Raw genomic sequence first — 57,671 nt, forward strand, 5'->3', positions numbered from 1 at the left:
CTGGTGGCCAACCGCGGCGAGATCGCGATTCGCGCATTCCGTGCCGGCTACGAGCTGGGTGCCAAGACCGTCGCCGTGTTTCCGCACGAGGATCGCAACTCGATTCACCGCCAGAAGGCCGATGAGGCGTATCTGATCGGCGAAGAGGGACACCCGGTCCGGGCCTACCTCGACGTCGACGAGGTGGTGCGCGTGGCCAAGGAAGCCGGAGCGGACGCCATTTACCCCGGGTACGGCTTCCTCTCCGAGAACCCGCGCCTCGCGCGGGCCGCTAAGGAGGCCGGCATCACGTTCGTCGGCCCGCCGGCGGAGGTCCTGGAACTGGCCGGCAATAAAGTCGCAGCCCTCGAGGCCGCCCGCAACGCCGGAGTGCCGGTGCTCAAGTCCAGCGCGCCCTCGAAAGACCTGGACGAACTGATCGCCGCCGCGGATGAGATCGGCTTCCCGATCTTCGCCAAGGCCGTCGCCGGCGGCGGCGGGCGTGGCATGCGCCGCGTGGACACCCGCGAGGCGCTTCCGGAAGCGTTGCAGTCCGCCATGCGCGAAGCGGACGCCGCATTCGGCGATCCCACCATGTTCCTTGAGCAGGCGGTCCTGCGCCCCCGGCACATCGAGGTCCAGATCCTGGCCGACGCCGAGGGCAACATCATGCACCTCTTCGAGCGCGACTGCTCCATCCAGCGCCGGCACCAAAAGGTGGTTGAGATCGCGCCGGCCCCGAACCTGGACGACAGCATCCGCCAGGCCCTCTACCGTGACGCCGTGAAATTCGCGCGGGCACTGAACTATGTCAACGCAGGAACGGTCGAATTCCTGGTCGACACGGTAGGGGAGCGCGCCGGGCAGCACGTGTTCATCGAGATGAACCCGCGCATCCAGGTCGAGCACACGGTCACGGAGGAAGTTACCGACGTCGACCTCGTCCAGGCGCAACTGCGCATCGCCTCCGGCGAGACCCTCGCTGACCTGGGCCTCTCGCAGGAGAGCGTCCAGCTCAAGGGCGCTGCCCTGCAGTGCCGCATCACCACGGAAGACCCGGCCAACGGCTTCCGGCCCGACGTCGGCAAGATCACCGGCTACCGCTCTGCCGGCGGTGCCGGTGTCCGGCTCGACGGCGGCACCGTCTACTCGGGCGCGGAGATCAGCCCGCACTTCGACTCCATGCTGGTCAAGCTGACCTGCCGCGGCCGCGACTATCCGACCGCGGTGGCCCGTGCCCGCCGTTCGCTCGCCGAATTCCGTATCCGCGGCGTGTCCACCAACATCTCCTTCCTGCAGGCCGTCCTGGACGATCCGGACTTCGTCGCGGGGGATGTGGCCACCTCGTTCATCGACGAACGGCCCCAGCTGCTGAAGGCACGGGTCTCCGCGGACCGCGGCACCAAGCTGCTGACCTGGCTCGCCGACGTCACGGTGAACAAGCCCAACGGCGAACTGACGGTCCACACGGACCCGGCGGACAAGCTGCCGGCTCTCCCTGACGCCGCGGCGCGGCCGGGGTCCCGCCAGCGGCTCCTGGAACTGGGTCCGGAGGGCTTCGCCCAGGCGCTGCGGGCCCAGGACGCCGTGGCCGTCACGGACACCACCTTCCGCGACGCGCACCAGTCCCTGCTTGCCACCCGTGTCCGCACCCGCGACCTGGTCGCGGCCGGACCGGCTGTGTCCAAGCTGCTCCCGGAGCTGCTGTCGGTCGAGGCCTGGGGCGGAGCGACCTACGACGTCGCCCTGCGCTTCCTCGGCGAAGACCCGTGGGACCGGCTCGCGGCCCTGCGCAAGGCCATGCCGAACCTGTGCCTGCAGATGCTGCTCCGCGGCCGCAACACCGTGGGCTACACGCCGTACCCTGAAGAGGTCACGGTGGCGTTCGTCAACGAGGCCGCGGCCACGGGCATCGACATCTTCCGCATCTTTGACGCACTCAACGACGTCAACCAGATGGCCCCGGCCATCCGCGCCGTCCGCGAGACCGGCAGCGCCGTCGCCGAGGTCGCCCTCTGCTACACCGCGGACATGCTGGATCCTGAGGAAACCCTCTACACCCTGGAGTACTACCTGGAGCTGGCGCAGAAGATCGTCGACGCCGGCGCCCACATCCTGGCGATCAAGGACATGGCCGGGCTCCTGCGCCCTGCTGCCGCCGCACGGCTCGTGACCGCCCTGCGGGAGCGGTTCGACCTGCCCGTCCACCTGCACACCCACGACACTGCGGGCGGCCAGCTGGCCACGCTCCTGGCGGCCGTCGATGCCGGCGTCGACGCGGTGGACGTGGCCTCGGCTTCCCTGGCCGGCACCACCAGCCAGGTCTCGGCCTCCGCCCTCGTCGCCGCGCTCGCCCACACGCCGCGCGACACCGGGCTCAACCTGGCCAGCGTGTGTTCCCTCGAGCCGTACTGGGAAGCCGTCCGCCGGGTCTACGCCCCCTTCGAGTCCGGCCTGCCGGGCCCCACCGGCCGTGTCTACCAGCATGAGATCCCCGGCGGGCAGCTGTCCAACCTGCGCCAGCAGGCCATGGCGCTGGGCCTGGGCGAGCGTTTCGAGGCGATCGAGGACATGTACACCGCGGCGGACCGCATCCTCGGCCGCCTGGTCAAGGTGACGCCGTCGTCCAAGGTGGTGGGCGACCTGGCCCTGCACCTGGTGGGTCTGAACGCCGATCCCGCGGACTTCAACGAGAACCCGCAGAAATACGACGTTCCGGACTCCGTGATCGGCTTCCTTTCCGGCGAACTCGGCGACCCGCCCGGCGGCTGGCCCGAGCCCTTCCGCACCAAAGCCCTGCAGGGCCGCACCGTGAAGTTCCGCGACGCGGAGCTCAGCGCCGAGGACAGCGCCGCGCTGCAGGGGGACTCCAAGACCCGCCAGCGCACGCTCAACCGGCTGCTGTTCGCCGGCCCCACCAAGGACTACCAGAAGAGCGTCGAGTCCTACGGCAACCTTTCGGTGCTCGACACCCGCGACTACCTCTTCGGGTTGCAGCGCGGGGCGGAGCACGAGATCGAGCTCGAGAAGGGCGTGCGGCTGATCGCCTCGCTCGAGGCGGTGTCCGAACCGGACGAGAAGGGCATGCGCACCGTCATGTGCACGCTCAACGGCCAGTCCCGGCCGGTGGTGGTCCGCGACCGTTCCGTGGTGAGCAACGTCAAGGCCGCCGAACGCGCCGATGCCTCCCAGCCGGGCCAGGTGGCCGCGCCGTTCGCCGGTGCCGTCACGCTGACCGTCAAGGTCGGGGACACCGTCAAGGCCGGCGACACCGTTGCCACCATCGAGGCCATGAAGATGGAAGCGTCCATCACGACGCCGGTGGCCGGCACCGTGGGCCGCCTCGCCGTCGGCGCGGTGGAACAGGTCCAGGGCGGGGACCTGCTGCTCGTGGTGGACCAGTAGACACAGTCGAGTAGACACAGGGCAGTAGACACCTCCCAAACCACGAAGGGCTCCTCCGGCTGCGGCCGGAGGAGCCCTTCGTTGGTTCAGGCGGGGTGCGTTAGGCGTGAGTGGGGCGCTTGGCGCTGTACATCTCCTCGATCACGGCGTCGAAGTCCTTGAGCACCTGGGCCCGCTTCACCTTCATGGAGGGGGTCAGATGGCCGGAGGCCTCGGTAAAGTCGGCCGGCACGATCCGGAAGGACTTGATCGCCTCGGCCTGGGAGACGGACTGGTTGGCGCGGTTGATGATCTCCTGGACCGCGGCCTTGACAGCGGGGTTCGTGGCGGCGTCGGTGAGCGACATCGACGCCGGGAGCCCGTGGCGCCCCAGCCAGCCGGGGAGGGCTTCTTCGTCGAGTGTCACCAGGGCGCCGATGAACGCGCGGTTGTCTCCCACCACCAGGACCTGCGAGACCAGCGCATCGGCCCGGATCTGGTCCTCCAAAAGGGCCGGCACCACGTTCTTGCCGCCGGCCGTGACGATAATTTCCTTCTTGCGCCCGGTGATGGTCAGGAACCCCTGCTCATCCAGCTGGCCAATGTCGCCGGTCCGGAACCAGCCGTCGTCGAAGGCCTCGGCGGAGAGGTCGTCGCGTCTGAAGTAGCCCCGCATCACGCAGACGCCCTTGGTGAGGATTTCGCCGTCGTCGGCGATCCGAACGGCGTTGCCGGGAATCGGGGCGCCCACGGTGCCGATCCTGATCAGGTCCGGGGTGTTGACGGAAACCGGTGCCGTGGTCTCGGTCAGCCCATAGCCTTCCAGGATTTGCAGCCCGATGCCCTGGAAGAAGTGCCCCAGCCGCTCACCGAGCGGGCCGCCGCCGGACACTGCATGCGAGACGTTCCCGCCCATCGCGTTCCGGAGCTTGCTGTACACAAGCTTGTCGAACACGGAGTGCTTGAGCTTCAGGACCAGCCCCACCTTGCCGGACTGCCGCGCCCGGGAGTATTCGATCGCGGTGTCCGCGGCGCGGTGGAAGATGGCGCCCTTGCCGCCGTCCTCGGCCTTGGTCAAGGCGGAGTTGTAGACCTTCTCGAAGACCCGCGGGACGGCGAGGATGAAGGTCGGCCGGTAACTCTGCAGATCCGGCAGCAGATTCTTGACGTCCGGGGTGTGCGCGACGGTGACGCCCGCGGCGACCGCCAACACGGAGATAAATCGGGCAAAGACGTGAGCCAGGGGCAGGAACATGATGGTTTTGGCCTGGTCGTGGACCACCCTGCCCAGCGAGGTGGCCAGGGCGTTCTCGGACAATTCCACGAAGTTCCCGTGGGTCAGTTCGCAGCCCTTGGGCCGGCCCGTGGTGCCCGAGGTGTAGATGATCGTGGCGATGTCGCCCAGGGAGGCGTGGCTGCGCCGTGCCTCGAGTTCGGCGTCGCTGATGCCGGTTCCCGCCGCACGGACCTCGTCCAGGCCCGTGCCCTCGAGTTGCCACACGTTCCGCAAGGCCGTGAGACCTTCGGAGGTGGCCGCCTGCCGGATCACGTCTTCGTGATGGGCGGATTCGCCGAACGCGGCCACGGCGCCGGAGTCTCCGAGGTTCCAGGCCACCTGCGACGGCGAGGAGGTCTCGTAGATCGGAACGGACACGGCGCCGGCAAACCAGATGGCGAAGTCGATCAGGGCCCATTCGTAACGGGTGCGGGACATGATGCCCACGCGGTCGCCGGCGGCTACGCCGTTGGCCATGAGGCCCTTGGCGAGGGCGTGGACGTCCGCCAGGAAATCCTTGGCCCGGACATCCTGCCACTGGCCTGCGGCGTCAAGCCGGGAGAACAGGGCAGGGTTGGCGGGCCTTGCCGCCTGGCGCACCACGAAGTCGGTGACGTTGGTGTCCGGATCAACCTTCACCAGGGGCGGGACAATGATTTCTCGCACGATAGCTCCTTTGGTATCCATAGGCACTCAACGGGGTAGGGCTAAGCCTAGTCTGCCGTTCCCTATGGTGTGTCCCGCGACACCTACTGGTCAGTAACATTACGGTCGGGCCCGCCGTTCCGCCAGTCGCTGCACCAGACTGCGGCACCGCGGATGCCCCGGTGGGGCGCTGCGGTCATCCCGCGTCGCGTCCGGACTGGCGGACAGGGGCGCGTGAATAGAATGGGGGATCATGCAGACACCAACACCCGGACGGCAGCCCGGCCTGCGCGCCCGCACCGCGGCCTGGCGCAGCAGGACCGTGGCCGGAGCGGCTGCCAACGCGGCCGGCCACGATTTCCGCTCGCACCTGAGGCTGGGCCGCAAGGGCCTGGCGATCGGCGTCGATATCGGCGGTACGAAGGTGGCTGCCGGCGTCGTCGATGCTGAGGGGCGGATCCTCAGCCAGGCGAAGCGCTCCACCCCGGGCAACGACCCGCGCGCCGTGGAACAGGTCATCGTCGAACTGGTCGAGGAACTGGGTGCCGGTCACCGGATCTGGTCCGTGGGCATCGGCGCCGCCGGCTGGATGGACCTGGACGGCGCGACTGTCCTCTTCAGTCCGCACCTCGCGTGGCGCAATGAACCGCTGCGTGAAAACCTGCAGCGGCTGCTGCGCCGCCCCGTTTTGCTGACCAACGACGCCGATGCCGCCGCTTGGGCTGAATGGCGCTTCGGCGCCGGCCAGGGTCAGAGCCGGCTGGTCTGCATCACCTTGGGCACCGGGATCGGCGGCGCCATGGTGATGGACGGGCGCCTGGAACGCGGCCGCTTTGGTGTGGCGGGGGAGTTCGGGCACCAGATCATCATGCCCGGCGGCCACCGTTGCGAGTGCGGCAACCGGGGCTGCTGGGAGCAGTACGCCTCCGGCAACGCGCTTGGCCGCGAGGCGCGGGAGCTCGCCGCCGCCAATTCCCCGGTAGCCCAGGAGCTGCTGCGGGCCGTGGACGGAGACGTAGGTCGCATCACGGGCGTGACCGTGACTGAGCTGGCCGAAGCCGGCGACCCGACATCGCGCGAGCTTATCGAGGACGTCGGGGAGTGGCTCGGCCTCGGACTGGCAAACCTTGCAGCCGCCCTGGATCCCGGGAAGTTCGTGATCGGCGGCGGACTGTGCGACGCCGGCGAGCTCCTCGTCGCGCCGGCCCGGAAAGCGTTCTCGCGGAACCTCACCGGCCGCGGCTTCCGGCCGGCGGCGGAAATTGCCCTGGCGGCCCTTGGCCCCAACGCCGGCCTGATCGGCGCCGCCGACCTCTCCCGGGTCAGCAGCCGCATGCACACGTAAAAAGCGCTCAACGGAACAGCGGACGAACCAGCCGCGTGGAAACCAGGCAGCCTAGACGCGGGCACCGTCGTCGTACTCGTCCTTCTCGCCCGGCAGCTTCATGATCAGGAAAACCACCGAGGCCGCGAATACGGTCACGATGCCAAGGATCGCGAGCAGCGGAGCCGAGCGCCAGAACATTGCCGAGAGCACGAGCGCCACGGGCCCGCCCACGGCGCCAATCCAGGCGAGGACGGTCAGCGGATCTGCTCCCGCCAGGCTGGGCGGCTCCTCCGGGACAAACGCGCCGTCGTCGTCCTCAGGCTCGTAATCGCGCGGGCCAGAGGCCGGGTCCGGTTCCTCGTCCCCACCCACGGCAGCAGGGTCGCCGCCTGCTTGCCGCAGCCGTTCCGCGGCGGAGAGCTCCTTGGGCGCCGCGCCCGCGAGACCCAGCGGGTCAAAGTCACGGAACGTCCTGGCCGTTGAAGCGGTCCCGCCGGCCCTGCCGCCGGCGCCGGTGCTGCCTTTGCCGGTGCTGTCTTTTTCGCTGCCCGCGGGGCCGTGTTCGTCCGGCCAGCCGGGGCCGGCGGTCCCGCCGTCCCCGACGCCTTGAAGCCTGGCGACGAGATCCAGCCAGACGGCGTCGTCGTCGGTTGCGCCGTCACTGCCTGGGTGGGCGCCGGAAGCCATGTCCGGGGAGCGCGCGTCTGCTGGATCCGGGTCCGGAGTTTCCGGATCCGGGACGTCGGGGTCCGGCTTAGTCATTGGCCGTGTCCTTCCGGGGAGCGCGGGCGGAGCCCGAGTCCAAACTAAGGGAGCGTGCCACGGACCGGACGAATTCGGCCGTGCCGCGGAAGATTTCGGGCGCGTCGTTGTCCATGGTAGCCACGTGATAGCTGTTTTCCAGCCGGAGCACCTCGAGCGGGGCGTTGGTCAACCCACGCTTCAGCGCCCTCATGCTGGACTCGGAAACCACGTGGTCCACTGTGGAACGGTAGACCCGGACGGGCGCCGTTACGCGAGGCAGCAGTCGCACGGTGTCCTTGAACATCCTGTTGAGCTCGTGCGCTGCCGCCACGGGTGTCCGCGGATAGGCGCATTCATCCGTGTCGGGTTTGAGAATGTCATTGGCGATTGCGGGCGTGCTCTTAAGGATGAACCTCAAGTAACCCGCCATCGGGGCGCGGCGGTCATCGATGACCAGCCCGGGGTTGACTGCGACAACCCCCGCAACGGCGCGGGTGGCGGCAATCCGAAGCGCCAGTGCCCCGCCCATGGACAGCCCTGCCATCACCACGACGTCGCAGTCTTCGGCCAACTCACAGTAGGCCGCGTCCACTGCGCCGTGCCAGTCCTGCCAGCGGGTCCTGGCCAGATCCTGCCAGCTCGTTCCGTGTCCGGGCAGCAGGGGCAGCCGGACGGCGAATCCGGCGGCCGCCAGGGACTGTGCCCAGTCCCGCACGCCATGCGGGCTGCCGGTGAAGCCGTGGCATACCACGACGCCGGCCCGGGGGCCGGTGCCAGTGAACGCACTGCTGAACGGCGAATGGTCCGGGACGATGTTCATGGGTTCTCCGAGGGGGCTGCGGGCGGCGTGGAGCGGGCGTGCTGAAGGAAGAAGCGGGCTGATTCCTCAAAGAGTAGCGGCGCATCAACATCGAGGGTCGCAACATGGCCGCTGCCCGGGAGGCGGACCACCCTGAGGTCCCGGGACCCCAGGCGCCTGCGCAGCAGTTCGACGGACGACGGCGGGACCACGGCGTCGGTATCGGACTTGAAGACCAGGACAGGGCACCGGACGGCCGGAAGCTGGCGGAGCGTCGCGGAGAACAGCCGGCTCAACTGGTGGACGGCCGCCAGCGGGGTCACGGAGTAATCGCCGTCGTCGGTGGCAGACGCCGTGGAATTTTCCTCCTGGAGCGGCGTAGTGGTGCGTTGGAAGTACTTGAGCAGTCCCACAATCCGGACCCTGCGGTCGTAGAAGCTCAGTCCGGGGTTGACCGCGGCCACTCCGGCGACCGTGTGGCGGGCTGCGGTACGCAGGGCGATCGTGCCGCCCATGGAGAGCCCGGCGACGTAGCATTCGCTGGTGCGGGCGGCCAGGTCCAGGTAGGCCGTTTCGAACGCCGCGTACCAGTCCTGCCAGTTCTGCCGGGCCAGGTCCCGCCAGTGGGTGCCGTGCCCGGGCAGCAGCGGGACGGACACCGCGAACCCCTCGGCGGCGAGGTGCTCGGCCCATGGCAGGATGCTGTGGGGGCTGCCGGTAAAGCCGTGGCAGATGGCCACTCCGATCCGGGCGTTGGGGCCGTGGCCGGGGTAGCTGAAAGCGGCCGGCGCCGGGGACATGCTGCTTTCAGTCATGAGCCCATCGTGTCACCCTTGGCGGCAAAACTCACTAGAGTAAGGTGTCCATTGAAGTCCTGGCCGGACCCGATTCGGGCGGCCGGCCAGACGCCTTCCGGAGAGGTCGCCAAGTGTTCTATTGGTTCGTGAAGACATTTGTCCTTGGCCCAATCCTTAGGCTGCTGTTCCGGCCCTGGGTCAAGGGCCTCGACAACGTTCCGGCCGAAGGGCCCGCCATCCTGGCCTCGAACCACCTCTCCTTCTCGGATTCCATCTTCATGCCCGTCATGGTGCCGCGGCCGGTCGTGTTCCTGGCGAAGGCCGAATACTTCACCGGCACCGGGATCAAAGGCAAGCTGACCGCGGCTTTCTTTCGGCTCACCAACCAGCTCCCCATGGACAGGTCCGGGGGTGCCGCGTCCGCGCTGTCCCTCAACGCCGGCATGGACGTCCTCAGGAACGGTTCCCTCCTGGGCATCTATCCCGAGGGCACCCGCAGCCCCGACGGGCACCTTTACCGGGGCAAGGTCGGCGTTGCCCGCCTCGCGCTGCAGGCCCGGGTCCCCGTCATTCCCGTGGCGATGATCGGAACTGACAAGGTCCAGCCGATCGGCAAGCGCGTGCCCAACATCCGGCGGATCGGCATGATCTTCGGCGAACCGCTCGACTTCAGCCGCTATTACGGGAGGGAAGACGACCGGATCATCCAGCGTTCGGTGACCGACGAGATCATGTACGAACTCATGCGGCTGTCCGGGCAGGAATACGTGGACGAGTACGCCGCCGTCGTGAAGCTCCGTCTGGCCGGTAAAACGCAGGATGCAACTCCGGAAGCAGCCGCAGCTCCTGAAACGGCAGTGGAACCCTCCCCGGACCACGGCCCGACGGTGGCCGGAGAGGACGGGCCGGAGGTTCCCGGCACGGCGTGAGCTTTGCCAGCTGCCGCGCGGGCAGGCATGCGGGCTGCCTGATTCGCGTCATGTGACGGTACCGCGGCTGTCAATGACAGGCCGGGCCGCCGAACACCGGCGGGACAACTATCCTTAGAGGGTGACCGAGCTATCTGAGAAACCAGTTTCCCCGCTGACCAGCACCGCCCAGAGTGGAGCCGCCAACTATCCCGGACTGGACAACTGGCGGGATCTGCCGGCCTCGCAGCAGCCCACATGGTCGGACCCGGCTGTTTTCAAGGCGTCTGTCAAGGAACTCTCCGCCCTCCCGCCCCTCGTGTTTGCCGGCGAAGTGGACATCCTCCGCGAACGGCTTGCCGCCGCCGCACAGGGCAAAGCCTTCCTGCTCCAGGGCGGGGACTGCGCCGAGACCTTCGAGGCGGCCACGGCGGACAGGATCAGTGCCCGCGTCCGGACCATCCTGCAGATGGCCGTTGTGCTCACGTACGGGGCGGCCATGCCGGTCATCAAGATGGGCCGCATGGCGGGCCAGTTCGCCAAGCCCCGCTCCTCCAACGACGAAACCCGCGACGGCGTCACCCTTCCGGCCTACCGCGGCGACATCGTCAACGGCTACGACTTCACCCCCGAGTCCCGCGCCCATGATGCGGCCCGAATGCTCAAGGCATACCACACCTCCGCCTCCACGCTGAACCTGATCCGTGCATTCACGCAGGGCGGTTTCGCGGACTTGCGCCTGGTGCACCAGTGGAACAAGGGCTTCACCGAGAACCCCGCCCACGCCCGCTACGAGTCGCTGGCCCGGGACATCGACCGCGCCATCAAGTTCATGGACTCCTGCGGCGCCGACTTTGAAGCGCTCAAGCGCGTGGAGTTTTACGCGAGCCACGAGGCCCTGCTGCTCGATTACGAGCGCGCCCTGACCCGCATCGACTCGCGCACCGGTCTGCCCTACGACACGTCGTCACACTTCCTGTGGATCGGGGAGCGCACCCGCGAGCTGGATCACGCGCACGTTGACTTCCTCGCCCGCGTGCGCAATCCCATCGGCGTCAAGCTTGGCCCGACGACGAGCGGCGACGACGCCCTGCGCCTGATCGACAAGCTGGATCCGGAGCGGGAGCCGGGCCGGCTGACCTTCATCACGCGCATGGGCGCAGGCAACATCCGCGAAAAGCTCCCGGCGGTTGTCGAGCGCGTCACCGCCTCCGGCGCGCAGGTCCTCTGGGTCACCGACCCCATGCACGGCAATACGGTCACCTCGCCCAACGGTTACAAGACCCGCAATTTCGATGACGTCATCGACGAAGTGCGCGGATTCTTTGAGGTCCACCACGCGCTCGGCACCGTTCCCGGCGGCCTGCACGTGGAGATGACGGGTGACGACGTCGCCGAGTGCCTCGGTGGGGCCGACCCGGTCGATCAGGAAGCGTTCCTTGACCGCTACGAGTCAGTCTGCGATCCGCGCCTGAACCACATGCAGTCCCTCGAGATGGCGTTCCTCGTGGCCGGCGCGCTCGCCAAGCGCTGACGCGCCGACAACGCCACTGACAAGTTGCTCCGCCGGCTGGACCAGCCGGCGGAGCTTCTTTATGCGATGAGCCTGGTCGGACCGAGGAGGCGGCGGCCGTCAGACGACGGTCAGCGTGATGGTCGAGCCTTCCGGGACCTTAGTGTTCACCGGATCCTGGGCGCGGACGGTGCCGAAGAATCCGCCCAGGATTTCATTGATCTGGACCTTGAATCCGAGCTTTTGCAGAGCATCTTGCGCTTCTAGGGCCTGCTTCCCGATGAAGCTCGGGACGTCCACGAGCTTGGGGCCGTCGGAAATGGTCAGCGTCACGGAGCCGCCCTTGGTCAGGTTGCCCGAGGCCGGGTCCTGCGCCACGACTGCACCCTTGGGGACGTTCCGGTCATTGACGGGCGCCGGGGCGACGACGGCCTTCAGTCCGGCGGCTTCGATGGCACTCACGGCGGCGTCCTGCGCCTGGCCCCGGACATCCGGTACCGGGATGGGCTGCGGACCCTTCGAGACCGTCAGCCCTACTGGGGTCCCGTGCCTGACCGGGTTGCCGCTGCGCGGCGCCTGGGCCAGGACAGTCCCGGCAGGCGCCTTCTCGTCAAACGTTTCAGTAACAGGGCCAAGGGCCATTTGGGCGCGGTTAAGGGCGGTCTTGGCCTCGTCCAGGGATTTGCCGGTGAGGTCTGCCAGCGGGAACAGTTCCGGGCCCTTGGAGACGGCCAGCAACACGGGCTCGAATTTCCGAATGACCTTCCCGGCAGTCGGGTCGGAGCGGACCACAATACCCGGGGAGACGTCGTCGTCGAAGACATCCCTGACGGTGGACTGGAACCCCGCGGTGCGGAGCAGGGCCTGGGCTTCGGCAACGGTCTTGTTCGCCACCGGGGGAACCGTCCCCGGCGAACCGGGACCCATACCGAAGAACCAGCCGGCGACGGCGGCGAGCAGCGCCGCGACCACCAGCAGGACAATCCACAGCAGCCCGCGGCGTCGGGCGTTCCCTTCGTGGAGGGTCTTGGTGGGCGTGGCCGCCGCGCGCTGCCGTGCCTTGACGTCGTCCCGCTCCAACTTGCGCTGGACGCGTTTGCTGGGCGCAGGTGCGGCGTCCCCCGGCTCGCCATAGCCGGGGGCGTCCTGGTACGCCGGCTCGTCCGGAGGAGACAGCGGCCCATATGCGGGACGCCGCGGGGCGTTGCCCATCACGGTGGTCGGGTTGCCGCTGTTGCGGGAGATCATCTCGGTGGGCTGCTGGAGGCCGCCGTAGACCTCGGTTGGCATCCCGGCGGCGGGCTGCAGGTAGGCAGTCTCCTGCGCATCCGGCCCCGGAGCGGTGCCGCCGGGCCGTCTGGCGGGCGGGGCGGCCGGCGGCAGCACGCTGCGCACGGCCGCCGGCGGCTGGAGGTCGAGCTCGGCGTCGCTGAGGTTTGTCCTGATGTGACGGAGTTCGGATAACAGAGCCGCGCCGTCGACGGGGCGCTTGTCCGGGTCCCTGTCGGTGCACCACTGGACGAGCTCGTCGATCTCCGCGGCCAGCCCGGGCACGTGGGCGGACGGAGGCCCCACGGTGGAGTTGACGTGCTGGTAGGCGACCTGGATGGGCACCTCACCGTCGAACGGCTGCCGGCCGGTGATCATTTCGTAGAGCATGATCCCCACCGAGTAGATGTCGCTGCGCGCGTCTGCCTGCTTGCCCAGGACAAGCTCGGGGGAGAGGTAGGCGACAGTCCCGATCAGGGCCCCGGTGCTCGTGGACGTCGAGATTGCGCGCGCCAGGCCGAAGTCGCCGAGCTTGATCCGGCCGTCGTCGGCGATCAGGACGTTTTCCGGCTTGATGTCGCGGTGAATCATTCCGGCGGCATGTGCGGCACCGAGCCCCTCGACGACGGGATCGATCAGGGCCAGGGCCAGCCTCGGTGACAGGGCGCCCTTCTCTTTGAGGACGTCGCGCAGCGTGTGGCCCTTGATGAACTCCATGACGAGGTAGGCGAGCCGGCCATCCTCACCCTGGTCCAGGACGCCCACCACGTGGGGGTGGGAGAGCCTGGCGGCAGCTTTGGCTTCCCGTCCCAGACGATGCAGGAACTGAGGGTCGTCCGCCAGGTGGGGGTGCAGCACTTTCAGTGCCACATCGCGCTCCAGGCGCTGGTCCGTTGCGAGGTACACGGTGGACATGCCGCCGCGGGCAAGCCTGGATTGAACCTGGTAGCGGTTATCCACCAGGTTCCCGACGAGAGTGTCCGACACGTATTCTTGCACCCTACAATCGTAGTCGTTGGACAGAAGCGGGCCCGGATCAACATGCGATCCGGGCCCGTAGGGTCAAACGCTGTGGTCAAGCGCGAGTGCCTACCTGAACAGCGTCCGGTTGGCCTTGATGGCGGCGACGTACGCCTTGGTGTCCTCGAACATGCCGTTTTGGCTGACCGAGTACTGGCCCTGGTAGTAGCCCGCGACCGCGGTGTCCAGATCAGCGCTCGAATTGACCAGCTGGCGGATGATGGCGACTCCTGCCGTGGCGTTGTCGTACGGATCCAGCAGGTTCAGGTTCCGCCCGACCAGGTCAGAGGCCCACCGGCCGGAGGACGGGATGACCTGCATGGTGCCGATCGCGTTGGCCGGGGACACGGCTCGCTGGTTGAAGCCCGATTCCTGGTACGCGAAGGCGAGGGCCAGGCTGGCGTCCACGCCCATGCGCCGCGCGGTGTCCGCCACGATCGATTTCATCTGTTCGCGGCTGGGGACCGGAGCGGCGTTGAGCAGCGCCTTGTTCTGGTTCGCCGAGCTCACCACGGCGGCCGGATAGGTGAATCCGAGGAACGTGCTGGGCACCAGCGGTGTAGTCGCGGCGGGCTTGCTCGAAGCCGGTGCGATCGTGGACGCACCGGGAATAACGAGCTTCTGGCCCGGGTAGATAATGCTCGACATCGTCAGCCGGTTGGCGGACAGGACGTCAGAGAGTCGAACGCCGTTCCGCGCGGCAATGCCGGAGAGCGTGTCGCCGGCCTTGATCGTGTAGGAACCGGAGCTGGCCGGTGTTTTGGCGGGTGCCGGCCGCGTTGCGGTGGGCGCCGACTGGGCGGTAGCGGAAGGGGCAGCGGGAGTGGAACCGCCGCCGAGCTTGATCTTCTGTCCGGGGTAGATGATGGAGCCCATGCCGAGCCCGTTCCACTTGAAGACCTGGGAAAGGCCGACGCCGTGGCGGGCAGCGATGGCGCTGAGGGTGTCGCCGGCCTTGACGATGTAAACGCTGCCGGTGCCCGACGCGGCAGTGGCTGTCTTGACCGTGGCAGAGGCGGATGCCGTGGCTGCCGGCGCCGCCTTCGAACCCGTCAGCTTGATCTTCTGCCCGGGGTAGATGATCGTATTCGCCTGCAGATTGTTCAGCTTGAGCACGGCGTGGGTGTCCAGGCCATAGCGGCCGGCAACGGCGCTGATGGTGTCACCGCGGGCAATGGTGTACTGGGCCGGAGGCGCGGCCTTGGCCGGGCGCAGGGCGTTGGGCAGGGCTGCCGGGACGGAAGCGGCGGGGATCAGCGAACCCTTGAGAGCCGTGGTCACGTCCGCCTTTGCCTGGGCACGCATCGCGGCCGCCAGGGTGGCCGGGACGGCACGGGCACGGGGCTCCGCAGCGGCAGGCTGGGCGACCGCCAGGGAGGAAAGCACGACGGCGGGCAGCGCCGCCGTCGTCGCCGCGATCAGCGGCAGGCTGGGCCTCGGGTGGTGCTGTGACGCACGTGAGGTTGTCATTGAAAGATCCTCTTCTCAGCGGCAACGCTGTGGTCAGGCCGGTACAAGTGTTGTTACCAGTGTGACAAAAGTTATTGCTGTTACAAATGTGATCTATGTGAATCTCTCATGAATTTGCGGTTAGCACAAGAACCCGGCGATATTCCGAAAGTCGGGAGCCGACGGAGTGTCGGCCCCGACTAGGCGACCGGGCACCGGCCGTGGCAATCTTTATCCGTGAGTAATGTAGAAAACCTCGTGGGCGAATGGCTGCCCCTGCCCGATGTCGCACAGGCTCTTAATGTGTCTATTACCAAGGTCCACGCACTTCTGGACGAGCGTGCGCTGGCGGCCATAAGAATCGGTGACCGGCGCATCCGCTCGGTACCGGCGGCATTCATCCAGGACGGTCACGCAGTGGAAAGCCTGAAAGGCACCATTGTGGTCCTCGCGGACGCCGGCTTTTCGGACGAGGAACTGATCAACTGGCTCTTCACTCCGGACGAGTCGCTGCGTGGGCGGCCAATCGACGCCCTCCGCGAAGGCCGCAAGACCGAAATCCGCCGCCGGGCCCAGTCCCTGGCCTGGTAGGAGCGCTGCGGCAAAGGATAGAAACAGGATTTAAAATCGTGCGGCGGGCCGGGTGCAGCGAATATTGCTGCGCCCGGCCCGCGGCGTTCCTCCTTGTGTGCAGGAGCGGGAGCCCGTGGCAGCCCGGATCAGGAAGCCCGGCTGACGGCTGCTTCCGCAAGCTTGCGGAGCGCGGTCTTGGGAAGCTCCTCCAGCGGCAGGAGGTCCAAGGAGGTGAAGGCGGCCTTGCCGAACTCTTCAATGAGCAGCTCGGTGGCCTGGAGCGCGCCGGAGTCCACAATGATCCGCCGGATCTCCGTGATGTCCGCGTCGCTGAGGCGTGGGTCGCCGAGCCTGGCGTCGATGAACTCCGATTCGGCCGCGGAGGCCTGGTCCAGGGCAAAAGCCACCAGCACCGTCCGCTTGCCCTCGCGGAGATCGTCCCCGGCCGGTTTGCCGGTCGTGACAGGGTCGCCGAAGACGCCAAGGACGTCGTCCCGCATCTGGAACGCCTCGCCCAGCGGCAGGGCGAACGCCGAGTAGCCGCGCAGCAACTCGTCGCCTGCTCCGGCCAACGCACCGCCGAGCGCGAGCGGGTGTTCGGTGGAGTATTTGGCCGACTTGAACCGGATGATGGACTGGGCCCGGCTGACGGCACCGGCGCGGTCACGCCGCGGCCCTGCGACCTCCTCCAGGATGTCCAGGTACTGTCCGGCCATCACTTCAGCTCGCATGAGGTTGAAAATCAGCCGTGCCGGGCTGCCGGACGCGGCGCGGTGTCCGATTTCCGTAAAAGATTCCTCGCTGAAGGACAGGCAAAGGTCGCCGGTGAGGATGGCGGCCGCGTGGCCGAACCGTTCGCGGTCCAGCGCCCAGCCCTGCTTTTCGTGCAGTTCGCTGAAGCGGCGATGGACGCTGGGGCCGCCCCGGCGGGTGTCCGAGCGGTCAATGATGTCGTCGTGGATCAGGGCCGCAGCCTGGAAGAGTTCCAGGGCTGAGCCTGCGGTGACCACCTCGGCCGCGTTGGCCTCGCCGCCGGCCCCGCGCCAGCCCCAGTAGCACATCAGTGCCCGGAGGCGCTTCCCTCCCGTGACCAGGTTGGAGATCGAGCCCATCAGCGGGTCGATGTCCTGCGAGATCGAGGACATGACAGCCTGGCGGCTGGTCAGGAAATCCGTGAGCTTGCCGGCGACGGCGGCCACGAAGGCCGTCTGCTCGAGCCGGAGCTGTTCGGTGACGCTCACTTGACGGATCCGGCAGCGACGTTAGCGCCAATCGTGAAGGTGGATACGCCACGGGACTCCATGACGGAGATGTTCACGGTCTCGCTGTCGCCGCGAAGGAAGTCCTTGGAGGGCAGTGCGCCCACGGTTTCTCCCGGAACGGCCTTGAAGCCCTGGGCCTGGAGCCCCTTGGTGTAAAAGGTCAGGACATCGGCTGCAGGGGCGCTGATGCCGCCGACGAGGGCCACCGTTGCCGGCACGGTGGTCTTGTCCAAGCTGCTGGAAACCACCTTGGCCCCGGGCATGAGCGGCAGCAGCCTCTGCGGGAATCCGGGAACCAGGGCGCCAACCGTGGCCGAGGTGCCGGGCTCCGCGGACGGGCTTGGGGGAGCGGTCGTGGAGGACTGCTGTGAAGCGGCCGGGCTCGACGTCGGCGAGGCCGCCGTGGCCCCGGTGCCGGCAGGCGTGCAGGCGGCCAAGGCCAGTGACATGCCCGCCGCCGCGAGGGCCGCTGTGGCACGTTTGCGCTGTCCAAATACCTTCACAGGGATTTTCCTCCTGGTGTTGACGCGTGGGGTTGACGCGGAATCAGCCTCCAGTTTAGTCAGTCCCCAGGCATAGGATTGAAGGCGTGGGGCCGGACGCAGACAATCACTCAGACAATCACCGCGACAATCACTCAGACATTGCAAACAATCACCAGCGACGGCTGAAAGATGCACCCGCCGGAGGCCAGCCTCCCGGCCGCTTCAGTGAGGACACGTTGCGGGAACTGCGGCGCAGCAGCATCATGCACGTTGACATGGACGCATTCTTTGTCTCGGTGGAGCTGCGCAGCCGTCCCGAGCTGAAGGGAAGGCCCGTGATCGTCGGCTATCCGGCGGACCGGTCCGTTGTGCTTTCCGCATCCTACGAAGCCCGGGCATTCGGCGTCAGGTCAGCGATGCCTATGGCGGTTGCGGCCCGCATGTGTCCCTCGGCAGTGGTCATCGAGCCCCGGCACAAGCTCTACTACGAAGTGTCCGGCCAGATCATGGCCATCTTTGGTTCCATCACCGACCTCGTGGAGCCGCTCAGTGTGGATGAGGCGTTCCTGGACGTCGGGGGAGCCATCCGGAGGCTGGGTCCGCCCCGGGAGATTGGCGAACTGATCCGCGCCCGCGTCGCCCGGGAACTGGGGATTACGGCGTCGGTCGGCATAGCCGCGAGCAAGTTCGTGGCCAAAATCGCTTCCACCCGCTGCAAACCGGACGGCCTGCTGCTGATCACGCCGGAGGAAACCGTTCCGTACCTCCACAGCCTTCCCGTCGGCGCACTCTGGGGGGTCGGGGGGAAGACGGTTGAGGTGCTCGCCCGGCGGGGCATCCGGACGGTGGCCGACGTTGCCGCGTCGCCGTTGCCCTCGCTGCGGAAACTGCTGGGCGCCTCGGGGGAGCACGTCTACCGTCTCGCCTGGGGCATCGACCCGCGGCTGGTGACGCCGGTGCGGCTGGAAAAGAGCATCGGAGCAGAAGAGACCTTTGCCACAGACACAGCGGATGACGCCCTGCTCCACCGCGAGCTGCTGCGGCTCTCGCACCGGACTGCCGAGCGCCTGCGCGGCGCGGGAATGCATGCCCGCACCGTGGCGCTGAAGCTGCGCTACGCGGACTTTTCCACCATCACCCGCAGCCGCACGGTGAGCACCCCGATCGATAGTGCGCAACTGCTCTACGCCGTGGCACTCCAGCTCCTGGAGTCGGTGGGCGAAAGGCCCATGACCGTCCGGCTCGTGGGCATCCGTGCGGAGCAGCTGGAAGAGGCTGCTCGCGCCCCCCTGCAACTCAGCCTGGACCGCCGGGACGACAACTGGAGGGCTGCAGAACAAGCGCTCGACGCCGTCACTCGAAAGTTCGGCAACAAGTCGGTTCTGCCGGCACGGCTCCTCGACCCAGCGAGCAACGAACCCGAAAACAACGATCGAGCGCACAACGAGCCGGCAAACAACGATCGTGCACACAACGACCCAGCGAAAAGCCACCCCGCTAACATTGACCCCGCAAACGGCCGGCGAATCGCCGACCAGGGAAGCGCCGGCCGGGGGAGCCCCGGCGGCTGAGCCTCTGGCTGTGTGAGGGCTGCCGGGCCGTCCCCTTTCAGGCCTGCCAGCGCGGGACCGGGCCTTAAGACTGTCTTTCAGAACAGGCCGCGACAATCTATCCTTATTAATACCTAGGTTTAGGACGACTAGATCGACCGTTCGGCAACGACCTGGCCTGCTGAAGACCGGCACGGGACTACGGAATTGCCCCTTTCGCCAAGGGCGGTGAACGGGAACCACTTCCGAATCCCGGGCGTTAGGGGTTTAAGCCAAAGGCCGCGTCAAGTCCCGACGTTGGCAGACTTGAGGAGGTCGCAATGCCGCTCTCGGAGCACGAACAGAAGTTGCTGGAGCAACTTGAGAAGCAGCTGCATGAGGACGATCCCAAGTTCGCAAGCTCGATGGGATCGGTCCCCGGGCGCTCGTGGTCCACCCGCCACCTTGTCATCGGGGTGCTCGCAACACTCGCTGGAGTCCTGCTGTTGCTGGTCGGCGTATCCATCCAGAACATTTTCGTTGGCGTTTTGGGCTTCGTTGTGATGGGCGCCGGTGTGTACTTTGCCACGATGCGCAGCTCGGCCGTCGGCAAAGGCCGGGGTGCGAGGGGCCGCAAGCAGGGCAAGCCGCGCAGTTCCTTCATGAGCAATCTCGAGCAGCGCTGGGACGAACGGCACCGGGGAGAACCCTGAACCGCCGGCGAGGGCTTCCTGGGCCCTCCACTTTCCGCCACCGGCCCGCCGGGGGACGGTGAAAGACCCGCTTCGGCGGGTCTTTCGCCATTTAAGCGGCAATGTCGGGTGTGTAAAGGCTGCCACTGGGGGTGTCCCGGAGCTGATGCGGCGTCGCATGGGTCCTCACGGCCCAAACCGTGGAGGTGGGGCAAAGCAACCACCAAAAAACGCTCCACTTTCCACCACAGACCCAATTCCTTGCAGATGCTGGCAACCGCGGGGACAAATCACCGCAAATTTGTCTCAACATCCCGGGCGTGTCGTTGACTGTGGAGCGATGTGGAGTAATGTGGAGGACGTAAGAGGGTAGTGGCAGCACAGGGGACGTTGGACTTCCTAGAAAAGACAGGCGGTGGGCCGTGTTTCTCGGCACCCATTCGCCGCGTCTGGACGAAAAAGGTCGAATTATCCTCCCAGCGAAGTTCCGTGAGGAGCTTGCCAGCGGGCTGGTTCTCACACGGGGCCAGGAGCGTTGCATCTACGTCTTCAGTGAGGCGGAATTCGGCCGGGTTCACGAGCAGATGCGGGAGGCTCCAATTTCCTCCAAGCAAGCACGTGACTACATCCGTGTTTTCCTCTCTGGAGCCTCGGACGAGGTACCTGACAAGCAGGGGCGCGTGACGATTCCGCCGGCGCTCCGGGAGTACGCAGGTCTCGGCCGGGAACTCGCCGTCATCGGCGCAGGATCCCGCGCAGAGATTTGGGACGCCCAGGCTTGGAGCGAGTACTTGGCTGAAAAGGAAACCGCCTTTTCGGAAACGGACGACGCCATACCGGGGATTCTCTGAATCCCAACTGTTCCACCAGCACACAACGTTCCTTGATCGAGATCTCCAGCCGCCCATCAGGCTGCTGTCCTGGCTCACTTCCCCGGAGCCAGGCCGGCGCAGGATAGGCGCGGATGGGGACCTGGACCAAGGAATGTTGCTTAAGAGCACCCACCAGCAACGAGCAACGCGCAGCCGAACCTAGCCAACGAAAGGACCAAGGCATGACGGACCCCGACCAGGCGAAGCCCACGTCCGAACGCCATGTACCGGTCCTCAAGGACCGGTGCATCAATTTGTTGGCCCCGGGCTTCGAGGCTGCCAGGGGCCGCGGCGAGACACCTGTGGTGATCGACGCGACGCTCGGCATGGGCGGCCACTCCGAGGCCCTCCTCCAGCGCTTTCCAGATCTCCACCTGATCGGCATCGACCGCGATGAGGAAGCCTTGGCACTTGCGGGGGAGCGGCTGGCACCCTTCGCCGCCCGCACCGACCTGGTCCACGCCGTCTACGACGAAATCCCGGACGTCCTCGAAGACCTTGGGTTCACCGAAGTCCACGGCGTCCTCATGGATCTTGGTGTCTCCTCGCTGCAACTGGACGAGCGGGAGCGCGGTTTTGCCTACTCCTTCGACGCGCCCCTGGACATGCGGATGGACACCAGCCGCGGCCAGACGGCGGCCGACGTCGTCAACACCTACAGCGAAGAAGACCTCGTCCGGATCATCCGGAAATGGGGAGAAGAAAAGTTCGCCGGCCGCATCGCGAACAGGATTGTGGCTGCGCGCGCCGAGAAGCCGTTCACCACTACCGGCGAACTCGTCGAACAGATCCGTTCCGTGGTGCCGTCCGGGGCCGCCAAGACCGGCGGGCACCCGGCGAAGCGCACCTTCCAGGCGCTCCGGATCGAGGTTAACGAGGAACTGGACGTCCTGGAGCGTGCCATCCCGGCAGCCATCGAAGCCATCGCCCCGGGCGGCCGTGTAGTGGTCATGTCCTACCACTCCCTCGAGGACAAGATCGTCAAGGGCTTCTTCCAAGCCGGATCGAAGTCCTCGGCCCCGGTCGGCTTCCCCGTCGAACTCGAAGAACACAAAGCCGAACTCAAGACCCTGACAAAGGGCACCGAGGTGCCCACAGCCGCTGAAATCGCCGAAAACCCCCGCGCAGCTTCCGCCCGGCTGCGCGCCGTCGAACGCATCAAAGCCAGGAGAGCAGCATGAGCAACGCCGCCGTCAACAGCTACCCCGTTGTCCAGGGCGCTACTGCGCGTGCCCTGCCAGGCATCCGCCCGGTCACCGGTCCGGCCCGGAAGTCGCGCACTCCGCTGTCGCTGGTCCGTTCGGCACCCCGCAAGCGCCGCGCGCCGTTCGTCGTCCTCTGCTTCGGCATGCTGGCCATTGCCCTCATGGCCGTGCTGGTGCTGAACATCTCGGTCTCCTCGGCCCAGTACCAGCTGGTCCAGCTGCGCAGCGAGCAGACCACCCTGGCCAAGCAGAACCAGGACCTCACCCAACAGGTCCAGAACTTCGACGCCCCGCAGAACCTCGCGGCCAAGGCCACGGAACTGGGCATGGTGGCTTCGGTCGGCAAGGGCCAGATCGACCTCTCCACCCTGAGCGTCACCGGCAAGGCCAAGCCGGCCGTCAAGGGCGACGCGCCGGGTGCCGTCATCGCCGCACCTGCTGTCGCCGGACAGATCACCGTGGTTCCGCCGGTTTCGGAGAATGAACCGCTCGCGCAGCGCCAAACGGCTTACACCCAGCCTGCTGACACCCAGCCGGCCGACACCAAGCCGGTTGACACGAAACCGGCCGACACCAAGCCGGTTGACACGAAACCGGCCAACACCAAGCCCGCCGCCCCGCCTGCGGAACTCCACGGCGGATCGGTGCCGGCCCCCGCGCAGAAACTTCCGGGGCAGTAACGTCCGGACCGGTAACGTCCAGGGCAATAGCGTTCTCAGACCACCAGCAAGGCAAGCAGCAAGGACTCACAGTGGCGCGGAACTCCGGCAAGGCCAGCAAGGCGAAAGCCCCAAACGCCACCCGGCGGCTCCGCGTCGGGCTCGGCCTGATGCTGACCCTGCTGCTGGTGGTTGGCGGCAAGCTGTTCCTGGTCCAGGGGCTGGACATCGGGGGCATGGCAGAGGCGGCCCTCAATAACCGGCTCACGCCCATCGTGCTGCCAGCGGAACGCGGCAGCATCCTCGATTCATCGGGCACGGTTCTGGCCAGCAGTGTTATTCGCTACAACGTCGTGGTGGACCAGACGGTCAACACCAAGACCGAGTCCTTCCGCAGGCTCGAGACCATCAATGGCAAGGATGAACTGGTCAAGGTCACCCGCGACCAAGGCATATCCGAACTGGCCGCGGTACTCGGGATGGACCGCGGTGACCTGCGCGATGCCCTGACCGGCACCCAGCGCTATTACATCGTGGCCAAGGATCTCAAGCCCGACGTCGAGGACCGGGTATCCAAGCTTCAGATACCGGGCATTGTCACCGAAGGCACCAGCAAGCGCGTCTATCCCAACGGCTCGGTAGCCGGCGGGATTGTCGGATTCCTCCACGACGGCACCACCGGGCAGGCCGGGCTCGAACAAACCCAGGATGAGATCCTCAAAGGCACCCCCGGCAAGCGGGTCTTCGAAATCGGTGCCGACGGGCTGCGCATCCCCGTGGGCGTGGACCAGCTGACGCCCGCGGTGAACGGCAAGGACATCAAGCTCACGCTGAACTCAGACCTGCAGTACTTTTCCCAGCAGGCCATCCAAAGCCAAAAAGACAAACTCGGCGCCGAGTGGGGCGTGATCGTGGTCTCTGACATCAAGACGGGCAACATCATTGCCATGGCGGACACCGACGCGCCGGATCCCAACGACCCGGGCAAGGTTGCCGCGGAGGACCGCGGAGTCAGGGCCGTCACCGCCGCCTACGAGCCGGGATCCGTGGAAAAGATGATCACCGCTGCGGCAGTTATCCAAGAGGGCAAGTCCAGTCCGCTGGATACCTTCACCATTCCGCCGACCTACACCCTGGACGGGCAGACGTTCAGTGACGCGTTCGAACACGGCACCGAGCAACGTACCCTGGCCGGCATCGTCGGCTACTCCATGAATACCGGAACGGTCATGGTGGGCCAGCGCCTCAGCAAGCAACAGCGCTATGACTGGCTGAAGAAGTTTGGCATCGGCGAGGCGCCCGACATTGGCCTCCCGGCGGAATCCAAGGGAATCCTCACCCCGGCGGACCAATGGGACGGCCGCCAGCAGTACACCGTCCTCTTCGGCCAGGGCGTGGCCCAGTCAACCCTGCAGACGGTCCGGGCCTACCAAAGCATCGCCAACGACGGCGTGATGCTCCAGCCGCGGCTCATCGACAGCTACATCAGCCCGGACGGGACCGAGGAAAAAGTCCCAGCCAAGGATCCGCGGCAGGTCGTCTCCAAAGAGACCGCGAAACAGGTGCGCGACATCCTGGAAAGCGCCGTGACCGAGGGGGAGATCAAGGAAGCCGCCATAGACGGATACCGTGTGGGCGCCAAGACGGGCACGTCCGAGTCGCCCTGCGACGACGGCAAAAGCGGGTTCTGCGGCTACACCGCCTCCATGGTGGGGATGGCGCCCATGGACGATCCGCGGTTTATTGTTGAGGTGGTCCTGCAACGGCCCAAGGGAAGCATCTACGGAATCACCAACGGACCGGTGTTCCGTTCGGTCATGAGCCAGACGCTGCGCACATTCAACGTCGAGCCCTCCACCGGGCAACCCGTCCGGCTGCCGCAGTACGCCAAGTAGCGCTTGTTCCACCCTCCACCCGGAAGTCACCATCCGGCGCGTCACCACAGTGCCTGCGCGCCGGGGCCTGCCCCGCGCGCAGTCCACGATTAAGCAGTGCACGACCAAATTTGGGCCGGATCCGCTAAGACCCGACCCACTAGCACCACAACGGAGATATACGTGTCAGAACCCACCGCCCCAGACGATTCCGCGCCGGCCGGCAACGACTCCGGCCCGGGCTTCCGGCCCGCCGCGGTTGCTGCAGTGCCGCTGTCCGCCATCGGTGAGTCTATCGGCGTCGCCGTTCCTGGGGCGTCCCACTCGGTCCCGGTCACGGGGATCTCGTTGAACTCCCGGGAGATCCGCCCGGGAGACCTCTACGTCGCCCTTCCCGGCGCCACGCGGCACGGGGCCGACTTCGTGTCCCAGGCCGTCGACGCCGGTGCTGTCGCGGTGCTGACCGACGACGCCGGGGCCCGCATGCTGGCTCTCTCCAACGACATCCCCGTTCCCGTGCTGCTTGCCGACGAGCCGCGCAGCGTTGTCGGCCGGCTGTCGGCGCTGATCTACCAGAGCCGCCCGGAGGGGACAGCGGGGCCGGCGCTCTTCGGCGTGACCGGCACCAACGGCAAAACGACCACGACCTACTTCATCAACGCTCTCCTGCAGGCGCTGGGCAAACGGACCGGACTGATCGGGACGATCGAAATCCTTGCCGGCGGCGAGCCGATCCCCAGCCTGCTCACCACCCCCGAATCCACGGACGTGCACGCCCTGCTGGCCCTCATGCGTGAACGCGGGCTCGACGCCGCTTCCATGGAGGTTTCCTCGCACGCCGTGTCCTTCCACCGCGTGGACGGGGTGGTGTTCGATGTCACGGGCTTCACGAACCTCACCCAGGACCATCTGGACCTGCACGGGACGATGGAAGAGTACTTCCAGACCAAGGCCCGGCTGTTCACCCCGGCACGCGCCCGGGCTGCCGTCGTGACCGTGGACGATGCCTGGGGCCGCAGGCTCGCCGCTGCGGCCGAAATCCCCGTCACAACACTCGCCACTGCCGGCCAGGATGGGCGCGGACACGACGGAGGCCTGAGCGCTGACTGGACCGTGGTCCGGACTGCCCCGCGGGGACTCGGCACCGACTTTGTCCTCCGGCACCGCGACGGCGCGGAACTGCGCGTGCACACCGGCTTGCCGGGCAGCTTCAACGTCGCCAACGCCGCCCTGGCCACCGTCATGGTGCTCGCCGGCGGCCACGACCCAGCCGCCGTGCAGGCCGCCCTCGACGCCGGCGACCCCTTCACCGTTGCCGTGCCCGGCAGGATGCAGCTCGTGTCCACGGCGCCGGCCGCCGTGGTGGATTTCGCCCACAACCCCGATGCCCTCCAGCGGGCCCTTGAGGCCGTCCGGTCGCCGGAACCCGGGTCCAAGGTGATCATCGTTTTTGGCGCCACCGGGCAGCGCGACCAAAGCAAGCGCCCCGCCATGGGGGCCATTGCGGCCCGGCTGGCGGATACCGTGATTGTCAGCGACGATGACCCCCACGACGAGGACGCGGCGGCTATCCGTGCGGACGTCCTGGCCGGCGCCCAGGCAGCCAAAGCCAGCGAGGGCCTGGACTGCACCGTCCTGGAGGTCTTCCCGCGGGAGGCCGCCATTCTGAAGGCCGTGGAGCTGGCCAGGACCGGGGACACCATCCTTGTGGCCGGCCGGGGCCACGAGGTGTGGCAGGAGGTCAAGGGAGTCAATCTCGCCCTGGATGACCGGGTGGAGCTCCGGAACGCCTTGACAGAACGGGGATTCACCGTTCTCGAAGACCACCGGATAGAGTCCTAAACCGAGATGATTGCACTAACAGCGGCGGAAATCGCCGACATAACCAACGGCCGGCTGGCCGCGGAGCCGGGCATTACCCCAAACTCCGTGGTGACCGACTCCCGCGAGGCCACGGCGGGTTCCCTCTATGTGGCCAAGCCCGGGGAAAGCGCCGACGGCCACGACTTCGTGGGCGCCGCGTTTGACCGGGGCGCCGTTCTCGCGCTCGTCGAGCGCGATGTCGCCGACGACGCCGGGGTGAACTACCCGGCGGTCGTCGTTGAGGACGCCGTCCTCGCCATGGGCGCACTTGCCGCTGAAGCTGTCCGCCGGATCCGCGCCCGCCGCGCGTCCGCCGGTGCCGCGTTCACCGTCGTCGGTATCACCGGCTCCGCCGGCAAGACCACCACAAAGGACCTGCTGGCCGGAATCTTCGCCGCCACCGACGCCGAAGGCGCCACCGTCGCGCCGCAGGGGTCCTACAACGGCGAGGTCGGCGTCCCGCTGACCGTCTTCAGGGCCGACTACGACACCCGCTACCTCGTCATCGAGATGGGCGCCACGGGCATCGGCCACATCCGGTACCTCGCCGACATGGTTCGGCCGGAGATCGGTGTGGTCCTCGGCGTCGGTTCCGCGCACGCCGGAGAATTCGGCGGCATCGAGAACATCGCCGTCGCCAAGGGTGAACTCGTGGAGGCGCTCCCGGCCGAGGGCACAGCCGTGCTGAACCTGGACGACGCCCGCGTCGCCGCCATGGCCGCGCGGACCAGCGCCCGCGTGCTCGGCTGCACCTCCCGGGCCGCCGCCCAGGGCGAGGCGGACATGGCCCAGCCCGATGTGGTCAGGGCCGCCGGCGTCGAACTGAACCCCGCCGGCCATCCCGAATTTGAGCTCCAGCTGCCCGGCGGCAGCACACACGACGTCTCCGCCAAACTGATCGGAGCCCATCACATCGCCAACCTGCTCGCGGCCGCCGCCGCGGCGCACGCGGCCGGCATCCCTGGCGCCCAAATCGCGGCCTCGCTCAGCGCCCAGACCGCCGCCAGCCGCTGGCGGATGGAGCGCACGGAGCGCCCAGACGGCGTGACCATCATCAACGATGCCTACAACGCCAACCCGGAATCCATGCGGGCCGCGCTGCGGACGCTGGCCGAGCTGGGCCGTGGGCGCCGCACCTGGGCGGTTCTGGGCGCCATGCTCGAGCTGGGCCAGGACTCCATCCGTGAGCACATGGCCGTCGGCACCCAGGTGGTGCGGCTCAACATCTCGCGGCTCGTAGTCGTCGGCCGGGAGGCCCGCTCACTGTACGTCTCCGCCGTCAACGAGGGTTCTTGGGGCGATGAATGCATCTTCGCCGAGACCGCGGACGAGGCCTATGACCTCCTCCAAGCCGAGCTCCTGCCCGGTGACCTGGTCCTGTTCAAGTCATCGAACGGCATCGGGCTGCGCCATCTGGGCGATCGGATAGCATTGCCCCCACAAGCTCCGGGGGACACTCCCGAGCGATCTGCTGAGGGACCTGCCGCAACCGCCACCGAAGGGAGTACACAGCTGTGATTGCACTGCTGCTGGGCGCCGGAATGGCGCTGCTCCTCTCGTTCGCGGGCACCCCGCTCTTTATCCGCTTCCTGGTCCGCAAGGGCTACGGACAGTTCATCCGAGACGACGGGCCCACCTCCCACCACACCAAGCGCGGCACGCCCACCATGGGCGGCACCGTTGTGGTCCTGGCGGTCGTCGTCAGTTACCTGCTCACGCATCTGATCATGTGGCTGATGAACCCCGGCTCCCCGGGTCCGACCGCTTCGGGGCTTCTTTTGCTGTTCCTCATGGTGGGCATGGGGCTGGTGGGCTTCCTGGACGACTTCATCAAGATTTCCGCGCAGCGGAGCCTGGGGCTGAACGCCAAGGCCAAGCTGATCCTTCAGGCCGCCGTCGGCATCATTTTTGCCGTGCTGGCGCTGAACTTCCCGAATTCCGCCGGGCTGACACCGGCGTCGACCCAGATTTCGCTGGTGCGCGACATTCCGTGGCTCAACCTGGCCTTCGCCGGAACCGTGCTGGGCGCCATCCTGTTTGTCCTGTGGTCCAATCTGATCGTCACGGCGGCGACCAACGGCGTGAACCTCACCGACGGCCTCGACGGCCTGGCAGCCGGTGCTTCCGTCATGGTGTTCGGGGCGTACACGCTCATGGGCATCTGGCAAAACAACCAGGCCTGCGGGTCCCCGCGGCAGGCCGGCGGCGGCTGCTACTCGGTCCGCGACCCCCTGGACCTGGCCCTGCTCGCCGCCATCCTCAGCGCCGCCCTGGTCGGGTTCCTGTGGTGGAACACCTCCCCGGCCAAGATCTTCATGGGGGACACCGGGTCCCTGGCCATCGGTGGCGCAGTCGCAGCCTTCGCCATCCTGTCCCGCACGGAACTGCTGCTGGCCTTCATTGGCGGTCTTTTCGTTCTCATCACGCTCTCGGTCATCATCCAGGTGGGCTACTTTAAACTCACCAAGGGCAAACGGTTCTTCAAGATGGCGCCGCTGCAGCACCACTTCGAACTCAAAGGCTGGGCCGAGGTCACGGTGGTGGTCCGGTTCTGGATCCTGTGCGGATTGTTTGTCGCGGCGGGCCTAAGCATCTTCTACGCAGAATGGGTGGTGCTCCTGTGACCAGTCCAATTCCCGCCCCGCTCGCCACTTCGCCGCGGCTCCAGGGCCTCACCACATGGGATTCCGACTGGTCGGGCCTGCGCGTCGTGGTCACCGGCATCGGCGTCTCCGGCTTCGCCGCGGCCGACACCCTGATCGAACTCGGCGCCCGGGTGGTGGTGGTGGACGCCGCCACCAGCGCCAAGGCGCTGGCCCAGGCGGACACCCTCCGCATCGTCGGCGCTGCCGATGTCCTGCTGGGCGAAGCAGCGGTGGAGTCCGTTCCGAAGGTCGACGGGCAGAAACCGGATCTCGTGGTCACCTCGCCGGGGTGGCGTCCGGATCAGGCCCTGTTGGCCGCTGCCGCGCGGGCGCACATTCCGGTGTGGGGCGACGTCGAACTGGCCTGGCGGCTGCGCGAACGCAAGGGCCGCAAGACCGCCGACTGGCTCACCATCACCGGCACCAACGGCAAGACGACCACGGTGGGCCTCACCGAGTCCATGCTCCAGGCCGCCGGCCTCAAGGCCATTGCCGTCGGAAACGTCGGAACGCCCATCCTGGACGCGCTCCGGGACCCCGTGGACTACGACGCTTTCGCGGTGGAGCTCTCCAGCTTCCAACTGCACTGGAGCCACTCGGTGTCACCGCTGGCCAGCGTGTGCCTCAACGTCGCTGAAGACCACGTGGACTGGCACGGGTCCTACGCCTCCTACCTTGCAGACAAGGCCAAGATCTACGCGAACACGCAGAAGGCGTGCATCTACAACGCCGAGCAAATCGAGACCGAACGCATGGTCGAAGACGCGGACGTCGTCGAAGGCTGCCGCGCGGTGGGCTTCACCACCTTGACGCCGGCCATCAGCATGCTCGGCGTCGTGGAAGGGCTGCTGGTGGACCGCGCGTTCATCGCCGAACGCAAGGACAGCGCAGCCGAACTCGCCTCCATGGCTGACCTGGGGGCTGGGGCGCCGCGTCACATGGTGGCGAACGCGCTGGCGGCGGCCGCCCTGGTCCGGGCCTACGGTGTAGAGCCCTCGGCGGTCCGCAAGGGCCTGCAGGACTACCTTCCGGGCGACCACCGCATCCAGGCCGTGGCCCGCCACGAGGGGGTGCTCTGGGTCAACGACTCCAAGGCCACCAACCCGCACGCCGCCGCTGCCTCGCTGGCTGCCTTTTCCAAGGTGGTGTGGATCGCCGGCGGACTGTCCAAGGGCGTGAACTACGACTCGCTGGTTCAGGACCATGCCAAGCGGCTCAAGGCCGTGGTCCTGATCGGGGCGGACTCCAGCGATCTGCAGGCCGCCCTGCAGCGACACGCGCCCAATGTCCCCGTGATCGGGGCGGCAAAGGGCGAGACTGAAGATGTGCAGACTGCCGGAACGGCCACAGCCGGCGCAGGCCCTTCGCCGATCTTCGGCGAGACTGTGATGGCCCAGGCCGTTGCCTCGGCGGCCCAGCTGGCCTCCTCAGGGGACACTGTGCTGCTGGCACCGGCCGCTGCTTCCATGGATCAGTTCTCTTCCTACGCTCACCGTGGCGATGCCTTCATCGACGCTGTCCGCGAGCTCGTGGAAGGGCAGGCTCAGACCGGCGAGGAGTAACAATGGTCAGCACGCCCACACGTACGACGGCGGCACCCACCGCCCGGGGCGGAAGTCTCGGTCGAACTGCCGGCCGGACGGCCGGCAGCAGCCCCGTACCGGCCCCTCCGAGTACCAGGACCGCCGGTCCTCCCGCAGTGCGGGTGCGTGCCTGGTACCGCAGATTCTGGTCCGCGCTGGAAGGCACCGGCAAGTCCCGCAACGGATCGACCTATTACCTGATCCTGGGTTCCACCCTGGCCCTGACGGCAATCGGCATCATGATGGTTCTCTCCGCCTCCAGCGTGGAAGCAATCGCGGCGGGGGAGTCGCCGTACTCGGCTGCCCTCAAGCAGGGCGGATTCGCCGCGATTGGCATCTTTGGCATGTTCGTCCTCTCGCGGGTCAACGTCGTGTGGCTCAGGCGCATCGCCTGGGGGGTCATGATCTTGGCCGTCGCGCTGCTCGGACTGGTCCTTCTCGTGGGACGCAGCGCCCTGGGCAACCAGAACTGGATCGACGTCGGCCCCTTCACCTTCCAGCCCTCCGAGGCCGCCAAGCTGGCGCTGGCGCTGTGGATGGCCACGGTACTGGACCGTAAAGCGAAGCTCCTGCACGAGTGGCGGCACGCGCTCGTTCCCGTCGTGGCGCCGGGAGCCGCTGTGGTCCTGGGACTCATTCTCGCCGGTAACGACCTCGGCACAGCCATGATCGTGATGATCATCGTGGCGGCTGCGCTGTTCTTTGCCGGCGTCCGGCTGTACTTTTTCGCGTTCGCCGGGGGGCTCCTGGCCATCGGCACCACGATCCTCGCCGTCACGAACCCGAACCGGATGTGCCGCATCCTGTCCTGGACCGGCCAGACCTGCGCCGACGGTTCCGACCTGAACTACCAGTCCACCAACGGCCTGTACGGGCTCGCCTCCGGTGGCTGGTTCGGCGTCGGGCTCGGCCAGAGCCGGCAAAAGTACAGCTGGATCCCCGAGGCCCACAACGACTTCATCTTCGCAATCATCGGCGAGGAACTGGGCCTGGTCGGAACGCTCGTGGTCCTGGTCCTTTTCGCCATCCTCGGCACCGCCATCTACCGCGTCGTCGTTGCGCAGCACGACGTCTTCCACCGTGTCCTGGCCGGCGCCATCATGGTCTGGCTGCTGGGGCAGGCCAGCGTCAACATGGCGGTGGTCACCGGACTGGCACCCGTGATCGGCGTTCCCTTGCCCTTCATCTCCTATGGCGGCTCGGCCCTGCTGATGTCGCTGTGTGCCATCGGCGTCGTCCTGTCCCTGGCCCGGGCCCAGATGGATCCGGGCATGCAGCCGAAGAAGATGCTGAAGTTCGGGCCGGCAGCGTTCGCGAATTCGGTACGACGGGCGCGCGCCGCCCGCGCGGCCGCGGCGCGGAACGAGGCCAAGAATCGACCGGCCAAGAATCCGGCGGCCAGGAACCCAGCAGCCAAGAACCCCGCTACCAAGAATCCCGCAGCCAAGAGCGCTGCTCCCAAGAACCGCACGAAAGCGTAACAGCCCTTTATGAACACCGAGTCGCCTTTGTCCGTGGTCCTTGCCGGCGGCGGAACCGCCGGCCACATCAGCCCGCTGCTGGCCATTGCCGGTGCCCTCCGGCAGACCCGGCCGGCGGTGAAGCTGGTGGCGGTCGGTACGCCCGGCGGGATGGAAACGCGCCTGGTCCCGGCGGCCGGGCTGGACCTGGTCACCATCAGCCGGGTCCCGCTGCCGCGCAAGCCGTCCGCAGACCTGCTCCGCCTCCCCGGGCGCCTGGCCGGGGCAGTGAAGCAGGCGGGCGTCATCCTGGAGGGTGCCGGGGCCGATGTCCTGGTGGGGGTCGGCGGATATGTCTGCACGCCGATGTACCTGGCAGCCCGCCGCCGGAAAATACCGATCGTGGTCCACGAGGCCAACACCCGCCCCGGCCTGGCGAACCGTGTCGGGGCCTTCCTGGGCGCCCACGTGGCCGTCGCCTTCGCCGCGACCAAGCTGGGCCGCGCGCAGCACGTGGGCATGCCCATGCGTCCGGAGATTTCCGGCCTGGACCGGGCCGCTGCCCGCGCGGGGGCGCGGCAGTCGCTGGGACTCGATCAGGACAAACCGACCCTGGTGGTCACCGGCGGGTCCTCGGGCGCCCAAAGCATCAACCGCTCACTCGCCGCGGCAGTCGGGGCCCTCGCCGACTCCGGCGTCCAGACCCTGCACATCACCGGCCGCGGCAAGTCCGTGCACGACGCCGACGGCACGCCGCTCGCCGCACCGGGCTACCGGCAGGTCGAATACGTCGACGGCATGGAGACCGTGTACGCCGCGGCTGACCTGCTGCTGGCCCGTGCCGGCGCGGCCACCGTCTGCGAGGTGGCCGCGGTGGGCGTGCCCGCCGTCTTCGTCCCCCTGCCCATCGGCAACGGGGAGCAGGCGCTGAACGCCGCGGGCCTTGTGGCCGCGGGCGGCGCCTTGTTGGTGGACGACAAGGAATTTTCCGCCGACTGGATCAGCCAGCACATCATCCCGGCCCTGCTGGACAAGGACAGGCTCGCAGAGATGGCCGCCAGCTCCCGGCACCTGGGCATCCGGGATGCGGACCGGCGCATGGCCGATCTCATCCTCGACGTCGCGTCTTCAGCCCAGCACAGCAGGTCCCAGCACGTCAGGAAGCAGTAGAGCAATGACCCAGCCCCAGCACGGCACGCGTTCTTTGGAATCCCTCGGCCGCGTGCACTTCATCGGCATCGGCGGCGTCGGCATGTCCGCCGTCGCCCGCATCATGGTTGCACGCGGCGTTCCGGTCAGTGGCTCGGACGCGAAGGCGTTGCCCGTCATGACTGACCTTGCAGCCGCCGGAGCCCGCATCGCGGTGGGCTATGGCCCCGGGAACCTCGGCGACGCAGAAACCGTGGTGGCCGGCTCCGCAATCCGGCCGGACAACCCTGAGCTCGCGGCGGCCCGCGCCGCCGGGCTGCCGGTGCTGCACCGCTCCGAAGCCCTCGCGGCCACCATGGCGGATGACACCGTCGTGGCTGTCGCCGGAACCCACGGCAAGTCCACCACAACTTCCATGATCACGGTGCTGCTGCAGGGCGCCGGGCTGGATCCGTCCTTCGCCATCGGTGCCAACGTTCCGGCGCTCGGCGTCAACGCGGCGAACGGCGCCTCCGGGATCTTTGTGGCCGAGGCCGACGAGTCGGACGGTTCCTTCCTGAACTACCGGCCAACGATCGCCGTGGTGACCAACGTCGAGCCGGATCACCTCGACTTCTACGGCACCGCCGAAGCCGTCTACGCCTCCTTCGACAGCTTCACCTCCCTGCTGCCCGCCGACGGTGTCCTGGTGGCCTGCGCGGACGACCCGGGAGCCAGGGCACTGGCCCAGCGCACCCTGGAACGCGGCAACACCCGGGTGGTCCTCTACGGGACGTCGGCGGACGCCGCCGTCCGGCTGGACGATGCCCCGGTCCGGCCGGACGATGCCGGCCCGGGCCGGATCGGGATCTCGACGACGGCGGGCACCTTCGGCGTCGAGCTCCAGGTCCCGGGCCGGCACAACGCGCTGAACGCGGCCGCCGCGTTCGCCGCTGCGATCGAACTCGGCGTGGACCCGGAGAAGGCGGCAGGGGCACTGGCGCACTTCTCCGGCGCCTCGCGCCGCTTCGAGTTCAAGGGCGAAGGGCGCGGCATCCGCGTCTACGATGACTACGCCCACCACCCCACGGAAGTCCGCGCCGCCTTGTCTGCCGCGCGCTCCGTGGCCGGGCAGCACAAAGTGCACGTTCTCTTCCAGCCCCACCTGTTTTCCCGAACCCGGGAATTTGCCCGTGAATTCGCCGACGCCCTCAACACGGCGGACACGGCCCTGGTTCTGGACATCTATCCGGCGCGGGAAGATCCCATTCCGGGCGTCACCAGCGGGTTGATTGCCGACCACCTGGGGCCCGGCGGCAGCCGTGTGGGCCCCGGCGCGGAGGCGGTCCAGGCGCTGCTCGCGGCCGCCGGGCCGGGGGACATTGTGCTCACCGCCGGCGCCGGCGACGTCACGGCCTACGGGCCGCAGATCGTCGATGCCCTGACTGTGGAGGCCGCCGGTGGCTAGCACCCGGCGCCCGACGTACCGGGGCGGATCCAAGGCGGGCTCCGGTCCGTCTTCCGGCGGCACCGGCACGGACGTTATTTCGGCGTCCAAGAACGCCGGTGACACCGGGAGCGGTCGGGGCCGCACCCCGCTGTCGGCTCCGGAGCATGGTTCGGGGCAGGTGCTGTCCTTCCCCGAGCCGAAACGCAAGCGCCGCCGGCGCATCCTGCTCAGCACCATCGGCATTGTTGCCGTGCTGATGGCGGCCATCGTCGCGGCCGCCGTCTACTCGCCCGTGTTGGCCTTGCGGACAGTCACGGTGCAGGGCACCAAGCTGCTGGGCGCCGAGCGGGTCCAGGCCGCCCTCGCGCCCCTGCAGGGCAAACCGCTTCCGCAGATCAGCGAAGCGGACGTCACCGCCCTGCTGAAGCCGCTGGTCCAGATCAAAGAGGTTCGGGTGAGGGCGCTGCCGCCCTCCACCCTGCACGTGGACGTCACGGAGCGGATCCCGGTCGCCCTGGTCAAGCAGCGCGATACGTACCAGCTGGTGGATGTCGACGGGGTGCAGCTCAGCACCACCAAGGACGCCGCTTCGGTCCCGCTGCCGGTGATCGATGGTGGCGGCGGGACACTTCCCAAGGACCTGTTCCGGGCCATCACCGCGGTGCTGGGAGCGTTGCCTGCGGACGTGCTGTCGAGGCTCTCCAACGCTTCCGCCGGATCTGCCGACGCCGTTGAACTCAAGCTCGTGGACGGGCAGACGATCGTTTGGGGCAACGCGGGGGAGAAGGAATTGAAGGCCCGCGTCCTCGCGGCCCTCCTGAAGGCACCGGCAGATCCGAAGAATCCGGTAAAGGTCTACGATGTCAGCGTGCCCAGGCACCCCGTCACCCGGTAGCCATTTGGCCGGTATTCGCGCGACACGCGGCGCCGGTCATTGAATGTCCCCGGCGGAGCAAATACCGTCACAGACATGAGTTACTTGACATAACTATAACCTTCAAGTCGAAGGTTAAGGTTCAAAGCTTCAAGCACTGCTCGATCAGTTTTCGCATTAGTACACGAACAAGGGACACGTAACGTGGCAGCTCCGCAGAATTACTTGGCCGTCATCAAGGTCGTCGGCATCGGCGGCGGTGGCGTGAACGCAGTCAACCGCATGATCGAGGTCGGTCTTCGCGGCGTCGAATTCATCGCCATCAACACAGATGCCCAGGCGCTGCTGATGAGTGATGCCGACGTCAAGCTCGACGTCGGGCGTGAGCTGACCCGTGGACTCGGAGCTGGCGCGAACCCTGAGGTCGGCCGGCAGGCCGCCGAGGATCACGCCGATGAAATCGAAGAGGTCATCCGGGGCGCAGACATGGTCTTCGTCACCGCCGGCGAGGGCGGCGGCACCGGCACCGGCGGCGCGCCCGTCGTGGCCCGGATTGCACGCTCCCTTGGCGCCCTGACCATCGGCGTGGTAACGCGCCCCTTCACCTTCGAAGGCCGCCGGCGTGCCGGCTCCGCCGAAGCCGGCATCGACGCCCTCCGGGACGAAGTCGACACGCTGATTGTGATCCCGAACGACCGCCTGCTTTCCATCAGCGACCGCAACGTCTCGGTCCTGGACGCGTTCCGTTCCGCCGACCAGGTCCTGCTGTCCGGTGTCCAGGGCATCACGGACCTCATCACGACTCCGGGCCTGATCAACCTCGACTTCGCCGACGTCAAGTCCGTCATGCAGGGCGCCGGTTCCGCGCTCATGGGCATCGGCTCGGCCCGCGGTGAAGACCGGGCCGTCAAAGCCGCCGAGCTCGCCATCGCCTCCCCGCTGCTCGAAGCATCGATCGACGGCGCGCACGGCGTCCTGCTGTCCATCCAGGGCGGCTCGGACCTCGGCCTCTTCGAAATCAACGAAGCTGCCCGCCTCGTCCAGGAAGTCGCCCACCCGGAGGCCAACATCATCTTCGGCGCCGTGATCGACGACGCCCTCGGCGACGAGGCGCGGGTCACGGTCATCGCCGCGGGCTTTGACGACGTCAAGGCCACCTCTCCCTCCATGGACCAGTCGCTGCCGGCCGCGCCGCCGCGGCCTGCAACCCCGGCCCCGGCTCCGGCGCAGGCACCCGCCTCAGCCCAGGTCCAGCCCCTGCACGCGGCCGTCGGTGCCTCCGGCTACGGCGGCTGGGGCCAACAGCGCCCCTCAGCCGTACCGGCCGACTCGGGCTTCGACGTCGACCTGCCGGCCGTCGTGGAGCCGGACCTGTCCGGCCGCCACTCCGACGACCTGGACGTCCCCGACTTCCTGAAGTAACCGACTCCCTCAAGCAAAAACGTCCGGCTACAGCATGGCACCGCCGTCCGGCGGTGCCATGCTGCTTTCCGCCGGGTTACGGTGGAACGTATGAACGCAAGAATTTCGGACACGTCGACGGCGGTGTTGTGATTGTTTTCCTGGCGGGCTGAAGTCCGGCCGGGCGTCTGGGTTGCCTTCACCGACGCCGGAGCCGGGAACCTGGCGCTCCATGTGGGCGATGACCCCGCGGCGGTCCGGCGCCGGCGCGCGGAGCTCGAACAGGCCGCGGGTCTCGGCGGGCGCTCGTTCCGGTATATGAACCAGGTCCACGGCAACGACGTCGCCACCGTCAGCGCAGGCGCCGGTGCCGTAGGCGGGGGATCGGACGCGGCAACGTTGCCCACGGCGGACGTGCCGGCGGTTCCCACCGCCGATGCCATGGTCTCCCTGGCCGAACCGCTGGCCGTCATGGTGGCCGACTGTGTGCCGGTGGTACTGGTCGGCGACGGCCCGTCCGGGGCCCCGGTCCTGGGCGTGGTGCACGCCGGACGGCCGGGCGTGGCCACCGGGGTACTTCCGGCCGCCGTCGCGCGCTTGCGGGAGCTCGGTGCCGGGCGGATCGGCGCCTGGGTGGGGCCCAGCATCTGCGGGCGCTGCTACGAGGTTCCCGAGGGCTTGCGCTCGGACGTGGCCGCCGCCGTCCCGGCTACGTGGACCACCACGTCCACCGGCACGCCCGGCCTGGACCTGCCGGCAGGCGTGCGGAGCCAGCTGGAAGCGGCGGACGTCGCCGTCGAATACACCGGGGGCTGCACCCTGGAAGACGACACCCTGTTCTCCTACCGCCGCAACAGCCACACGGGCCGGTTCGCCGGTCTGGTGTGGACGAACGCGGCACCCGGGAAGGGGGTGCGCGGCCATGACCAAGCAGAGTGACGGCCTGGACGCCGGCAGCACCACAAGGCCGGGGGAGAGCCCCGAAGCGCTCGAAGGACCACGGCTGGCCCAGCTGGGGACGAACCTCTCGGCGGTACGCCGCCGCATCGACGCGGCCGTGGCCGCTGCCGGCCGGCAGGGGACGCCGCCCCGCCTGATCGTCGTCACCAAGTTCCACCCGGCCCAGGATGTCCGGCGGCTCGCGGCGCTGGGAGTCACCGACGTCGGGGAAAACCGGGACCAGGAAGCCGTGGACAAGGCGGCGCAGCTTCCGGACCTCGGGCTGCGCTGGCACTTCATCGGACAGCTCCAGAGCAACAAGGCCAAATCGGTCGTCAAGTATGCCGGAGCCGTGCATTCCGTGGACCGGCCCGGCCTCGCCGCCGCACTCGCCAAAGCTATGGCCGTCGAACGAGACCGGACAGGCCGCCCGCCACTGGACTGTTTCATCCAGGTCAGCCTGGCCGAAGACGCAGGAGGTTCATCGGCGGCGCACCGCGGCGGCACGGCCCCCCGGGATGTCCCAGCCCTGGCCGAACAGCTCGCGGCAGCAGCGGGGCTGCGGCTGGCGGGCGTCATGGCCGTAGCCCCGCTCGGGGCGGACCCGGCGGCCGCGTTCGAGAAGCTGGCAGCCATTTCCGGGCGCCTGGGCTCGCAGTTTCCGGACGCCACGGGGATCTCCGCCGGCATGAGCCAGGACCTTGAACAGGCGATACGCTTCGGGGCGACACACCTGCGCATTGGCTCCGATATTCTCGGTCCGCGTCCGGACCTGCGGTAAGTTCAACGTATTGGAAGGTAATGGCGGGGATTCCAAGGCTGTCGAGTCATTAAGCTGCCCGCTTACGGACAAGATGAGGAGTCGACCATGGCTGGCGCGCTGCGCAAGACAATGATCTATCTTGGGCTCGCTGACGGTGACGAACACTACGAGTCTGAGCACCCCACACCGCACAAGGATGAGGACGAATCCATGGAGCAGGACCGCGAGGAACGCCGCGCGCCGGCGCCCGTCCGCGAGGTTCCCCGGGAAGAGCCCCACCCCGCTGAAGAGGAATATCGCGCACCTGTGACACCCATCAAGCGTGCGGCTTCGAGCCGCGAAGAGACCACCGGACTCCGGCAGATCACCACCATCCATCCGCGGTCCTACAACGATGCCAAGCTCATCGGCGAAAGCTTCCGCGACGGCATCCCCGTCATCATGAACGTCACGGACATGGGCGAAGCCGATGCCAAGCGCCTCGTGGACTTCTCGGCGGGCCTGGTTTTCGGGCTCCGTGGCAGCATCGAGCGCGTGACCAACAAGGTCTTCCTGCTCTCGCCCTCGTACATCGAGGTCATTGGCGATGACAAGAAGGCCAGCGAGACGCAGGCGAGTTTCTTCAACCAGAGCTAAGCCGGATAGTTCGCACGGATGCCAGGCGGGGACACCCGCCTGGCATCCGTGCGCAATTATCCGTGTTGAAATAGAAGGAACACTTTCCTTAGGACACTGCGGTATCCGGAATGAACATGGAGATATGAGTTAGCTCATGGGAATTGTTTTCGGGCTCGTCTATATCGCTCTGTTGCTTTTTTTCGTGGCACTGATCATCCGCCTGGTCTTCGACTGGGTGCAGATGTTTGCCCGGAGCTGGCGGCCGCGCGGTGTGGCGCTGGTTGCCGCGCACGCTGTGTATTCGGTCACGGACAAGCCGCTGAAGCTGCTCCGCCGCCTCATCCCGCCGCTGCGGCTGGGCGGGATGTCGCTCGACATCGGGTTCCTGCTGTTGTTCGTCGCCGTCAGCGTGGCCATGTGGGTCGTCAAGGGCCTGGTGTACGCCCAGCCGATCGCAGCCTGAGACGCAGCAGCAACCCCATGGCAGGCGGCTGAGCTGGGCCGACGCCGATGCTGATAGAAACTCCGGTTTGACACTGCGGTGTTGAATTAGAGGAACCAGACCATATTTAGGTACCGTAGTTTTGACGGCCGGAAGGCCTACTGACTAACTAGACCAACGAGGTGACCAGATGGCTTTGACGCCAGAAGACGTTGTCAACAAGCGCTTTCAGCCGACCAAGTTCCGCGAAGGCTACGACCAGGACGAGGTTGATGACTTCCTGGACGAGATCGTCGTCGAACTGCGACGCCTGAACCAGGAGAACGACGAGCTGCGCAAGAAGCTCGCGGAATCCGGCGCCGGCACGCCTGCCAGCTCCGCAGTCGCCGCACCCGTGGTGGAGAAGGTCCCGGCGCCCGTCAAGGCCGACAAGGAAGAAGCCGCCAAGGCCGAGGCCGAAGCGAAGGCAAAGGCGGCCGCAGAAGCCGCCAAGAAGAAGGAAGCCGAGCAGGCCGCGAAGGCAGCCCAGGCTGCCGAACCGGCCCGCACCGCCGCCACCCCGGCCTCCGAATCGGCCGCCGGCCTGCTGGCCATGGCGCAGCAGATGCACGACAAGCACGTCGCCGACGGCGAGCAGCAGCGGGACAAGATCATCGCCGAAGCCCAGATCGAGGCCAGCAGCCTCGTCAACGACGCGCAGGAAAAGTCCCGCAAGATCCTCGGTGCCCTCGAACAGCAGCGCTCCGTCCTGGAACGCAAGGTTGAGCAGCTTCGCGGCTTCGAGCGTGACTACCGGTCACGCCTGAAGGCCTACATCGAAGGCCAGCTCCGCGACCTCGACGCCCGCGGCTCCGTTGCCGCTCCTGAGGTCGAAGCCAGCTAGGGCAAAAAGCCAAGTATTCTGAAGTCGGTGGCTGGGGACTCCTCGGCCGCCGGCTTTTCCTTTACCCGCCAGCGCCGCCACCGGTTTCGGTGCGCAACACTGGCCGGCACCACATCCCGGTCCCCGTACTGGCTCCCGAACGAAAGCCCTATGACTGACGCACCATCACCAGACGCCACGCAGCCCGCCGCGGACGCACTGCCCGTGCAGGGCCGGCCGCGCCGGGCAAAGCTGTACGTTTTGTTCGCTGCCTTCGCCGTGTTCGCCTACGTGTTCGACCAGCTGACCAAGCTCTGGGTCACGAGCACCATGACCGAGGGCGAGCGGATCCCCGTGTTGCCGCCGCTGCTGCACTGGTTCTACATCCGCAACTCCGGGGCCGCGTTTTCGATCGGCGAGAATGTCACCTGGGTGTTCACGATCGTCATGGCGGCCGTGTCCGTCGCGATCCTGCTGCAGCTGCGCAAGCTGGGCTCCCTCTGGTGGGCGTTGGCGCTCGGGCTGCTGCTCGGCGGGGCCCTGGGCAACCTGACGGACCGGCTGTTCCGCGAGCCGTCCTTCGCCATGGGCCACGTGGTGGACTTCATCCAGTTGCCGAACTTCGCGATCTTCAACATCGCCGATTCCGCCGTCGTCTCCGCCGTGGTGATCATTTGCCTGCTCACCCTCCGGGGGATCTCCCTGGACGGTTCGCGCCACACGAAGGACACGGTGGCCGAGGATGTCTGAGAACGCCGCTGGGGCGCACCGGCAGTTCACCGTTCCAGAGGAGCTTGCCGGCGCCCGCGTGGACGCCGGCTTGTCCCGGCTTATGGACATCTCCCGCTCCCAGGCGGCGACCCTGATCGCCGAGGGCAACGTCAGCAGCAACGCCAAGAGGGTGGGCAAATCGCTCAAGCTGGCGGCCGGCACCGTGCTCGACGTCGTGGTACCGGACCGCCGGGACCCCCTGGAAATCGTGGAGGAAGTAGTGGACGGCCTTAACATCCTGCTGGACGATGACGAGTTCGTAGTCATCGACAAACCGGTCGGCGTGGCGGCCCACCCCTCACCCGGCTGGGTGGGACCCACGGTCGTGGGAGGCCTGGCCGGACTCGGCTACCGGATTTCGACGTCGGGGGCACCGGAACGCGCCGGCATCGTCCACCGGCTCGACGTCGGGACCTCCGGCGTCATGGTGGTCGCCAAGACCGAGAACGCCTACACCGTGCTCAAGCGCGCCTTCAAGGACCGCACCGTGGACAAGGTCTACCACGCCGTAGTCCAGGGCCTGCCGGATCCGCTGGCGGGCACCATCGACGCGCCCATCGGCCGGCACCCGGGCCACGACTGGCGGTTCGCTGTGATCGAGGACGGCCGCGACTCGGTCACCCACTACGAGGTCTTGGAGGCCTTCGGAAAGGCCTCACTGGTGGAGGTCCACTTGGAAACCGGTCGCACCCATCAGATCCGCGTGCATTTTTCCGCGCTCCGCCACCCCTGCGCCGGCGACCTGACCTACGGCGCGGACCCCCGGCTGGCCGCAACCCTCGGACTGACCCGGCAGTGGCTGCACGCCCGGGAGCTGTCCTTCGACCACCCGCGGACGGGGGAGCGTGTCACCGTCACCAGCGGGTATCCGCAGGACCTGCAGTACGCGCTTGAGGTCCTGGAGTCCGGACAGGCCTGAAAGGCCGGTCAGGCCTGTGCCTGCACGCCGCTGTCGCAGCACGGCACTAGAATGGTCCGGTGACTTCCAGCAACGACTCGTTTGTCCATCTCCATAACCACACCGAGTACTCGATGCTGGACGGCGCCGCCCGGCTAGGAGAGCTGTTCGACGAAACCGAGCGGCTCGGCATGCCGGCCCTGGCCACGACGGACCACGGCTACCTGTTCGGCGCCTTCGACTTCTGGAAACGTGCCACCGACAAGGGCATCAGGCCCATCATCGGCGTCGAAGCCTATGTGGCCCCCGGGACTGCGCGCACGGACAAGACCCGCGTGCGGTGGGGCGAGGAACACCAGCGCAAGGATGACATCTCCGGCGGTGGCTCGTATACGCACATGACCCTGCTCAGCTACAACAACGTGGGCATGCGGAACCTCTTCCGGGCCTCGTCAATTGCCTCCCTGGACTCGGTCTTCGGTAAGTGGCCGCGGCTGGACCGGGAGCTGCTCAACACCTACTCGGAAGGGCTCATCGCCACCACGGGCTGCCCGTCCGGCGAGGTGCAGACCCGGCTGCGGCTCGGCCAGTACCGGGAGGCCGTCGAAGCCGCGGCGGAGTTCCGCGACATCTTCGGGGCCGAGAACTACTTCTGCGAACTTATGGACCACGGCCTGGACATCGAGCGCCGCGTCACCGGAGACCTCCTGCGGCTGGCCAAGGAACTGAACCTTCCCCTCGTGGCCACGAACGACCTCCACTACACCCACGAGCACGACGCCAAGGCACACGAGGCCCTGCTGGCCATCCAGTCCGGCTCGACCCTCCTGGAGCCCACATACGACAACGGAGGCTCACGCTTCGCCTTCTCCGGCAGCGGGTACTACCTGAAGTCGCCGCAGGAAATGCGGGAGCTTTTCCGCGACCACCCGGAAGCCTGCGACAACACCCTGCTGATCGCCGAACGCTGCGAGGTGTCCTTCAACACGGGCGCCAACTACATGCCCCGGTTCCCGTGCCCGGAAGGGGAGGATGAAACTTCCTGGCTGGTCAAGGAAGTCGATAAGGGGCTCCAATATCGCTACCCGCAGGGCATTCCGGACAAGGTTCGCAAGCAGGCCGACTATGAGCTGGGGGTCATCACCTCCATGGGCTTCCCGGGTTACTTCCTTGTGGTGGCCGACTTCATCAACTGGGCCAAAAACAACGGCATCCGGGTGGGTCCCGGACGTGGCTCCGGTGCAGGGTCCATGGTGGCGTACGCCATGCGCATCACCGATCTTGATCCACTGCACCACGGCCTGATCTTCGAGCGCTTCCTCAACCCGGACCGCGTCTCGATGCCTGACTTCGACGTCGACTTCGATGACCGGCGCCGCTCCGAAGTGATCGACTATGTCACGCGCAAATACGGCGACGAACGCGTTGCGATGATCGTCACCTACGGCACCATCAAGACCAAGCAGGCCCTCAAAGACTCATCACGCGTGCTGGGCTACCCGTTCAGCATGGGCGAGCAGCTGACCAAGGCCCTGCCGCCGGCCGTAATGGCCAAAGACATTCCGCTGGCCGACATTCAGAACCCCCAGTCCAAGCGCTACAGCGAAGCCGGCGACTTCCGCCAGCTGATCAGCACTGACCCGGAAGCTGCGAAGGTCTTCGAGACCGCCCTGGGCATCGAGGGCCTGAAACGGCAATGGGGCGTGCACGCCGCCGGTGTGATCATGTCCTCGGACCCCATCATCGACGTGATTCCGATCATGCGCCGCTTCCAGGACGGCCAGGTCATCACCCAGTTCGACTATCCGACGTCCGAAGGCCTCGGCCTGATCAAGATGGACTTCCTCGGGTTGCGAAACCTGACGATCATCTCGGATGCCTTGGAAAACATCAAAATGAACCGCGGCATCGACCTCGATCTCGAAACGCTGGAGCTGGATGACACGGCGTCCTACGAGTTGCTCGCCCGGGGCGACACGCTGGGTGTTTTCCAGCTCGACGGCGGGCCCATGCGGTCGCTGCTGAAGCTGATGAAGCCTGACAACTTCGAAGACATCTCCGCCGTGCTGGCGCTGTACCGGCCAGGACCGATGGGCGCCAACGCCCACACGGATTACGCCCTGCGCAAAAACAAGATCCAGGAAGTCATCCCGATCCACCCGGAGCTTGAGGAACCGCTGAAGGAGATCCTGGGCGGGACGTTCGGCCTGATCGTGTACCAGGAACAGGTGATGGCCGTGGCGCAGAAGCTGGCTGGCTATTCTCTGGGCCAGGCGGACATCCTGCGCCGTGCCATGGGCAAGAAGAAAAAGTCCGAGCTGGACAAGCAGTTCGCCGGCTTCTCCCAGGGTATGCAGGACAACGGCTACTCGATGGAGGCCGTCAAGACCCTGTGGGACATCCTCCTGCCATTCTCCGACTACGCCTTTAACAAGGCGCACTCGGCCGCCTATGGCGTCATTTCCTACTGGACCGCGTATTTGAAGGCGCACTACGCGCCGGAGTACATGGCCGCGCTGCTCACGTCTGTGGGCGACGATAAGGACAAGTCGGCCATCTACCTGAACGAGTGCCGGCGCATGGGCATCACCGTGCTGCCGCCGGACGTCAACGAGTCGGCGCTCAACTTCACCCCGGTGGGCAACGACATCCGCTTCGGCATGGGCGCCATCCGCAACGTCGGCGTCAACGCGGTCGAGGCCATGGTTGCCGCCCGCGCCAGCGAGGGCGCCTACACCTCGTTCAAGGACTACCTCATGAAGGTCCCGGCCGTGGTGTGCAACAAGCGCACCATCGAGTCGCTGATCAAGGCGGGCGCCTTCGACTCCCTGGGCCACCATCGCCGTGCCCTGGCCATGATCCACGAAGAAGCAATCGACTCCGTGATCACGCTCAAGCGCAACGAAGCGATCGGCCAGTTCGACTTGTTTGCCGGCTTTGAGGACCAGGAGCCCGAAGCGTCGCTCAGCACGGAGATCCCGGACCTGCCGGAATGGGAGAAGAAGGACAAACTGGCGTTTGAGCGGGACATGCTCGGCCTGTACGTCTCCGACCACCCGCTGCAGGGCCTGGAAGGCGTGCTGAGCCAGCACGCCGAGCGTTCGATCACGTCCATCATCGCCGAGGACGGCCCGCCGGACGGTTCGATCGTCACCATCGCGGGCATGATCACGTCATTGAGCCGCAGGATCGCCAAGGCCAGCGGCAATGCATACGCCCGGGCCGAAATCGAGGACCTCGCCGGTTCCATGGAGGTCATGTTCTTCGGGCAGGTCTACGGCCCCATCGCTTCGGTGCTGGCCGAAGACCTGATCGTGGTGGTCAAGGGTCGCCTGCAGCGGCGCGACGACGGCGCCGTCACCCTGAACTGCATGGAACTATCAGTGCCGGACCTGAGCCAGGGCACCGGCGGACCCTTGGTCATCACGATGGCGACGCACAAGGCCACCGAAGCTGTGGTCACCGAGCTGGGCGACGTGCTGCGCACCCACCGCGGAAATTCCGAGGTCCGGCTACATCTGCAGGGCGATACCCGGGTGGAAGTGATGGGCCTGCCGGTGCATCTGCGCGTCAACCCGAGCCCCTCGCTGTTTGGCGATCTGAAGGTGCTGCTCGGTCCGACGTGCCTGGATAACTGACGGGCCTTCGGCTCAGATCTCGTAGTCGAGCGGCACGGGCTGGCTGTACGCCCCGGAGTGGTAGAGCAGGGGAGCGCCGTCACTGCCGACCTGCCCTTCCACCACCTCGACCACCACAACGGCGTTATTCTCAAACGAGAGCCGCATCTGGATCTTGCCCACCAGCCAGCCGGTGACGCCCTTGAGTACAGGTACCTCGTGGGGCCCGAGCTCCCAGTGGTCGCCGTCAAACCGGTTGCCGGCCCGGGCGAAGCGGTCGGCGAGTTCCTGGTTCTCCAGCCCGAGCATGTGCACGCCGATGTAGCTCGTGTTCGCCACCGCCGGCCAGGAACTCGACGTCCTGGCCATGTTGAAGGTGAAGCGCGGCGGTTTGGCGGAGAGCGAGGCCACGGAGGTTGCGGTGAATCCGAAGGGGACCCCGTCCTGGTTGGCGGTGATGATTGCCACCCCGGCCGCGTGCCGCCGGAACATTTCCTTGAACGTCCCCTCGAAGATTCCCTCATTTGTGGCCACTGCGATCCGACTCCCTGCTGCACATGCGTGTTGTCTCTTACACTGCCAGCGTATTCCGCCGAAGTAAGAGTGGGACATTTGTTTACGCCCGCCGTCATGTGTTGTCGCGCGGCGTCATACGCCGGCACGCCAATTCCTTGTTAGCGTTTATTGCATGACACAGCCCGCAGTCGACGGCCCCGCCCAACACGCCCCGGAGTCGGCTCAGCCCCAACGCCCGGCGCAGCCCCAAACGCCGTCCGAGCACCACCGCGGACGGGGCCGGGCCGCGTGGGTCAAGGCCGCCGTCATCGCGGCCGCGGGCATCCCGGTGGGGCTGCTCTGGTGGCTGCTGGCGCCGTCTGGCCTGAACCTGCTGACGGGAAACCCGGACCTCGCCACCGGCACGAACACCGCAACCTGGCTGCCCCGCGACCTCGTCCTGGCCGGGCTGTGCCTGCTCGCCGGGTGCATTGCGGGATCGTTCGTCTCCGGCTCCAAGCACCAACAACCGACCACCGGCACAGTCCTCCTGGTGGTGCTGGCCGGCGCCGCCGGCGCGCTCATCGCGTGGGGAACGGGTGTGCTCAGCGCCCAATGGTGGGGAGCCCCGGCCGACACCTCCGCCAGCGCCAGCGTCGCGTTCTCGCTGCGGTCCTACGCAGTCCTTGCCCTTTGGCCCGCTGCGATTGCGCTGGCCATCTTCCTCAACAGCCTCTTCCCGGGCTCAGGCGGTAAACCCCGCGACTGACCGCAACGCACGGGCACGTAAAATAATCGGGTGAGCCAAACTCCTGAGCGCCCTGTGACCCCCATTTCCGCCGTTCTCAACTTCCGCACGGTGGACGTGCGCGGTGCGCACCTGTCCCTCGCCGGGCTCCGCGCTGCCGTTCCCCGGGCACAGTCCGGCACCATGGCCGACGCCGAGGACAAGGTCCTGGACATTATCTCGGCCGTCCGGACGCGGGGCTTCGCCGCGCTCCGGGAGCTGGCGCTCACGTTCGACGGCGTGGAACAGACGCACCCCCGCGTCCCGGCGGAGGCCCTGCGGGCAGCGTTGGCCGGCCTCGATCCCGAGGTGCGGGCAGCGCTTGAGGAATCCATCCGGCGGGCGCGCAGCTTCGCGGACGCCCAGCGTCCGGCGAATGTCGACGTCGAACTCGGCGAAGGCGCCGTCGTGAGCCAGAACTGGGTGCCGGTGGCACGGGTGGGGCTTTACGTCCCGGGCGGCCTGGCCGTCTACCCGTCCTCGGTGATCATGAACGTTGTCCCGGCCCTGGCCGCGGGCGTCGAGTCCATAGCGCTGGCATCGCCGCCGCAAAGGGACTTCAGCGGCCTGCCGCACCCCACGATCCTGGCAGCGGCATGCCTGCTCGGCATTGAAGAGGTATATGCGATCGGCGGGGCGCAGGCCATCGCCACGTTCGCCTATGGCATCCCCGCATCCGACGGCGGCAGCCTCGCCGGGATTGAGCCGGTGGATGTCGTTACCGGTCCGGGCAACATCTTCGTGGCCACCGCCAAGCGGCTGGTCAAGGGGGTGGTGGGAATCGATTCCGAGGCCGGCACAACGGAGATCGCCATCCTCGCCGACGCCACAGCCAGTCCCGCCCTCGTGGCGGCGGACCTCATCAGCCAGGCCGAGCATGACCCCAAGGCGGCGTCGGTTCTCTTCACCGACTCCGAAGCCCTCGCCGCCGACGTCCGCGCGGAAATGGAGCTGCAGGCCGCCGGCACCAAGCATTCCAGCCGCGTGCTCGAGGCGCTCTCCGGCCCGCAGTCCGGCGTCGTCCTGGTGGAGGATCTGGAACAGGGCATCGCCGCCTGCAACGCGTACGCGGCTGAGCACCTGGAGGTCATGACCGCGGATGCCGCCGCGGTGGCGGCCCGGATCCGCAGCGCCGGTGCGATCTTCGTGGGGGACTACAGTCCGGTGAGCCTGGGCGACTACTGCGCGGGATCGAACCACGTGCTGCCCACCAGCGGCACGGCCGCCTTCTCGTCCGGACTGAACGTGACCACCTTCCTGCGCGCCATCCAGGTGGTCAACTACACCCGCTCGGCGCTGGAGCAGGTCAGCGGGCACATCGTGAGCCTCGCCGGCGCGGAAGACCTGCCGGCCCACGGCGAGGCCGTGACGGTGCGTTTCGCCGCCCGGTAGCCTCACCTCACCGCAGCCGCAGACCACTACATGTAGTAATTACAGGCTTGTGATTCAGCTACATCTAGTCGTAAACTAGGGAAAACCAGCGGTTTGCGACACACGCTGATTGACACACGGCTGCGACAGGGGAGGGATTGACATGTATTGCCCGTTCTGCCGCAACCCCGATTCGCGCGTGGTGGACAGCCGGATTGCCGATGACGGCTCCGCCATCCGTCGCCGCCGCCAGTGCCCCGAATGCGGCCGCCGTTTCACGACGGTGGAAACCACCAGCCTGACCGTGATCAAGCGTTCCGGCGTGGGCGAACCGTTCAGCCGCAGCAAAGTCATCAACGGCGTCCGGAAGGCCTGCCAGGGCCGCCCCGTCACCGAAGACGATCTTGCCATGCTGGCGCAGGAAGTCGAGGAGACGATCCGGGGCTCCGGCGCCGCCGAAATCGAGGCGCACGACGTCGGGCTGGCCATCCTCGATCCCCTGCGGCGCCTCGACGAGGTGGCCTACCTCCGGTTCGCCAGCGTTTACCAGGCCTTCGACTCCCTGGAGGATTTCGAATCCGCGATCTCCCTGCTCCGGCACGAGGCCGAATCCAAGGGCCGGGACGGTAAGAGCCCGAAGAAGAGTCCGCTCCAAGCGCCGTCGTAAAGTCCGGCCGCCGTAAATCTTGCACCTGGTGTTGAAGTCCCAGGACCGCATCAGACTCCGGTGGTGGCAGCGGAGGGGAAGCCGCAGCCACCACCGGCTCCACTTAAAAACAAACTTAAAAACAAAGAGCCATCACTCCGGGTCGTTTCTCTACGTTCAGAACGACCCGGAGTGATGGCTCATTTGGCGTTTACTTGGCCAGCTTGTGCTTCAGCGCAATCTCGACGGCCGCGCCCACAATGCCGGCGTCGTTCTTCAGCTCGGCCGGGACGATCGGTGTGCGCAACTTCAGGTGCGGCAAGTACTCGCTGGCACGCTTGGAAATGCCGCCGCCCACAATGAACAGTTCCGGGGAGAACAGGAACTCCACATGGGAGAAGTAGCGCTGCAGCAGCACGCTGTACTGCTCCCAGCTAAGGCCCTCCCGCTCGCGGGCCACGGCGGAAGCCTTGCTTTCGGCGTCGAAGCCGTCAATCTCAAGGTGACCGAGTTCGGCGTTGGGAACCAGTTTGCCGTCGAAGATGAAGGCCGAACCGATGCCGGTGCCCAGCGTGATCACCAGCACGGTGCCGTCGATCCCTTCGCCGGCACCGAACCGTGCCTCGGCGAGGCCGGCGGCGTCGGCGTCGTTGATCACCTCCACGGGCCGGCCGAGGCGTGCCGTGAGCATGCCGTCAATGTCGGCCTCCAGCCACGACTTGTCCACATTGGCTGCTGAGTGCACCACACCGTGCTGGATGATCCCCGGGAAGGTGACGCCCACCGGGCTGCTGGCATCGGGGGCGTCGGGTCGGGCGGCGAGCTCTGCGACAACCTGCGCGACGACTTCGGCGACGGAAGCGGGCGTGGCGGGCTGGGGCGTGGGGATGCGGACGCGGTCACCGATCAGCTTGCCCTTCTTCAGGTCCACGATTCCGCCCTTGATACCGGTGCCGCCGATGTCAATGCCGATCAGGGGGGCGTTCTTCTTCGACTTTTCGTCCTTCTTGGCCAATATCGTTCCGTTCGTGGCAGGGGCGGGCTAAAGGGGACCGGCGAGGGCCGGCGGGTGAAGACCTGGATCTTCGGGGATTGCCGTGGAGCGGGAATCAGGGCAGCGTGAGAATCTCAGCGCCGGACTCCGTAACGAGCAGCGTGTGCTCGAACTGGGCTGTGCGCTTATGGTCGCGGGTCACAACGGTCCAGTCGTCGGCCCACATGTCCCAGTCAACGGTGCCCAAGGTCAGCATCGGCTCGATCGTGAACACCATACCCGCTTCCATAGTGGTGTTGTACGCCGGGGCCGCGTCATAGTGCGGAATGATCAGTCCGGTATGGAAGGCCTCGCCCACGCCGTGGCCGGTGAAGTCGCGGACCACCCCGTAGCCGAAGCGCTTTGCGTACGACTCGATGGCCCGGCCGATGACATTGATTTCGCGTCCCGGCGCCACCGCCCGGATGGCGCGGTTCAGGGATTCCTGGGTGCGCTCCACCAGCAGGCGTGATTCCTCGTCCACGTCGCCGACCAGGAAGGTGTAGTTGGTGTCGCCGTGCACGCCCCCGATGAAGGCCGTGATGTCGATGTTGAGGATATCTCCGTCCTGGATCACGGTGCTGTCCGGAATTCCGTGGCAGATGACCTCGTTGAGGGAGGAGCAAATCGACTTGGGAAAGCCCCGGTACCCGAGGGTGGAGGGGTAGGCGTTGTGGTCCAAGAGGAACTCGTGGCCCACCCGGTCCAGCTGGTCCGTGGTGACGCCGGGGGTGATGTTTTTGCCGACCTCCACGATGGCCTGGGCCGCGATTTTGGCGGCGATCCGGATCTTTTCGATCGTCTCCGCCGACTTGACCTCGGATCCGGTGAATTTTGCCGGACCGGGCTTGCCCACATATTCGGGACGCGGGATAGCCGGCGGCACGGGAAGCTGCGGGCTCACTGTCCCCGGGACCAGAGTGCCGATGGGTGCAGTTGAGGCTAGAGAAGGCATAGATTGATCATATAAGCCGCCGGGCTTGCCCGGAAAAATACGGCCCAGAAAAGTACAGCCCGAAAATGCGGTCCGGATAATGCAGCCCGGGAGTTGCAGTCCCGGAAAGACAGCAGGAAATCAGCGGGAAATCAGCGAAGGAGCACCAATGCCGGAGTACTGGTACAACGTCAACACCCACGAGATCGAAGTAGACGCCATGTCCGACTGGAGCCAGTTGATCGGACCCTACAAGACACGTGAGGAAGCCGAACACGCCCTCGAGAAGGTCAAGGCGCGCAACGAAGCCTGGGAGAAGGGCGACGACGACTAGATCGGTGGGAGCGATTTTTCGCACCGCCATTCTCACCCCATCAGGGTGAGCGCCAGCCTGCCACGGCCAGCCATACTGGAAAAATGCCGACGAGAGTTGCCCGCACCCGCGGCGTCCGGATCCCCGACCTGGCGAGATTGGGCGCTGCCTGGGTTGCCTCGACTGTGGCGCTCATCATCACCGGTGCGCTGCTGCCGGGGTTCTCAGCCTCCAGCTGGTGGTCGTACGCCGCGGTAGCCGCGACGGCCGGCATTGTGGGCCTGGTCCTCCGCCCCGCGTTGGTGGAAATTTCCGCCAGGGTCGGCTGGCTGGCAGTGCTTCTTACCGCGCTGGTGGGGCAGGCCCTGATCATGTACATCGCCATCCGCCTGGTGCCCGGCATCGAATCAACGGTTTGGACCGCCATTGCCGCCACCTGGGTCAGCGCCGTCGTGGGCACTCTCATCTCCTGGGCCACGACGGCCGGTACCGATGACGGCCTGATCACCTCGCTGGCCGGCAGGGGCCGGCGGCAGACGGCTGTGACAGATCCGGAGATTGACGGCGTCTTGTTCGTGCAGCTCGATGGTGTCCCCTTCCCTGTGCTGAAATGGGCCGTCCAATCCGGGGGAGTGCCGCACATCCGGCGCTGGCTGACGTCGGGGGATTACCAGTTCCGCGAATGGACTCCACAGCTGCCCTGCACCACCCCGGCCAGCCAGCTGGGCATTCTGCACGGTACCGTAGACGGGATTCCCGCGTTCCGATGGTACGACCGTGAGCTCAACCGGGTCCTGGTGGCCAACCGTCCGGCAGACGCCAGGGTGATCGAGGAGCGGCACAGCACCGGCCAAGGCCTGCTCCGCGACGACGGGGTCTCCATTTCAAACCTGTTCACCGGTGACGCACCACGCTCGCTGATGACCATGAGCCGGGTGGAGGTCCGGCGCGGTTCCACCCAAACGCGACGGGCGTTCGCCTGGTTTTTCAATTCGCCCAACGGCTTCATGCGCAGCCTCACACGGACCGTCGGGGAGATCCTCAAGGAGCGGTGGCAGGCCCGACGACAGATCAAGCGGAACCTCGATCCGCGGGTGCATCGGGACTGGACCTTCGCCCTGCTTCGAGCAGTCACGAACGGTCTGCTGCGTGATTTGAACACGGCGTTGGTGGCCGAGGAGATGCGCCGCGGCTCAAAGTGCATCTATGTGGACTACGTCGACTACGACGAGATCGCCCACCACGCGGGCATGTTCCGGCCGGAGTCGCTCTCCGCCCTGGATGGGTTGGACCGCACGCTGGGATCCTTGGTCCAGCTGGCCGGGTCCGCTCCCCGGCGCTATCGACTGGTGGTGCTCTCGGACCACGGCCAGTCCCAGGGCACCCCGTTCGCTGACCGATACGGCCAGGCGCTCGGCGATCTGTGTGCGGACCTCATCCACGAAAACGTTCAGAACGTGGACGCCTCCGTCGAAGGCCTCGGGCGTGCGGACTCCATCGCCGGCGACATCGCGGCCGGTGGGGTGGCCGGAAAATTCGCTGTCCGTGCCGACCGGGTGCTGACGAAGGCACAGCAGACGTCGGGGGAGCAGAGTTCCGGCCCCGGCGGCGCCGCCGAGGAGCCGGTTGTCGTGCTGGGCTCGGGCAACCTGGGCCTGGTCTACGTGCGGGGTGATCGGCGCTGGACTCTGCAGGCCCTCGACAGCCAGTGGCCGGCCCTGGTCCCGGGACTGGCAGCCCATGCGGGCATCGGCTTCGTCGCCGGCATCGATGAAGACGGCCGCTCATGGGCCATCGGCGGCGGAGGGCGCATCGACCTCGCAAACGGTGCGGTTGAGGGCATCGACCCGTTGGCCCCCTTCGGGCCCCATGCCGCGCGGATGCTCCGCCGCGCGCTGAGGCACCCCGAAGCGCCGGATCTCTACGTCAACAGCACGGTTGATCCGGTGACCGACGACGTCACAGCGTTCGAAGGGCTCGTCGGATCTCACGGGGGCTTCGGCGGTTGGCAGGATCGTGCCCTGCTGCTCGGCCCGACGGACCTCATGACGGGGCTGCCCGAGCGGATAGAAAGTGCCGCTGAACTCCACCGGGTGTTGGTGGGGATGCTTGAGTCCTGTGGCCAGCGCGCCACCACAGCGTTCCCCCTGGAGTGACCGGATCCTCTGACGAACACAGGACTGCCGCGCAGAGCATGCCCGGGGCTATGGTGAGCTTGTGAGTCCAAAGACCAGTCCCGCAGCGGTGCTGGAAATCGGCGCGCACGAGGTGCACATCTCGAATCCCGACAAGGTGGTCTTTCCCGAGCCTGGCCTCACGAAGCTGGATCTGGTCAAGTATTACCTCACCATCGCCGACGGTGCGCTCCGGGGGGTCGCGGGTCGGCCGATGGTACTCAAGCGTTTCGTGAAGGGGATCAGCCAGGAGGCGTTCTTCCAGAAGCGCGCGCCCGAGAAACGGCCGGAGTGGATCGACACCGCCACCCTGCATTACGCGTCGGGCAACTCGGCCGAAGAAGTTGTGGTGCGGGACGCCGCGGCACTGGCCTGGGTCGTGAACCTCGGATGCATCGACCTCAACCCGCACCCCGTCCGGGCCGAGGACCTCGACCACCCCGACGAGCTCCGCGTGGACCTCGATCCCATGCCCGGCGTGGACTGGCGCCAGATCGTCGACGTCGCGATGACCGCCCGGGACGTCCTCGCCGACCACGGCCTGGTGGGCTGGCCCAAGACCTCCGGCTCCCGGGGCATCCACATCTACGCCCGGATCGAGTCGCGATGGGACTACCGCCAGGTGCGGCTCGCTGCAGAGACGCTCGCCCGGGAGGTGGAACGACGGGCACCCGGGCTTGCCACCGCGAAATGGTGGAAAGAAGAACGCGGTGAGAGTGTCTTTGTCGACTTCAACCAGAATGCCAAGGACCGGACCGTTGCTTCCGCCTATTCGGTCCGCGCCCGGCCGGACGCCCGCGTCTCGACACCGCTCGACTGGGACGAAGTGCCGGGATGCCGGCCGGAGGAATTTACCGTCCATACAGTGCTCAAGCGGTTCGCGGAGCGCGGCGACCCGGCATCCGGAATCGACGACGCCGTCGGGAGCCTGGACGCGCTGCTCGCGCTCGCCGACGAACTCGGCCCGGCGGAGAAACCGCCGAAGTCCGCCGATGGGTCCGGTAGACGAGCGTCGACAATGCCCCTTATCGAGATCGCGCGCGCCAAGACCAAGCCTGAAGCGCTGGAGGGGCTTGAGCGGTGGAAGTCGAAGCATGCGGACGTCGTGAGGCTCCTTGAGCCAGCGGACATCCTGGTCGACGGGATGCGCGGCTCCAGTTCGCTCTGGTACAGGATCCGCGTCAACCTCCAGCACGTGCCGGACAAAGAGCGGCCGGAACAAGCCAAACTCGAGGTGGACTACGACCCGTGGGCAAGGAAAGGTCCGACGGGTTCCTGAGACGGCGGGTGGGGGAGGTCCGTCTTCTCCCGCCCGCGGTGGGGCGCCCAACGCGGTGGAGCGCCCGATTCACCCGGGCGCCACCCAGGACTCGCCCGGGGCGAGGACCACTGCGGTGCAGCCAGGAGCCTGCGCCGCCACGGCGTCAGCAAACCGGTGCCCGGGCCGCTCGAGCCAGCTTCGGGCAATGAGCGGAACGAACGGAGGGTGCAAGGTTCCCCAGTGCACCGGTACAGCGAAGCGGGAGCCGCTCATCGCGACAGCCCCGGCGGCGCTCTCAGGCGTCAGATGTCCCGCCGAGAGCTTCGGTCCCCACCCCCATACCGGCACCAGGGCGACGTCGATTGGCCCGCCGGCCATGGCCGGGAGGGCGGCCATCTCCGGATACAGGCCGGTGTCACCGGCGATCCACACGGTACCGGATGGACCCCGGACCAGATGGCCGTTCGCGTCGTTGGGCCGGTGTGGCATGGGGCGGCTACGATGCTGGGCCGGCACCTGGCGGATCTCGACCCCGCCTACGGAGGTCCAGCCGTCCCCCAAGGGAACCGCGTTGACGAGCTTTCGGCGACGCAACCAGGCAACATTCGCCGGAGCGCTCATCAGCACTGCGTTGCCCAGCATGCGGAGGGAACGCAACTCGGCGTGGTCGTGGTGGAGGTGGGAGAGAAGCACGACGTCCGGCCGGCTCCACAAGGCCGGATCCGGCCGCGGTGCCAGGCGCCGCAACAGTCCGGCATGAGCCCGAAGCAGCGGATCGGTCAGGACCCGGACCCCGTCCATGTCCAGAACCACCGAGGAGTGGCCGAGCCAGGTGAGCCTCACGTCTTGCGTTGCCTGGGGAATGTGGTGGGGATGTCCGTCAGATCATTGCGTCAGGCGAGGGCCTTTGCCTTGAGGGAGTCGAACTCGGTCTGGTTGATGGCTCCGGAGTCAAGCAGAGCCTTGGCGTCGGCAATCTGGGCCGCGGGAGCGGCTCCCTTGCCGGCGACCTGCTGGATGTACTCCTGCTGGGCGGCCTGCCGCTGGGCAAGTTCGGCCATCTGCCGCTCGGCCATGCCGCGGCCTCGGGCGATCAGGTAGATGAGTGCGCCGAGCCAGGGCACGAAGATCATGAGGATCACCCAGCCGGCCTTGGCCCAGCCGTTGAGCGAGTGGTCGCCGAACAGGTCCATCAAGCACCGGAACCACACCATCAGGGCGGCGATCCAGATAAAGAACCAGAAACTCCACAGGAGGACATCCCAGAAGCTATTGGCATTTGTGCCCATCGTCATTCCTCTCCCTTGCGTTCGCCGGTGCCTGACTCATCGCTGTGCGCACGATTAGTCCGGGGCAAACATCTGGCGGGGCCCTGTTTCAGACCTCTGATGACCAGAGTGCCCTGAGCAGCGGCGCAACACATCGCCCGTGAAGGATGAGGTGTTGCCGCAGGGGTTCTTTGGAAAGGAGCGGTCGCTTTAGAAGGAGTGCTCGGGGCCGGGGAACTGACCCGAGCGCACATCCTCGCCGTAGGCCTTGGCGGCGTCGCTGAGTGAGGTCCGCAAGTCGGCGTACTGCTTGACGAATTTCGCCATCTTTCCGCCGCGCAGGCCCGCCATGTCCTGCCAGACCAGAACCTGCCCGGTGGTGGCGTTGCCGGCGCCGATGCCGACGGTGGGAACGGCAACGGCGGCATTCACCTCGGCCGCCGTGGCGGCCGGCACCATTTCCATCAGCACGCAAAACGCGCCGGCGTCGGCCAGGGCCACGGCGTCCGCGATCAGGCGCTGCGCGTCGTCACCGCGGCCCTGGACGCGGTAGCCGCCGAGGGAGTGTTCGCTTTGCGGGGTGAAGCCGATGTGGGCCATGACGGGGATGCCAGCCTGGACCATAGCGCGGACGGTGTCGGCGTAAAACTTTCCGCCTTCGATCTTGACGGCGTGGGCCAGGCCCTCCTTCAGGAACCGCACGCCGGTGGCCACCGCCTGCTGGGCGGAGACCTCGTAGCTGCCGAACGGCAGGTCCGCAACCACCAGGGCCCGCCGTGCCGAGCGGGCAACGGCGCGGCACAGCGGAAGGAGCTCGTCAACCGTCACGGGAAGGCTCGTCTCGTTGCCGAAGACGTTGTTGGACGCCGAATCGCCCACCAGCAGCACCTCGATGCCAGCCTGGTCAAAGATCTCCGCGGTGTACTGGTCATAGGCGGTCAGCATGGCGAAGTGCTCGCCGTTGGCCTTGGCCTGGTGAAGATGATGCGTGCGGATCCTGGCCGCCGGTTTCCGGGACGCGCCCTCTGCCCCGGCGGTTTCGGAAGCCGCGCCGGCGGCTGCAGCCGCCGGGCCGTTGCCGTAGGGTGCGGCAAGTTCGGCGGGCGTGCTGGATTCGGGGCTGTTGCTGGTGGCCATGCCACGAGCGTAATGCGATACCGGGCGCCACAGCTACCGCGGAACCCGTCACCGCCAGTGAATCACGTGACAAGGACGGGTGCGGAACCGTGCTTCGCGATTTTGCGAGGCCGGTCACAGGACCGTGCCGGGTTCCCGTCAAACGCCGCCGGCAGACGGCAATCTCCCGGTCTTTGTGTTAACGGTGTGTTACGCGGGGGAACGGCTTCAGCAATTGGTGCCGATGCTTAGTAAAGTGAACGGTGAGCAGCCCGGGAGCCCGTGAAAACCAGGCCCGGGCACGGATGGAAGAACCAGAAAGAGGCCAGTATGGACCGCCAGCAAGAGTTTGTCCTGCGGACGATCGAGGAACGCGACGTGCGGTTCGTGCGGCTGTGGTTTACCGACGTCGTGGGCTCGCTCAAGTCCGTGGCCCTTGCCCCGGCCGAGGTGGAAGGCGCCTTCGAGGAGGGACTGGGATTCGACGGGTCCTCAATTGAGGGCCTGGCCCGCGTCTTTGAATCCGACATGCTCGCCCAGCCGGACCCGGCCACGTTCCAGATCCTGCCGTGGCGCGGTGAGACCGAGGCGACCTCTCGGATGTTCTGCGACATCCTGACCCCCGACGGCGAGCCCTCCACCGCGGATCCGCGCAACGTCCTCAAGCGCACCCTCGCCAAGGCCGCAGACATGGGCTT

At 67.0% G+C, this 57,671-nt stretch carries 49 protein-coding genes (2 of these 49 only partly in view); 35 read left to right on the forward strand and 14 right to left on the reverse strand.

Going from position 1 to position 57,671, the window contains the following annotated elements; all coding sequences use genetic code 11:
• On the forward strand, positions 1–3,384 hold the 3' portion of the coding sequence (locus tag ACFVVK_RS13195) for a pyruvate carboxylase (protein WP_390267403.1). Its footprint begins 15 nt before the window's first position; 3,384 of the gene's 3,399 nt are visible here — the last part of the coding sequence; its start codon lies beyond the left edge, outside the window; its stop codon occupies positions 3,382–3,384.
• Positions 3,385–3,484: 100 nt separating this feature from the next.
• Here the strand turns inward: ACFVVK_RS13195 and ACFVVK_RS13200 are convergent, their stop codons facing one another.
• Complete coding sequence (locus ACFVVK_RS13200; RefSeq protein ID WP_390267406.1) at positions 3,485–5,305, reverse strand: AMP-dependent synthetase/ligase; 1,821 nt, start codon at positions 5,303–5,305, stop codon at positions 3,485–3,487.
• Positions 5,306–5,537: 232 nt separating this feature from the next.
• Here ACFVVK_RS13200 and ACFVVK_RS13205 point away from each other — a divergent pair, with 232 nt between their 5' ends.
• Positions 5,538–6,629 (forward strand): ROK family glucokinase, encoded by a 1,092-nt coding sequence (locus tag ACFVVK_RS13205; protein WP_390267409.1) that lies wholly within the window; start codon positions 5,538–5,540, stop codon positions 6,627–6,629.
• Between the two features lie 51 nt (positions 6,630–6,680).
• Here ACFVVK_RS13205 and ACFVVK_RS13210 read toward each other — a convergent pair whose 3' ends face one another.
• The 3 genes from ACFVVK_RS13210 to ACFVVK_RS13220 are packed head-to-tail and all read right to left on the reverse strand — an operon-like array spanning position 6,681 to position 8,969.
• Positions 6,681–7,373: a hypothetical protein gene (locus ACFVVK_RS13210; RefSeq protein ID WP_390267412.1), complete on the reverse strand. Its 693-nt coding sequence runs from the start codon at positions 7,371–7,373 to the stop codon at positions 6,681–6,683.
• Positions 7,366–8,175, reverse strand: a complete 810-nt coding sequence (locus ACFVVK_RS13215) for an alpha/beta hydrolase (protein WP_390267415.1) — start codon at positions 8,173–8,175, stop codon at positions 7,366–7,368. The genes ACFVVK_RS13210 and ACFVVK_RS13215 overlap by 8 nt, the downstream gene beginning before the upstream one ends.
• Positions 8,172–8,969 (reverse strand): alpha/beta hydrolase, encoded by a 798-nt coding sequence (locus ACFVVK_RS13220; protein ID WP_390267419.1) that lies wholly within the window; start codon positions 8,967–8,969, stop codon positions 8,172–8,174. The genes ACFVVK_RS13215 and ACFVVK_RS13220 overlap by 4 nt, the downstream gene beginning before the upstream one ends.
• A gap of 113 nt (positions 8,970–9,082) precedes the next feature.
• On the opposite strand from ACFVVK_RS13220, the gene ACFVVK_RS13225 reads away from it, so the two are divergent.
• Together ACFVVK_RS13225 and ACFVVK_RS13230 are read left to right on the forward strand one after the other, a co-directional pair.
• A complete protein-coding gene (locus ACFVVK_RS13225) occupies positions 9,083–9,880 on the forward strand; it encodes a lysophospholipid acyltransferase family protein (RefSeq protein WP_390267673.1) in 798 nt (265 codons plus the stop codon).
• A 121-nt stretch (positions 9,881–10,001) separates the two neighbouring features.
• Positions 10,002–11,393, forward strand: coding sequence for a class II 3-deoxy-7-phosphoheptulonate synthase (locus ACFVVK_RS13230; RefSeq protein ID WP_390267422.1), 1,392 nt, complete (start codon positions 10,002–10,004; stop codon positions 11,391–11,393).
• Between the two features lie 99 nt (positions 11,394–11,492).
• Here the strand turns inward: ACFVVK_RS13230 and ACFVVK_RS13235 are convergent, their stop codons facing one another.
• Together ACFVVK_RS13235 and ACFVVK_RS13240 are read right to left on the reverse strand one after the other, a co-directional pair.
• Positions 11,493–13,640: a PASTA domain-containing protein gene (locus ACFVVK_RS13235; RefSeq protein WP_390267425.1), complete on the reverse strand. Its 2,148-nt coding sequence runs from the start codon at positions 13,638–13,640 to the stop codon at positions 11,493–11,495.
• A gap of 90 nt (positions 13,641–13,730) precedes the next feature.
• Positions 13,731–15,131 (reverse strand): LysM peptidoglycan-binding domain-containing protein, encoded by a 1,401-nt coding sequence (locus ACFVVK_RS13240; RefSeq protein ID WP_390267429.1) that lies wholly within the window; start codon positions 15,129–15,131, stop codon positions 13,731–13,733.
• 216 nt (positions 15,132–15,347) lie between these two features.
• On the opposite strand from ACFVVK_RS13240, the gene ACFVVK_RS13245 reads away from it, so the two are divergent.
• Positions 15,348–15,701: an Rv2175c family DNA-binding protein gene (locus tag ACFVVK_RS13245; protein WP_390267432.1), complete on the forward strand. Its 354-nt coding sequence runs from the start codon at positions 15,348–15,350 to the stop codon at positions 15,699–15,701.
• 128 nt (positions 15,702–15,829) lie between these two features.
• On the opposite strand, the gene ACFVVK_RS13250 is transcribed toward ACFVVK_RS13245, so the two are convergent.
• Positions 15,830–16,924: a polyprenyl synthetase family protein gene (locus ACFVVK_RS13250; protein ID WP_390267435.1), complete on the reverse strand. Its 1,095-nt coding sequence runs from the start codon at positions 16,922–16,924 to the stop codon at positions 15,830–15,832.
• Complete coding sequence (locus ACFVVK_RS13255; protein WP_390267438.1) at positions 16,921–17,448, reverse strand: hypothetical protein; 528 nt, start codon at positions 17,446–17,448, stop codon at positions 16,921–16,923. Before ACFVVK_RS13255 ends, ACFVVK_RS13250 begins: the two co-directional genes overlap by 4 nt.
• Positions 17,449–17,693: 245 nt before the next feature.
• Here ACFVVK_RS13255 and dinB point away from each other — a divergent pair, with 245 nt between their 5' ends.
• The 23 genes from dinB to dnaE all read left to right on the forward strand — a co-directional run bounded on the left by dinB (position 17,694) and on the right by dnaE (position 45,596).
• Positions 17,694–19,001: a DNA polymerase IV gene (dinB, locus tag ACFVVK_RS13260; RefSeq protein ID WP_390267441.1), complete on the forward strand. Its 1,308-nt coding sequence runs from the start codon at positions 17,694–17,696 to the stop codon at positions 18,999–19,001.
• Positions 19,002–19,300: 299 nt separating this feature from the next.
• Complete coding sequence (locus ACFVVK_RS13265; protein ID WP_390267444.1) at positions 19,301–19,672, forward strand: DUF3040 domain-containing protein; 372 nt, start codon at positions 19,301–19,303, stop codon at positions 19,670–19,672.
• 401 nt (positions 19,673–20,073) lie between these two features.
• Complete coding sequence (mraZ, locus tag ACFVVK_RS13270) at positions 20,074–20,502, forward strand: division/cell wall cluster transcriptional repressor MraZ (RefSeq protein ID WP_090956633.1); 429 nt, start codon at positions 20,074–20,076, stop codon at positions 20,500–20,502.
• A 203-nt stretch (positions 20,503–20,705) separates the two neighbouring features.
• A complete protein-coding gene (gene rsmH / locus ACFVVK_RS13275; RefSeq protein ID WP_390267447.1) occupies positions 20,706–21,704 on the forward strand; it encodes a 16S rRNA (cytosine(1402)-N(4))-methyltransferase RsmH in 999 nt (332 codons plus the stop codon).
• Complete coding sequence (locus ACFVVK_RS13280) at positions 21,701–22,408, forward strand: hypothetical protein (RefSeq protein WP_390267450.1); 708 nt, start codon at positions 21,701–21,703, stop codon at positions 22,406–22,408. The genes rsmH and ACFVVK_RS13280 overlap by 4 nt, the downstream gene beginning before the upstream one ends.
• A 71-nt stretch (positions 22,409–22,479) precedes the next feature.
• Positions 22,480–24,282 (forward strand): peptidoglycan D,D-transpeptidase FtsI family protein, encoded by a 1,803-nt coding sequence (locus ACFVVK_RS13285; RefSeq protein ID WP_390267453.1) that lies wholly within the window; start codon positions 22,480–22,482, stop codon positions 24,280–24,282.
• Positions 24,283–24,444: 162 nt separating this feature from the next.
• The gene (locus ACFVVK_RS13290; protein WP_390267456.1) at positions 24,445–26,103 is read left to right on the forward strand and encodes a UDP-N-acetylmuramoyl-L-alanyl-D-glutamate--2,6-diaminopimelate ligase; all 1,659 of its coding nucleotides are present in this window, start codon (positions 24,445–24,447) and stop codon (positions 26,101–26,103) included.
• Between the two features lie 6 nt (positions 26,104–26,109).
• Positions 26,110–27,642 carry a UDP-N-acetylmuramoyl-tripeptide--D-alanyl-D-alanine ligase gene (gene murF, locus ACFVVK_RS13295; protein ID WP_390267459.1) on the forward strand — a complete coding sequence of 511 codons (1,533 nt, stop codon included), beginning with the start codon at positions 26,110–26,112 and terminating at the stop codon, positions 27,640–27,642.
• Positions 27,639–28,748 carry a phospho-N-acetylmuramoyl-pentapeptide-transferase gene (gene mraY, locus ACFVVK_RS13300; protein ID WP_390267462.1) on the forward strand — a complete coding sequence of 370 codons (1,110 nt, stop codon included), beginning with the start codon at positions 27,639–27,641 and terminating at the stop codon, positions 28,746–28,748. The genes murF and mraY overlap by 4 nt, the downstream gene beginning before the upstream one ends.
• Positions 28,730–30,331: a UDP-N-acetylmuramoyl-L-alanine--D-glutamate ligase gene (gene murD, locus ACFVVK_RS13305; RefSeq protein WP_390267465.1), complete on the forward strand. Its 1,602-nt coding sequence runs from the start codon at positions 28,730–28,732 to the stop codon at positions 30,329–30,331. Before mraY ends, murD begins: the two co-directional genes overlap by 19 nt.
• A 2-nt stretch (positions 30,332–30,333) precedes the next feature.
• A complete protein-coding gene (gene ftsW, locus ACFVVK_RS13310) occupies positions 30,334–31,833 on the forward strand; it encodes a putative lipid II flippase FtsW (protein ID WP_390267468.1) in 1,500 nt (499 codons plus the stop codon).
• Positions 31,834–31,842: 9 nt separating this feature from the next.
• The gene (gene murG / locus ACFVVK_RS13315; RefSeq protein ID WP_390267471.1) at positions 31,843–32,982 is read left to right on the forward strand and encodes an undecaprenyldiphospho-muramoylpentapeptide beta-N-acetylglucosaminyltransferase; all 1,140 of its coding nucleotides are present in this window, start codon (positions 31,843–31,845) and stop codon (positions 32,980–32,982) included.
• A 4-nt stretch (positions 32,983–32,986) separates the two neighbouring features.
• On the forward strand, positions 32,987–34,408 hold the full coding sequence (gene murC / locus ACFVVK_RS13320) for a UDP-N-acetylmuramate--L-alanine ligase (protein WP_390267474.1): 1,422 nt from the start codon (positions 32,987–32,989) through the stop codon (positions 34,406–34,408).
• Entirely contained in the window at positions 34,401–35,285 is an 885-nt protein-coding gene (locus ACFVVK_RS13325; RefSeq protein WP_390267477.1) for a cell division protein FtsQ/DivIB, read from the forward strand. The genes murC and ACFVVK_RS13325 overlap by 8 nt, the downstream gene beginning before the upstream one ends.
• A gap of 183 nt (positions 35,286–35,468) precedes the next feature.
• On the forward strand, positions 35,469–36,686 hold the full coding sequence (gene ftsZ, locus ACFVVK_RS13330; RefSeq protein ID WP_390267480.1) for a cell division protein FtsZ: 1,218 nt from the start codon (positions 35,469–35,471) through the stop codon (positions 36,684–36,686).
• A gap of 132 nt (positions 36,687–36,818) precedes the next feature.
• Positions 36,819–37,604, forward strand: a complete 786-nt coding sequence (locus ACFVVK_RS13335) for a polyphenol oxidase family protein (RefSeq protein ID WP_390267483.1) — start codon at positions 36,819–36,821, stop codon at positions 37,602–37,604.
• Complete coding sequence (locus tag ACFVVK_RS13340) at positions 37,588–38,385, forward strand: YggS family pyridoxal phosphate-dependent enzyme (protein WP_390267486.1); 798 nt, start codon at positions 37,588–37,590, stop codon at positions 38,383–38,385. The genes ACFVVK_RS13335 and ACFVVK_RS13340 overlap by 17 nt, the downstream gene beginning before the upstream one ends.
• A gap of 87 nt (positions 38,386–38,472) precedes the next feature.
• A complete protein-coding gene (locus tag ACFVVK_RS13345) occupies positions 38,473–39,003 on the forward strand; it encodes a cell division protein SepF (protein WP_090956618.1) in 531 nt (176 codons plus the stop codon).
• Positions 39,004–39,139: 136 nt separating this feature from the next.
• Positions 39,140–39,448, forward strand: coding sequence for a YggT family protein (locus ACFVVK_RS13350; RefSeq protein ID WP_390267489.1), 309 nt, complete (start codon positions 39,140–39,142; stop codon positions 39,446–39,448).
• A gap of 169 nt (positions 39,449–39,617) precedes the next feature.
• A complete protein-coding gene (locus ACFVVK_RS13355; RefSeq protein WP_390267492.1) occupies positions 39,618–40,310 on the forward strand; it encodes a DivIVA domain-containing protein in 693 nt (230 codons plus the stop codon).
• Between the two features lie 150 nt (positions 40,311–40,460).
• Positions 40,461–41,039: a signal peptidase II gene (gene lspA, locus ACFVVK_RS13360; protein WP_390267494.1), complete on the forward strand. Its 579-nt coding sequence runs from the start codon at positions 40,461–40,463 to the stop codon at positions 41,037–41,039.
• Positions 41,032–41,979, forward strand: coding sequence for an RluA family pseudouridine synthase (locus tag ACFVVK_RS13365; protein WP_390267497.1), 948 nt, complete (start codon positions 41,032–41,034; stop codon positions 41,977–41,979). Before lspA ends, ACFVVK_RS13365 begins: the two co-directional genes overlap by 8 nt.
• Positions 41,980–42,038: 59 nt before the next feature.
• The gene (gene dnaE, locus ACFVVK_RS13370; protein ID WP_390267500.1) at positions 42,039–45,596 is read left to right on the forward strand and encodes a DNA polymerase III subunit alpha; all 3,558 of its coding nucleotides are present in this window, start codon (positions 42,039–42,041) and stop codon (positions 45,594–45,596) included.
• 12 nt (positions 45,597–45,608) lie between these two features.
• Here dnaE and ACFVVK_RS13375 read toward each other — a convergent pair whose 3' ends face one another.
• Positions 45,609–46,067: a flavin reductase family protein gene (locus ACFVVK_RS13375; protein ID WP_390267676.1), complete on the reverse strand. Its 459-nt coding sequence runs from the start codon at positions 46,065–46,067 to the stop codon at positions 45,609–45,611.
• A gap of 196 nt (positions 46,068–46,263) precedes the next feature.
• On the opposite strand from ACFVVK_RS13375, the gene ACFVVK_RS13380 reads away from it, so the two are divergent.
• From ACFVVK_RS13380 to nrdR, 3 genes are all read left to right on the forward strand, one after another.
• Positions 46,264–46,839 (forward strand): hypothetical protein, encoded by a 576-nt coding sequence (locus ACFVVK_RS13380; protein ID WP_390267503.1) that lies wholly within the window; start codon positions 46,264–46,266, stop codon positions 46,837–46,839.
• Positions 46,840–46,869: 30 nt separating this feature from the next.
• Positions 46,870–48,249, forward strand: a complete 1,380-nt coding sequence (gene hisD / locus ACFVVK_RS13385; RefSeq protein WP_390267506.1) for a histidinol dehydrogenase — start codon at positions 46,870–46,872, stop codon at positions 48,247–48,249.
• A 142-nt stretch (positions 48,250–48,391) separates the two neighbouring features.
• Positions 48,392–48,895 carry a transcriptional regulator NrdR gene (gene nrdR, locus ACFVVK_RS13390; RefSeq protein WP_390267509.1) on the forward strand — a complete coding sequence of 168 codons (504 nt, stop codon included), beginning with the start codon at positions 48,392–48,394 and terminating at the stop codon, positions 48,893–48,895.
• A 190-nt stretch (positions 48,896–49,085) separates the two neighbouring features.
• Here the strand turns inward: nrdR and ppgK are convergent, their stop codons facing one another.
• Positions 49,086–49,889 carry a polyphosphate--glucose phosphotransferase gene (gene ppgK, locus ACFVVK_RS13395; RefSeq protein ID WP_390267512.1) on the reverse strand — a complete coding sequence of 268 codons (804 nt, stop codon included), beginning with the start codon at positions 49,887–49,889 and terminating at the stop codon, positions 49,086–49,088.
• A gap of 94 nt (positions 49,890–49,983) precedes the next feature.
• Positions 49,984–50,862 (reverse strand): type I methionyl aminopeptidase, encoded by an 879-nt coding sequence (gene map, locus ACFVVK_RS13400; protein WP_390267515.1) that lies wholly within the window; start codon positions 50,860–50,862, stop codon positions 49,984–49,986.
• A 148-nt stretch (positions 50,863–51,010) separates the two neighbouring features.
• Here map and ACFVVK_RS13405 point away from each other — a divergent pair, with 148 nt between their 5' ends.
• From ACFVVK_RS13405 to ligD, 3 genes are all read left to right on the forward strand, one after another.
• Positions 51,011–51,175 (forward strand): SPOR domain-containing protein, encoded by a 165-nt coding sequence (locus tag ACFVVK_RS13405; RefSeq protein WP_143111495.1) that lies wholly within the window; start codon positions 51,011–51,013, stop codon positions 51,173–51,175.
• Between the two features lie 83 nt (positions 51,176–51,258).
• Complete coding sequence (locus ACFVVK_RS13410; protein WP_390267518.1) at positions 51,259–53,310, forward strand: alkaline phosphatase family protein; 2,052 nt, start codon at positions 51,259–51,261, stop codon at positions 53,308–53,310.
• A 61-nt stretch (positions 53,311–53,371) separates the two neighbouring features.
• Positions 53,372–54,607, forward strand: coding sequence for a non-homologous end-joining DNA ligase (gene ligD / locus ACFVVK_RS13415; RefSeq protein ID WP_390267521.1), 1,236 nt, complete (start codon positions 53,372–53,374; stop codon positions 54,605–54,607).
• Between the two features lie 69 nt (positions 54,608–54,676).
• Here the strand turns inward: ligD and ACFVVK_RS13420 are convergent, their stop codons facing one another.
• The 3 genes from ACFVVK_RS13420 to panB form a co-directional block, all read right to left on the reverse strand.
• Complete coding sequence (locus ACFVVK_RS13420; protein ID WP_390267524.1) at positions 54,677–55,432, reverse strand: MBL fold metallo-hydrolase; 756 nt, start codon at positions 55,430–55,432, stop codon at positions 54,677–54,679.
• A 50-nt stretch (positions 55,433–55,482) separates the two neighbouring features.
• On the reverse strand, positions 55,483–55,878 hold the full coding sequence (locus ACFVVK_RS13425; RefSeq protein ID WP_390267527.1) for a PLDc N-terminal domain-containing protein: 396 nt from the start codon (positions 55,876–55,878) through the stop codon (positions 55,483–55,485).
• A gap of 189 nt (positions 55,879–56,067) precedes the next feature.
• Complete coding sequence (gene panB, locus ACFVVK_RS13430; RefSeq protein WP_390267530.1) at positions 56,068–56,994, reverse strand: 3-methyl-2-oxobutanoate hydroxymethyltransferase; 927 nt, start codon at positions 56,992–56,994, stop codon at positions 56,068–56,070.
• Positions 56,995–57,303: 309 nt separating this feature from the next.
• Here panB and glnA point away from each other — a divergent pair, with 309 nt between their 5' ends.
• Positions 57,304–57,671, forward strand: the 5' portion of a protein-coding gene (gene glnA, locus ACFVVK_RS13435; RefSeq protein WP_390267533.1) for a type I glutamate--ammonia ligase. It continues 973 nt past the right edge of the window; 368 of the gene's 1,341 nt are visible here — the first part of the coding sequence; it begins with the start codon at positions 57,304–57,306; the stop codon falls past the right edge of the window.

It is taken from the genome of Arthrobacter sp. NPDC058192, assembly GCF_042883665.1.
GTDB lineage: Bacteria > Actinomycetota > Actinomycetes > Actinomycetales > Micrococcaceae > Arthrobacter.

Excerpts from the sequence above, each read along its gene's own strand:
- ACFVVK_RS13205 (WP_390267409.1), top strand. The coding sequence starts at position 5,538 with ATGCAGACACCAACACCCGGACGGCAGCCCGGCCTGCGCGCCCGCACC.
- ACFVVK_RS13210 (WP_390267412.1), bottom strand. The coding sequence starts at position 7,373 with ATGACTAAGCCGGACCCCGACGTCCCGGATCCGGAAACTCCGGACCCG.
- ACFVVK_RS13215 (WP_390267415.1), bottom strand. The coding sequence starts at position 8,175 with ATGAACATCGTCCCGGACCATTCGCCGTTCAGCAGTGCGTTCACTGGC.
- ACFVVK_RS13220 (WP_390267419.1), bottom strand. The coding sequence starts at position 8,969 with ATGACTGAAAGCAGCATGTCCCCGGCGCCGGCCGCTTTCAGCTACCCC.
- ACFVVK_RS13240 (WP_390267429.1), bottom strand. The coding sequence starts at position 15,131 with ATGACAACCTCACGTGCGTCACAGCACCACCCGAGGCCCAGCCTGCCG.
- dinB (WP_390267441.1), top strand. The coding sequence starts at position 17,694 with ATGCACGTTGACATGGACGCATTCTTTGTCTCGGTGGAGCTGCGCAGC.
- ACFVVK_RS13265 (WP_390267444.1), top strand. The coding sequence starts at position 19,301 with ATGCCGCTCTCGGAGCACGAACAGAAGTTGCTGGAGCAACTTGAGAAG.
- rsmH (WP_390267447.1), top strand. The coding sequence starts at position 20,706 with ATGACGGACCCCGACCAGGCGAAGCCCACGTCCGAACGCCATGTACCG.
- ACFVVK_RS13280 (WP_390267450.1), top strand. The coding sequence starts at position 21,701 with ATGAGCAACGCCGCCGTCAACAGCTACCCCGTTGTCCAGGGCGCTACT.
- murF (WP_390267459.1), top strand. The coding sequence starts at position 26,110 with ATGATTGCACTAACAGCGGCGGAAATCGCCGACATAACCAACGGCCGG.
- murD (WP_390267465.1), top strand. The coding sequence starts at position 28,730 with ATGGGTGGTGCTCCTGTGACCAGTCCAATTCCCGCCCCGCTCGCCACT.
- ftsW (WP_390267468.1), top strand. The coding sequence starts at position 30,334 with ATGGTCAGCACGCCCACACGTACGACGGCGGCACCCACCGCCCGGGGC.
- murG (WP_390267471.1), top strand. The coding sequence starts at position 31,843 with ATGAACACCGAGTCGCCTTTGTCCGTGGTCCTTGCCGGCGGCGGAACC.
- murC (WP_390267474.1), top strand. The coding sequence starts at position 32,987 with ATGACCCAGCCCCAGCACGGCACGCGTTCTTTGGAATCCCTCGGCCGC.
- ACFVVK_RS13340 (WP_390267486.1), top strand. The coding sequence starts at position 37,588 with ATGACCAAGCAGAGTGACGGCCTGGACGCCGGCAGCACCACAAGGCCG.
- ACFVVK_RS13345 (WP_090956618.1), top strand. The coding sequence starts at position 38,473 with ATGGCTGGCGCGCTGCGCAAGACAATGATCTATCTTGGGCTCGCTGAC.
- ACFVVK_RS13350 (WP_390267489.1), top strand. The coding sequence starts at position 39,140 with ATGGGAATTGTTTTCGGGCTCGTCTATATCGCTCTGTTGCTTTTTTTC.
- ACFVVK_RS13355 (WP_390267492.1), top strand. The coding sequence starts at position 39,618 with ATGGCTTTGACGCCAGAAGACGTTGTCAACAAGCGCTTTCAGCCGACC.
- lspA (WP_390267494.1), top strand. The coding sequence starts at position 40,461 with ATGACTGACGCACCATCACCAGACGCCACGCAGCCCGCCGCGGACGCA.
- ACFVVK_RS13365 (WP_390267497.1), top strand. The coding sequence starts at position 41,032 with ATGTCTGAGAACGCCGCTGGGGCGCACCGGCAGTTCACCGTTCCAGAG.
- ACFVVK_RS13375 (WP_390267676.1), bottom strand. The coding sequence starts at position 46,067 with ATGTTCCGGCGGCACGCGGCCGGGGTGGCAATCATCACCGCCAACCAG.
- ACFVVK_RS13380 (WP_390267503.1), top strand. The coding sequence starts at position 46,264 with ATGACACAGCCCGCAGTCGACGGCCCCGCCCAACACGCCCCGGAGTCG.
- nrdR (WP_390267509.1), top strand. The coding sequence starts at position 48,392 with ATGTATTGCCCGTTCTGCCGCAACCCCGATTCGCGCGTGGTGGACAGC.
- map (WP_390267515.1), bottom strand. The coding sequence starts at position 50,862 with ATGCCTTCTCTAGCCTCAACTGCACCCATCGGCACTCTGGTCCCGGGG.
- ACFVVK_RS13405 (WP_143111495.1), top strand. The coding sequence starts at position 51,011 with ATGCCGGAGTACTGGTACAACGTCAACACCCACGAGATCGAAGTAGAC.
- ACFVVK_RS13410 (WP_390267518.1), top strand. The coding sequence starts at position 51,259 with ATGCCGACGAGAGTTGCCCGCACCCGCGGCGTCCGGATCCCCGACCTG.
- ACFVVK_RS13425 (WP_390267527.1), bottom strand. The coding sequence starts at position 55,878 with ATGGGCACAAATGCCAATAGCTTCTGGGATGTCCTCCTGTGGAGTTTC.
- panB (WP_390267530.1), bottom strand. The coding sequence starts at position 56,994 with ATGGCCACCAGCAACAGCCCCGAATCCAGCACGCCCGCCGAACTTGCC.